Annotated in this window: 44 protein-coding genes and 1 pseudogene; 25 read left to right on the top strand and 20 right to left on the bottom strand. The window is 70.9% G+C overall.

Annotation, left to right across the window (positions count from 1 at the left end; genetic code table 11):
- The 10 genes and pseudogenes from EFK10_RS51085 to EFK10_RS30555 all read left to right on the top strand — a co-directional run.
- Positions 1-132: pseudogene (locus EFK10_RS51085) on the top strand (N-acetylneuraminate synthase family protein); the annotation flags it as partial.
- Between the two features lie 5 nt (positions 133-137).
- Positions 138-1,193 (top strand): hypothetical protein, encoded by a 1,056-nt coding sequence (locus tag EFK10_RS30595; protein ID WP_127358896.1) that lies wholly within the window; start codon positions 138-140, stop codon positions 1,191-1,193.
- A gap of 89 nt (positions 1,194-1,282) precedes the next feature.
- Positions 1,283-2,773 carry a glycosyltransferase family 4 protein gene (locus EFK10_RS30590; protein ID WP_127358895.1) on the top strand — a complete coding sequence of 497 codons (1,491 nt, stop codon included), beginning with the start codon at positions 1,283-1,285 and terminating at the stop codon, positions 2,771-2,773.
- A gap of 387 nt (positions 2,774-3,160) precedes the next feature.
- Positions 3,161-4,303: a M20 family metallopeptidase gene (locus tag EFK10_RS30585; protein ID WP_240677571.1), complete on the top strand. Its 1,143-nt coding sequence runs from the start codon at positions 3,161-3,163 to the stop codon at positions 4,301-4,303.
- 155 nt (positions 4,304-4,458) lie between these two features.
- A complete protein-coding gene (locus EFK10_RS30580; RefSeq protein WP_127358893.1) occupies positions 4,459-5,514 on the top strand; it encodes a BMP family lipoprotein in 1,056 nt (351 codons plus the stop codon).
- Positions 5,515-5,746: 232 nt separating this feature from the next.
- Complete coding sequence (locus EFK10_RS30575; RefSeq protein WP_127358892.1) at positions 5,747-7,348, top strand: ABC transporter ATP-binding protein; 1,602 nt, start codon at positions 5,747-5,749, stop codon at positions 7,346-7,348.
- A complete protein-coding gene (locus EFK10_RS30570) occupies positions 7,345-8,457 on the top strand; it encodes an ABC transporter permease (protein ID WP_127358891.1) in 1,113 nt (370 codons plus the stop codon). Before EFK10_RS30575 ends, EFK10_RS30570 begins: the two co-directional genes overlap by 4 nt.
- On the top strand, positions 8,454-9,737 hold the full coding sequence (locus EFK10_RS30565) for an ABC transporter permease (RefSeq protein WP_206305644.1): 1,284 nt from the start codon (positions 8,454-8,456) through the stop codon (positions 9,735-9,737). The genes EFK10_RS30570 and EFK10_RS30565 overlap by 4 nt, the downstream gene beginning before the upstream one ends.
- Positions 9,734-10,138 carry a cytidine deaminase gene (locus EFK10_RS30560; RefSeq protein WP_127358890.1) on the top strand — a complete coding sequence of 135 codons (405 nt, stop codon included), beginning with the start codon at positions 9,734-9,736 and terminating at the stop codon, positions 10,136-10,138. Before EFK10_RS30565 ends, EFK10_RS30560 begins: the two co-directional genes overlap by 4 nt.
- Positions 10,139-10,167: 29 nt before the next feature.
- A complete protein-coding gene (locus EFK10_RS30555; protein ID WP_127358905.1) occupies positions 10,168-11,445 on the top strand; it encodes a thymidine phosphorylase in 1,278 nt (425 codons plus the stop codon).
- Positions 11,446-11,680: 235 nt separating this feature from the next.
- On the opposite strand, the gene EFK10_RS30550 is transcribed toward EFK10_RS30555, so the two are convergent.
- Positions 11,681-12,955: an MFS transporter gene (locus EFK10_RS30550; RefSeq protein ID WP_127358889.1), complete on the bottom strand. Its 1,275-nt coding sequence runs from the start codon at positions 12,953-12,955 to the stop codon at positions 11,681-11,683.
- Between the two features lie 62 nt (positions 12,956-13,017).
- Here EFK10_RS30550 and EFK10_RS30545 point away from each other — a divergent pair, with 62 nt between their 5' ends.
- Positions 13,018-14,004: a LysR family transcriptional regulator gene (locus tag EFK10_RS30545; protein WP_127358888.1), complete on the top strand. Its 987-nt coding sequence runs from the start codon at positions 13,018-13,020 to the stop codon at positions 14,002-14,004.
- A gap of 51 nt (positions 14,005-14,055) precedes the next feature.
- Here EFK10_RS30545 and EFK10_RS30540 read toward each other — a convergent pair whose 3' ends face one another.
- The gene (locus tag EFK10_RS30540; RefSeq protein WP_127358887.1) at positions 14,056-14,844 is read right to left on the bottom strand and encodes an alpha/beta hydrolase; all 789 of its coding nucleotides are present in this window, start codon (positions 14,842-14,844) and stop codon (positions 14,056-14,058) included.
- 110 nt (positions 14,845-14,954) lie between these two features.
- Between EFK10_RS30540 and EFK10_RS30535 the strand changes: the two genes are divergently transcribed.
- Both EFK10_RS30535 and EFK10_RS30530 read left to right on the top strand, forming a co-directional pair.
- On the top strand, positions 14,955-16,121 hold the full coding sequence (locus tag EFK10_RS30535) for an adenosine deaminase (RefSeq protein WP_127358886.1): 1,167 nt from the start codon (positions 14,955-14,957) through the stop codon (positions 16,119-16,121).
- Positions 16,122-16,299: 178 nt separating this feature from the next.
- The gene (locus tag EFK10_RS30530; protein WP_127358885.1) at positions 16,300-16,614 is read left to right on the top strand and encodes a hypothetical protein; all 315 of its coding nucleotides are present in this window, start codon (positions 16,300-16,302) and stop codon (positions 16,612-16,614) included.
- Positions 16,615-16,677: 63 nt separating this feature from the next.
- On the opposite strand, the gene EFK10_RS30525 is transcribed toward EFK10_RS30530, so the two are convergent.
- The 5 genes from EFK10_RS30525 to EFK10_RS30505 form a co-directional block, all read right to left on the bottom strand.
- Complete coding sequence (locus EFK10_RS30525; protein ID WP_127358884.1) at positions 16,678-16,878, bottom strand: PspC domain-containing protein; 201 nt, start codon at positions 16,876-16,878, stop codon at positions 16,678-16,680.
- A gap of 259 nt (positions 16,879-17,137) precedes the next feature.
- Positions 17,138-17,680: a VanZ family protein gene (locus EFK10_RS30520; protein WP_127358883.1), complete on the bottom strand. Its 543-nt coding sequence runs from the start codon at positions 17,678-17,680 to the stop codon at positions 17,138-17,140.
- Entirely contained in the window at positions 17,677-18,312 is a 636-nt protein-coding gene (locus EFK10_RS30515; RefSeq protein ID WP_240677568.1) for a hypothetical protein, read from the bottom strand. The genes EFK10_RS30520 and EFK10_RS30515 overlap by 4 nt, the downstream gene beginning before the upstream one ends.
- The gene (locus EFK10_RS30510; RefSeq protein WP_127358903.1) at positions 18,309-19,796 is read right to left on the bottom strand and encodes a sensor histidine kinase; all 1,488 of its coding nucleotides are present in this window, start codon (positions 19,794-19,796) and stop codon (positions 18,309-18,311) included. The genes EFK10_RS30515 and EFK10_RS30510 overlap by 4 nt, the downstream gene beginning before the upstream one ends.
- Before the next feature lie 23 nt (positions 19,797-19,819).
- Entirely contained in the window at positions 19,820-20,497 is a 678-nt protein-coding gene (locus EFK10_RS30505) for a response regulator transcription factor (RefSeq protein WP_127358882.1), read from the bottom strand.
- 163 nt (positions 20,498-20,660) lie between these two features.
- Between EFK10_RS30505 and EFK10_RS30500 the strand changes: the two genes are divergently transcribed.
- Positions 20,661-21,491, top strand: coding sequence for a SigE family RNA polymerase sigma factor (locus tag EFK10_RS30500; RefSeq protein ID WP_127358881.1), 831 nt, complete (start codon positions 20,661-20,663; stop codon positions 21,489-21,491).
- Between the two features lie 103 nt (positions 21,492-21,594).
- Here EFK10_RS30500 and EFK10_RS30495 read toward each other — a convergent pair whose 3' ends face one another.
- Positions 21,595-22,221, bottom strand: a complete 627-nt coding sequence (locus EFK10_RS30495) for an ATP-binding protein (RefSeq protein ID WP_127358880.1) — start codon at positions 22,219-22,221, stop codon at positions 21,595-21,597.
- Between the two features lie 121 nt (positions 22,222-22,342).
- Here EFK10_RS30495 and EFK10_RS30490 point away from each other — a divergent pair, with 121 nt between their 5' ends.
- Positions 22,343-22,699, top strand: coding sequence for a hypothetical protein (locus tag EFK10_RS30490; RefSeq protein WP_127358879.1), 357 nt, complete (start codon positions 22,343-22,345; stop codon positions 22,697-22,699).
- 80 nt (positions 22,700-22,779) lie between these two features.
- Here the strand turns inward: EFK10_RS30490 and EFK10_RS30485 are convergent, their stop codons facing one another.
- Genes EFK10_RS30485 through deoC form a run of 3 tightly spaced genes read right to left on the bottom strand, consistent with a single transcriptional unit; the run spans position 22,780 to position 26,106 of the window.
- Complete coding sequence (locus EFK10_RS30485; protein WP_127358878.1) at positions 22,780-23,679, bottom strand: aldehyde dehydrogenase family protein; 900 nt, start codon at positions 23,677-23,679, stop codon at positions 22,780-22,782.
- Positions 23,672-25,105, bottom strand: coding sequence for an aldehyde dehydrogenase family protein (locus EFK10_RS30480; RefSeq protein ID WP_127358877.1), 1,434 nt, complete (start codon positions 25,103-25,105; stop codon positions 23,672-23,674). The genes EFK10_RS30485 and EFK10_RS30480 overlap by 8 nt, the downstream gene beginning before the upstream one ends.
- 5 nt (positions 25,106-25,110) lie before the next feature.
- Positions 25,111-26,106 carry a deoxyribose-phosphate aldolase gene (gene deoC, locus EFK10_RS30475; RefSeq protein WP_206305645.1) on the bottom strand — a complete coding sequence of 332 codons (996 nt, stop codon included), beginning with the start codon at positions 26,104-26,106 and terminating at the stop codon, positions 25,111-25,113.
- 169 nt (positions 26,107-26,275) lie between these two features.
- Here deoC and EFK10_RS30470 point away from each other — a divergent pair, with 169 nt between their 5' ends.
- Positions 26,276-26,869 carry a PH domain-containing protein gene (locus tag EFK10_RS30470; RefSeq protein WP_127358876.1) on the top strand — a complete coding sequence of 198 codons (594 nt, stop codon included), beginning with the start codon at positions 26,276-26,278 and terminating at the stop codon, positions 26,867-26,869.
- A 415-nt stretch (positions 26,870-27,284) separates the two neighbouring features.
- Here the strand turns inward: EFK10_RS30470 and EFK10_RS30465 are convergent, their stop codons facing one another.
- The 3 genes from EFK10_RS30465 to EFK10_RS30455 form a co-directional block, all read right to left on the bottom strand.
- Entirely contained in the window at positions 27,285-28,976 is a 1,692-nt protein-coding gene (locus tag EFK10_RS30465) for a phospho-sugar mutase (protein WP_240677567.1), read from the bottom strand.
- Between the two features lie 111 nt (positions 28,977-29,087).
- The gene (locus EFK10_RS30460) at positions 29,088-29,921 is read right to left on the bottom strand and encodes a purine-nucleoside phosphorylase (protein WP_206305642.1); all 834 of its coding nucleotides are present in this window, start codon (positions 29,919-29,921) and stop codon (positions 29,088-29,090) included.
- Between the two features lie 470 nt (positions 29,922-30,391).
- Positions 30,392-30,829, bottom strand: coding sequence for a gamma-glutamylcyclotransferase (locus EFK10_RS30455; RefSeq protein ID WP_127358874.1), 438 nt, complete (start codon positions 30,827-30,829; stop codon positions 30,392-30,394).
- A 63-nt stretch (positions 30,830-30,892) separates the two neighbouring features.
- On the opposite strand from EFK10_RS30455, the gene EFK10_RS30450 reads away from it, so the two are divergent.
- Positions 30,893-32,401, top strand: coding sequence for an NAD(P)H-quinone dehydrogenase (locus EFK10_RS30450; RefSeq protein WP_127358873.1), 1,509 nt, complete (start codon positions 30,893-30,895; stop codon positions 32,399-32,401).
- Positions 32,402-32,496: 95 nt separating this feature from the next.
- A complete protein-coding gene (locus EFK10_RS30445; protein WP_127358872.1) occupies positions 32,497-33,507 on the top strand; it encodes a DeoR/GlpR family DNA-binding transcription regulator in 1,011 nt (336 codons plus the stop codon).
- 32 nt (positions 33,508-33,539) lie between these two features.
- Here EFK10_RS30445 and EFK10_RS30440 read toward each other — a convergent pair whose 3' ends face one another.
- Positions 33,540-34,118: a TetR/AcrR family transcriptional regulator gene (locus tag EFK10_RS30440; RefSeq protein WP_322973429.1), complete on the bottom strand. Its 579-nt coding sequence runs from the start codon at positions 34,116-34,118 to the stop codon at positions 33,540-33,542.
- A gap of 114 nt (positions 34,119-34,232) precedes the next feature.
- Here EFK10_RS30440 and EFK10_RS30435 point away from each other — a divergent pair, with 114 nt between their 5' ends.
- Positions 34,233-35,657: an MFS transporter gene (locus tag EFK10_RS30435; protein WP_127358871.1), complete on the top strand. Its 1,425-nt coding sequence runs from the start codon at positions 34,233-34,235 to the stop codon at positions 35,655-35,657.
- Positions 35,658-35,709: 52 nt separating this feature from the next.
- Here the strand turns inward: EFK10_RS30435 and EFK10_RS30430 are convergent, their stop codons facing one another.
- The gene (locus EFK10_RS30430) at positions 35,710-37,464 is read right to left on the bottom strand and encodes an acetyl/propionyl/methylcrotonyl-CoA carboxylase subunit alpha (protein ID WP_127358870.1); all 1,755 of its coding nucleotides are present in this window, start codon (positions 37,462-37,464) and stop codon (positions 35,710-35,712) included.
- A 390-nt stretch (positions 37,465-37,854) separates the two neighbouring features.
- Between EFK10_RS30430 and EFK10_RS30425 the strand changes: the two genes are divergently transcribed.
- Positions 37,855-38,286, top strand: coding sequence for a hypothetical protein (locus EFK10_RS30425; protein WP_240677566.1), 432 nt, complete (start codon positions 37,855-37,857; stop codon positions 38,284-38,286).
- On the opposite strand, the gene EFK10_RS30420 is transcribed toward EFK10_RS30425, so the two are convergent.
- The 4 genes from EFK10_RS30420 to EFK10_RS30410 form a co-directional block, all read right to left on the bottom strand.
- Complete coding sequence (locus EFK10_RS30420) at positions 38,283-38,900, bottom strand: nucleoside triphosphate pyrophosphatase (RefSeq protein WP_127358868.1); 618 nt, start codon at positions 38,898-38,900, stop codon at positions 38,283-38,285. The two genes, EFK10_RS30425 and EFK10_RS30420, sit on opposite strands and share 4 nt — an antisense overlap.
- Positions 38,901-38,913: 13 nt before the next feature.
- Entirely contained in the window at positions 38,914-39,045 is a 132-nt protein-coding gene (gene mmpB / locus EFK10_RS52320; protein WP_265737574.1) for a morphogenic membrane protein MmpB, read from the bottom strand.
- A gap of 408 nt (positions 39,046-39,453) precedes the next feature.
- Complete coding sequence (locus tag EFK10_RS30415) at positions 39,454-39,666, bottom strand: acyl-CoA carboxylase subunit epsilon (protein ID WP_127358867.1); 213 nt, start codon at positions 39,664-39,666, stop codon at positions 39,454-39,456.
- Between the two features lie 32 nt (positions 39,667-39,698).
- Positions 39,699-41,279, bottom strand: coding sequence for an acyl-CoA carboxylase subunit beta (locus EFK10_RS30410; RefSeq protein ID WP_127358866.1), 1,581 nt, complete (start codon positions 41,277-41,279; stop codon positions 39,699-39,701).
- A 129-nt stretch (positions 41,280-41,408) separates the two neighbouring features.
- Here EFK10_RS30410 and EFK10_RS30405 point away from each other — a divergent pair, with 129 nt between their 5' ends.
- The 5 genes from EFK10_RS30405 to EFK10_RS30385 all read left to right on the top strand — a co-directional run.
- Complete coding sequence (locus EFK10_RS30405; RefSeq protein ID WP_127358865.1) at positions 41,409-42,248, top strand: biotin--[acetyl-CoA-carboxylase] ligase; 840 nt, start codon at positions 41,409-41,411, stop codon at positions 42,246-42,248.
- A 111-nt stretch (positions 42,249-42,359) separates the two neighbouring features.
- Positions 42,360-43,565, top strand: coding sequence for an adenylate/guanylate cyclase domain-containing protein (locus tag EFK10_RS30400; RefSeq protein ID WP_240677565.1), 1,206 nt, complete (start codon positions 42,360-42,362; stop codon positions 43,563-43,565).
- Positions 43,566-43,627: 62 nt separating this feature from the next.
- Entirely contained in the window at positions 43,628-44,446 is an 819-nt protein-coding gene (locus tag EFK10_RS30395; protein ID WP_164836208.1) for an enoyl-CoA hydratase/isomerase family protein, read from the top strand.
- Positions 44,447-45,146: 700 nt separating this feature from the next.
- The gene (locus EFK10_RS30390; RefSeq protein WP_407647183.1) at positions 45,147-46,235 is read left to right on the top strand and encodes a GGDEF domain-containing protein; all 1,089 of its coding nucleotides are present in this window, start codon (positions 45,147-45,149) and stop codon (positions 46,233-46,235) included.
- A gap of 97 nt (positions 46,236-46,332) precedes the next feature.
- Positions 46,333-46,539, top strand: a 207-nt coding sequence (locus EFK10_RS30385) for an aromatic amino acid lyase (protein WP_164836209.1), incomplete at its 3' end; no start/stop codon positions are given.

Raw genomic sequence — 46,539 nt, 5'->3', positions numbered from 1 at the left:
GCGCTCGGCGACGGCGTGAAGAAGGTCTACGAGGGCGAGCTCGGCCCGATGAAGAAGCTCCGCCGCGTGCCCGGCGTCATCGCCGAGCAGGAGGCCGCCGAGGCCGCTGCCGCCGAGAGCGTCTCGGCCTGACCGACATGAGCGAAACTCTGGCACTCGTAGAGAGCCCCGTTCAGCTTCTCAACGTGCTGGAGTGGGCGCATGTCAATCCTCCGGCGTCACCGTCGGCGGCGCGTCCCGGAGTGGCCTCGGCCGCTCCGGGACGCGGCCCGCTGACGGTCGTCGTACTGTCCCCGAAGGACGTGATGAGCCGGGGGCAGCTCCGGCGCATGACTGAACTCGCCATGGACGAGGGCCACAACGTGCACTGGTGCGAGCCGCGTTCCTCGCGGACCGCGCTGGCGAAGATCGCGACGGAGCTGACGCCCGAGCTGCGCAGAGCCCGGCGGATCGTCCTCGGTGACCCCTTCTCACGGCTCGTGCAGGTGCTGCTGCCGCTGAGCCGCGCCCGCGAGATCACGGTCGTGGACGACGGCACCGCCACCATGGAGTTCACCGAACTGCTCACGCGCGGCGCGCGGTTGGTGCGCTGGCACCGCAGCGGACGGCGCCGCTCACCCGCCGACACCGCCTTCGGGGCCTTCGCCTTCGCCGCCCGGCGCCGGCTCACGCCGGGTCACGGCCGCGAGGTCGAGCTGTTCAGCTCCATGCCCGCCACCCCGCCGCCCGGCATGGCGCTGCGCGCCAACCGCTTCGGCTGGACCAGGGCCCGGTTCGGGCCGCCGCTCATCACGGCCAGCACCGACATCGTCGGTACGTCGCTCGTCGAGACCGGCGTCGTGGACCCCGAGCGATACCTCACGGCTGTCGGAGCACTCGCCCACACCCACGGGGCCACCCGCTACTTCGCCCACCGCCGCGAGAGCCCCGACAAGCTGCGCGCCCTGGCCGCCGCCACCGGCCTGGAGATCGTCCGCCCCGACCTGCCCCTCGAACTCGTCGCCCGGCGCGGCCCCATAGGGCATACGGTCCTGAGCTTCCCGTCGACCGTCCTGCACACCCTCCCGCTGGCCCTCCAGGGCACCGGCGTCCGCATCATCCCCTGCGACGTCGACCCCGCCTGGCTCACGGAGAACGCCTCACCGCGCGCCCAGGGCTTCCTCGCGTCGATCACGGACACGGCCAAGGCCTGACACAACATCAGCCCCACCCACTCGCGCCATTCGGCCCTGCGTAAGCTGCCGGTCACCCACCGCTCACTCTCCCCCGATTGGCTGGCCACATGGCCCAACGTGTCGCCGTCCTGTCCGACAGCACACTCGACGGCGACTCCCGCGCCCACCGGGTGGCCGCCGCTGCCGCCGGAGCCGGATACGACGTCACCCTCATCGGCCGTGCCGTCCCGGATCCCGGGCCCGCGCCGCCCGGGGTACGGGTCTTACGGGCGTCCGTCGCCGAGACCCTGCACCGGCACCGGCTGCGCCGCCCCCGTCCGGGCGTGCGCCGGCCGCTGGCCTACCGGGGCGCGGACGCGTATGAGTACCGCAACGCCCGCCTCACCGCGCAGGCGGCCCTCATCGCGACCCGCAGCGCCGAGCTGGACGTCGTCCACCGCGCGCTGCCGCTGAAGGCCGCCGCCCGCATCGGCCACGCCGGCGCCCACCTCGTGCAGGCCGTCCGCCGGGCCTGGACGGCGGTGCGCTCGGCGCAGTACCGGGCCGCCGTACGCAGCCGGACCACACCGGGCGGGCCGCTGGACAAGGCCGTGGTCACCCTCACCCGAGGCCTGCGCGGCACCGCGGCCTGGCGGCGGCTCGACCCGCTGCTGCTGGACCTGGAGATCGCGTACGGCCCGGTGCTGGACGAACTGCGCCCGCACCTCATCCACGCCCTCGGCCACCGCACCCTCGGTACCGCCGTCCGGGCCGCCTACCGCGCGGAGGGCGCCGGGCACCGTATCGAGGTGGTCTGGGACGCCTTCGCCCGGCGCGCCGCCTCCCACCGCGGCACCGCTGCCCGTGACGCCCACGAACGGGCCTACGCACCGCTGGCCGACGGCGTCGTGACCGTCGCTGACTCCTACGCCGACCAGCTCCGCAAGCGCCACGCCCTCTCCGCCACCCCGACCGTCGTCCTCAACGCCCCGCCCTACGATCCGCGCCCCGCACCCTCACCCGGCGTACGCGAGGCCTGCCGGCTCGCCCCGGACATCCCGCTCCTCGTCCACAGCGGCGCCGTCGCGCCCTCACGCGGGCTGCTCACCGTCATCGAGGCGCTCCCCAAGCTGTACGACCTGCACGCCGCCTTCGTCGTCCCCGACCCGGCCGACCCGCACCTGCTGGCCCTCACCGCCCGCGCCGCCGAGCTGGGCGTCACCGGCCGCCTGCACGTCCTGCCCTATGTGCAGCCCGCCGACATCCCGGCCTTCCTCTCCTCCGCCGACATCGGCGTCCTCCCCGTCCACCACCTCCCCCACCGCCAGCTCGCGCTCCCGACCCGCTACTTCGAGTACGCCCACGCCCGCCTGCCCGTCGTCGTCGCCGACGTCCGCGCCATGTCCGCCGCCACCCTCGAACTCGGCAACGGCGAGGTCTTCCGCTCCCGCTCCACCCCCGACTTCGTCCGGGCCGTCGGTGCCGTCCTCACCAATCCGCGCCGCTACCGGAAGGCGTATGACCGCACGGACACGCTCCGCGTCTGGTCCTGGCAGACCCAGTCGGCCCCGCTCCTCGACCTCTACGGGAGGCTGCTGGGGCCGGGCCGCGAGGGGTGACTCCTATTCCGGGGTGGCCGGACCCGGGCGATCAGACCGCTACAACGTCCATGGCGCTGTCCAGGCCTTCGAAGTCGTCAGCGTGCAGCCCCGCGTGTCTCCGCGTGCTACAGCTGCTGCCACCGACCGCGACGCGTCGCGGTCGACCGAGGCTTGAGTCACCATGGACGGGCAAGGAGCAAACTGGAGTGATACCCCCGGGCGGATCCGGATAAGCGCCGAACGGGGGACCAGTTCTTCTCCTCGGAGAATGATTTTACGGCGATGTAGCGATCAGGAGCCCAGATGCGGTCTAGCCTGTCGGAGGTGAACGACTCACCATCCGAACCTTCCGAAGCGTCCGAGTCCGAGCCGTACAGCGTGCTGTCCGGCGCGCTGTCGGAGCCGATGCGTGCCGAACTGATCGCCTTCCGGCGGGACTTGCACATGCATCCCGAGCTGGGCAGGCAGGAGTTCCGTACGACGGCCGCGGTCAAGGACCGGCTGGAGCGGGCGGGCCTCAAGCCGTGGGTTCTGCCCGGCGGCACGGGCGTGGTCTGCGACATCGGCGCGACCGACCCCGACCGGCCCCGGCTCGCGCTGCGGGCGGATCTGGACGGGCTGCCGATCCCGGACACCAAGCGGGTGGACTACCGCTCCACGATCCCGGGCCGCGCGCACGCCTGCGGCCACGACGTGCACACCACGGTGGTGCTGGGCGCAGGCCTGGTGCTGGCCGAGCTGGAGCGCGCGGGGCGGTTGCCCCGGCCCGTACGGCTGATCTTCCAGCCGGCCGAGGAGGTCATGCCGGGCGGCGCGCTGGACGCGATCAAGGCCAATGTGCTGGACGGCGTCGGCCGGATCCTGGCCGTGCACTGCGACCCGAAGGTGGAGGTCGGCCGGATCGGGCTGCGGCAGGGGCCGATCACCTCGGCCTGTGACCGCCTCGAGCTGTCGCTGGACGGCTCCGGTGGTCACACGGCCCGCCCGCACCTGACCACCGACCTGGTGATGGCGGCCGCGAAGATGGCCGCCGAGCTGCCCGCCGTCCTGGCCCGCCGGGTGGACCCGCGCTCGGGGCTGAGCGTGGTGTGGGGCCGTATCCAGGCAGGCCACGCCTGCAATGTGATCCCGCAGCACGCCGAGCTGGAGGGCACGGTCCGCTGCCTGGACCTGGGCGCCTGGCGCGACGCCCCGGATCTCGTACACGAGGTGATCGACCAGGTCGCCGGGATGTATCGGGCGAAGTGGGAGCTGACGTACCACCGGGGTGTGCCGCCGGTGGTGAACGAGGCGGACTCCACGGAGCTGCTGCGGGACGCGATGACCGCCCGCTATGGCGCGCACGCCGTCGAGGACACCGAGCAGAGCCTCGGCGGCGAGGACTTCTCCTGGTACCTGGAGCAGGTGCCGGGGGCGCTGGCCCGGCTCGGCGTACGCCCGTTGGGGGACACCGCCAAGCACGACCTCCACCAAGGTGATTTCGATGTGGACGAGGGTGCGATCAAAGTCGGGGTGGAACTCTTCACTTCGGCTGCACTGCTGGTCTGACGTTGGGTGACCGCCCTGCCACGGGCGGTTCACCTGGCCGAAATGCGTCGATCCGATAACGGGTGGCCAACCCCCCTTTACCTGACATCTACGCGCGTTAAGCTCCCGGTTAAGCCAGCGCCGGACGGGGCGCTTCGAGTTGAAGGGGTACCCTCTTGCGCCGGGTAACCAAGATCACCGCCGCGGGCATCGCCTCCGCGGTGCTCGCGCTCAGTGCCACCGCCTGTGGTAGCAGCTCCCAGTCCGACGCCTCTTCCAGTGGAAGCAGCAGCGGCGGCCTGAAGGTCGGCATCGCGTACGACGTCGGTGGCCGTGGCGACCACTCGTTCAACGACTCCGCCGCCGCCGGCATCGACAAGGCCAAGAAGGGCCTCGGCGTCACCCAGGTCAAGGAGCTCACGGCCAAGACCGCCGACACCGACGCGGACCGCGAGACGCGGCTCGAGCAGCTGGCCGACGCGGGCTACAACCCCGTCATCGGTGTCGGTTACTCCTACGCGACCGCGATGACGGCGGCCGCCAAGAAGTACCCCAATGTCACCTTCGGCATCGTCGACTCGGTCGTCCCGGGCAAGAACGTGGACAGCATTCAGTTCACCGAGGAGCAGAGCTCCTACCTGGCGGGCGTCGCGGCCGCGCTGAAGACCAAGACCAACAAGATCGGCTTCATCGGCGGCGTCGACATCCCGCTGATCAAGAAGTTCCAGGCGGGCTTCGACCAGGGCGTCACGGACACCAACCCCAAGGCCAAGGTCACCGCGCAGTACCTGAGCCACGGTTCGGACCTCTCCGGCTTCGCCGACCCCGCCAAGGGCAAGGAAGCCGCCCAGGGCATGCTCGACAGCGGCAACGACGTCATCTACTCGGCGGCCGGCTCCTCCGGTAACGGCGCGATCGAGGCCGTGGCCGGCAAGACGGGCACCTGGGCGATCGGTGTCGACTCCGACCAGTACCAGGACGCCTCGCTGGCCAAGTACAAGAACTCGATCCTGACCTCGGCGCTGAAGAACGTCGACGTCTCGGTCTACGACCTGATCAGCTCCGTCAAGGGCGGCACCCCGCTGACCGGCACCCAGACCTACAGCCTGGCCAAGGGCGGCGTCGGCCTCTCCTACAGCGGCGGCTTCATCGACGACATCAAGACCCAGCTCGACGCCGCCACGAAGAAGATCGTCAACGGCGACATCAAGGTGAAGACCACCGTCTCCTGACACCGGCCCCCGCGGTCACTGTCCGGACAGCTCGAAAGCGAGGCTCGGTGGGGCGAGAGCGCAGGCTCTCCCCTCCCGGGCCTCGCCCATGTGTCCGTCCCGGCGCCGGATAGTGTTTCCGGGTGCGCTCCTGGACGTTAATTTCCGATCCGGCCACGCCTAGCTATGGATCTGACAACGCTACGCGCGTAGAGTTCGGTCCTCGCGATACGTTCGCCACCACCGCCCCCCAATGCCCCCCGCTCTTTTCCCGCGAGGAGAGTGCGCCATCAAAGCGTCCAGTCCGAATGCCGTAGAGCTCCACGGCATTACCAAACGATTCCCCGGCGTCGTGGCCAACCACGACATCGACATCATCGTGCGCCGCGGCACCGTCCACGCCCTCGTGGGCGAGAACGGCGCCGGGAAGTCGACGCTGATGAAAATCCTCTACGGCATGCAGAAGCCGGACGAGGGCACCATCATCGTCGACGGCGAGAAGGTCACCTTCCACGACCCCGGTGACGCCATCGCCCGCGGCATCGGCATGGTGCACCAGCACTTCATGCTCGCCGACAATCTCACCGTCCTCGAGAACGTCGTGCTCGGCAGCGAGAAGCTGTACGGGATCGGCGGCAAGGCCCGCGCCAAGATCAAGGAGATCTCCGACGCGTACGGCCTCGGGGTGCGCCCCGACGTTCTCGTCGAGGATCTCGGTGTGGCAGACCGTCAGCGCGTGGAGATCCTCAAGGTTCTCTACCGAGGCGCCCGCACCTTGATCCTCGACGAGCCGACCGCGGTCCTGGTCCCGCAGGAGGTCGACGCGCTCTTCGACAACCTCCGCGAGCTCAAGGCCGAGGGCCTGACCGTCATCTTCATCTCGCACAAGCTGGGCGAGGTGCTGTCGGTCGCCGACGAGATCACCGTCATCCGGCGCGGCACCACGGTCGGTTCCGCCGACCCGAAGCACACCACGCCCAAGCAGCTCGCCGAGCTGATGGTCGGCAGTGAGCTGCCCTCGCCGGAGACCCGCGAGTCGACGGTCACCGATGTGCCGATGCTGGGCATCGAGGGGCTGCACCTCTCCGAGATCGACCTGGAGGGCATCGAGCGCATCGTCCTGGACCAGATCACCTTCACCATCCACAAGGGCGAGGTCCTGGGCATCGCCGGAGTCGAGGGCAACGGCCAGGCGGAACTGGTCGAGGCCATCATGGGCATGCTCGACCCCGACGCAGGCCGCATCGTCCTCGGCGACGACGACATCACCCACGCCCCGACGCGCAAGCGCCGCGAGGACGGCATCGGCTACATCCCCGAGGACCGCCACCGCCACGGCCTGTTGCTCGAGGCCCCGCTGTGGGAGAACCGCATCCTCGGCCATGTCACCGAACGACCCAACAGCAAGGGCGCCCTCCTCGACCCGTCCGCCGCCCGCCGCGACACCGAGCGGATCGTGCGTGAGTACGACGTCCGCACCCCCGGTATCGAGGTCACCGCGGCCTCGCTGTCCGGTGGCAACCAGCAGAAGCTGATCGTCGGCCGCGAGATGAGCCACCTGCCCAAGCTGCTGATCGCCGCGCACCCCACCCGGGGCGTGGACGTCGGCGCCCAGGCACAGATCTGGGACCAGATCCGCGAGGCCCGCCGCGAGGGCCTCGCCGTACTGCTGATCTCCGCCGACCTGGACGAGCTGATCGGCCTGTCCGACACCCTGCGCGTCATGTACCGCGGCCGCCTGGTCGCCGACGCCAACCCCGCCACCATCACCCCCGAGGAGCTCGGCTCCGCGATGACCGGCGCCGCCTCCGGTCATCTGGAGCACGGCGATGACACTGGGGGAGAGGACCGATGAAGAAAATCGACAAGGAGCGGCTGCTCCTCGCCATCGCCGCCCCCGTACTCGCGATCGTCGTCTCGTTCGTGGTGACCGCCCTGGTGCTGGTCGCCACCGGTAAGCAGCCGTTCGACGCGTTCAACATCATGTTCCAGTACGGCATCAAGAGCGACAGCCAGGTCTACATCCTCGACAAGGCGACGACGTACTACATCGCAGGCCTCGCGGTCGCCATCGGCTTCCGTATGAACCTGTTCAACATCGGCGTCGACGGCCAGTACCGGATGGGCGCCTTCTTCGCGGCGGCCGTCGGCGGTGCCGTCACGCTGCCGAGCTTTCTGCAGATCCCGCTGATCATCCTGGTCGCCATGCTGGTCGGCGGCATGTGGGCGGGCATCGCGGGTGTGCTGAAGACGACCCGTGGCGTCAGCGAGGTGATCGCCACCATCATGCTGAACGCGATCGCCACCTCGGTCATCGGCTATCTGCTCCAGCCCGGCCGGCTCGGCCACCTGGACGCCGCCCAGACCCAGGTCTCCACTGAGCCGCTGCCCGCCTCGGGCCACCTCTTCAACTTCAACATGGGCGAGCTGAACGGCGACGTCTACGGCTTCATCGTCATCGCCGTCCTGCTCGGCGTCGCCTACTGGTTCGTGCTCAACCGCACTCGCTTCGGCTTCGACCTGCGGGCCGTCGGCCAGTCCGAGTCGGCCGCCGAGGCGAGCGGTGTCAGCGTCAAGCGCATGGTGATCACCAGCATGCTGATCTCGGGCGCCATGGCAGGTCTGATCGGTATGCCGACGCTGCTCAACGACGCGCACCAGTTCGGCACCGAGTTCCCCGCCGGTGTCGGCTTCGTCGGTATCTCCGTGGCGCTGCTCGGCCGTAACAACCCGGTCGGTGTCGCGCTGGCGGCGCTGCTGTGGGCGTTCCTGGAGCGGACCTCGACCCAGCTGGAGTTCGAGAACTACGACAAGGAGATCGTCGGCGTCATGCAGGGCGTCATCGTCCTGAGCGTCGTCATCGCCTACGAGGTGGTCCGCCGGTACGGGATCAAGCGCCAGCAGCAGAAGGTCGGCGAGGAGCTCGCCGCCCAGGCCAAGAACAAGCAGGAGGTGACGGCGTGACTGCCACGATGACCAAGACCCCGCCGCCTGCGGCGCCCATAGCGGCCAAGGCCGGCAAGCGCAGGCTCTCCCTTCCGGTGATCCTGCTGATCATCGCGGCCGCGCTCGCGCTCGTATCGGTCGTACGGATCATCACCGGCCAGGGCCAGCTCACCGCCGAAGGCCAGATCAGTGCCGCACTCGGCCTCGCCGTGCCGATCGGCCTGGCGGGCCTGGCCGGCCTGTGGTCGGAGCGGTCCGGTGTGGTCAACATCGGCCTCGAGGGCATGATGATCCTCGGCACCTTCTTCGGTGCCTGGGCCGGTTGGCAGAGCAGCCCCTGGATCGGTGTCCTCACCGGAATCCTCGGCGGCATGCTCGGCGGCCTGGTCCACGCCATCGCCACCGTCACCTTCGGCGTCGACCACATCGTCTCCGGTGTGGCGATCAACATCCTGGCGCTCGGTGCCACCCAGTACTTCGCCAAGCTGTGGTTCAACACCGGCGAGGCCGCGACCAAGGGTGGCAACCCCAAGCAGTCGCCGCCCGTCGACAGCCTGCCCACGGTCACCGTGCCGGGTCTGTCGAGCTGGCTGCACGACATCGAACAGCACGGCTGGTTCTTCGTCTCCGACCTCGCTGGCATTCTCGGCGGCTTCGTCACCGACTTGTCGGTGCTGACCATCCTGGCCGCGGTGCTCTTCGTCGGCAGCTTCTTCGTGCTGTGGCGGACCTCGTTCGGCCTGCGGCTGCGCTCCTGCGGTGAGAACCCGATCGCCGCCGAATCGCTCGGCGTCAACGTCTACCTCTACAAGTACATCGCTGTGATCATCTCCGGCGGCCTCGCCGGCCTCGGCGGCGCCTTCCTGGCGATGGTCCCCTCGCACATCTACCTCGAGGGCCAGACCGGCGGCCGCGGCTACATCGGCCTCGCCGCGATGATCTTCGGCAACTGGCGGGTCGGCGGCCTGGCCACCGGCGCCGGGCTCTTCGGCTACGCCGACGCCCTGCAGCTGCGCAACGGCGGCCCGACCGTCCACGCGCTGCTTCTCCTGCTCGTGGTGCTGCTGGTCCTGCTGGCGGCGTGGAAGCTGTGGAGGAAGGCGTACGTCCAGGGTGTCGTCAGCGCTGTCATGGCCGGGCTGGTGCTGCTCTGGTTCCTCATGACGGACCAGGTCCCCGACGACTTCGTCGGTGCCACGCCGTACGTCGTCACCCTGCTGGTGCTCTCCCTGTCGGCACAACGGCTGCGTATGCCCAAGGCTGACGGTATGCGCTATCGGAAGGGCCAGGGCAAGTGAGCGACTCCCCCTCGATCGACTGGGAGGCGCTGCGGACGCAGGCCCGGGATGTCATGTCCCGGGCCTACGTCCCGTACTCCGAATTCCCCGTGGGTGTCGCGGCCCTCGTCGACGACGGCCGCGTCATCTCGGCGTGCAATGTGGAGAACGCCAGCTATGGGCTCGGGCTGTGCGCCGAGTGCGGGCTCGTGTCGGCCCTGCACGCCACCGGGGGCGGCCGGCTGGTCGCCTTCACCTGCGTCGACCGCGCGGGCAATCTGCTCATGCCGTGCGGCCGGTGCCGTCAGCTGCTGTGGGAGCACGGGGGCCCCGAGCTGCTGGTCGACATGGCGGGCGGGGTGCGCACCATGCGGGACGTCCTGCCGGACGCGTTCGGCCCCGAAGACCTGATCAATCGTTAGGAACGTAACTAACTATGGCTACCGATGCTATGGACGCCATCTCCGTCATCCGTACGAAGCGGGACCGCGGCCGACTGAGTGACGAGCAGATCGACTGGGTCATCGACGCCTACACGCGCGGCGTGGTCGCCGACGAGCAGATGTCGGCGCTGGCCATGGCCATCCTGCTCAACGGCATGGACCGCGCCGAAATCGCCCGCTGGACCGCCGCGATGATCGCCTCCGGCGAGCGGATGGACTTCTCCTCCCTGCCGCGCCCCACCGCCGACAAGCACTCCACGGGCGGCGTCGGCGACAAGATCACCCTGCCGCTCGCGCCCCTCGTCGCGGCCTGCGGAGCGGCTGTCCCGCAGCTCTCCGGGCGCGGGCTGGGCCACACCGGCGGCACGCTCGACAAGCTCGAGTCCATCCCCGGCTGGCGGGCCCTGCTGTCGAACGACGAGATGATCGGCGTCCTGCGGGACACCGGCGCGGTCATCTGCGCGGCGGGCGACGGGCTCGCCCCGGCCGACAAGAAGCTCTACGCGCTCCGCGACGTCACGGCGACGGTCGAGGCCATCCCGCTGATCGCGTCCTCGATCATGTCCAAGAAGATCGCCGAGGGCACGGGATCCCTTGTCCTGGACGTCAAGGTCGGCTCCGGCGCCTTCATGAAGAACCTGGAGCAGGCGCGCGAACTCGCGTCGACCATGGTCGGGCTCGGGACCGACCACGGCGTCAAGACGGTCGCCCTGCTCACGGACATGTCCACCCCGCTGGGCCTGACGGCCGGCAACGCCCTGGAAGTCCGTGAGTCCGTCGAGGTCCTCGCGGGCGGCGGGCCGGCCGACGTCGTCGAGATCACGCTCGCCCTGGCCCGCGAAATGCTTGACGCCGCGGGCCTCAAGGACGCCGACCCCGCGAAGGCCCTCGCCGACGGCTCCGCGATGGACGTCTGGCGCCGGATGATCGCCGCCCAGAGTGGCGACCCCGACGCCGCCCTGCCGGTGGCCCGTGAGCAGCACGTCGTCACGGCCTCCGCGTCCGGTGTCCTCACCGGCCTCGACGCCTACGCCGTCGGCGTCTCCGCCTGGCGCCTCGGCGCAGGGCGTGCGCGTAAGGAAGACCCGGTCCAGGCCGGCGCCGGCATCGAACTCCACGCCAAGCCGGGTGACTCGGTCACGGCCGGCCAGCCCTTGCTCACGCTGCACACCGACACCCCGGAGAAGTTCGACTACGCCCTCGCCGCCCTTGACGGCGCTGTCGAGATCTCGCCCCCGGGCACGGAGTACCCGGCCAAGCCCATCGTGCTGGACCGTATCGCCTGACCTGCGGTTCCCCGTACGGGTGAGTGGGAACGCCGGCAAGAGGGGTCGGGGGCGGAGGGGTGGGGGTCCTGGATGCTCCGCATATTTGTGTGCGGCATGCCGGGTGAGGCAGCGGAGGGCCCGTCACGCACGTAAATATGTCGATCCAGGACTCCCACCCCGGAGGCCCCGGCCCCGCAGGCCCCGGCCCCGGCGACCCCCGACCGGGCCGCCGGGGTGGCGTGGTGGCCCGGGCTCAGGCGGTCCGGGCGGCTGCGATGGCCTGGCGGGTGCCGTAGAGGGTGATGCAGGCGACGCTTACGACGGCGGCGAGGGCGAGGGCGACGGTGCCTGACCAGCCGGCGGAGTGGTAGGCGGAGGCGCCTACGGTGCCGCCGAGGCTGGCGCCGATGTAGTAGGCGGTGAGGTAGAGGGCGGAGGCCTGGGCACGGCCGAACGTGGCGGTGCGGCTGACGGCGCCGGAGGCGATCGCGTGGCCGGTGAAGAAGCCGCCGGTGATGAGTACGAGCCCGGCGAGGATGAGAGCCAGGGAGCCGGACAGCGTGAGCAGCAGCCCGGCCGCAACCAGGGCGACGGCGACGTACAGGGCGCCGCGCCGGCCGAGGCGGGCGAGCAGCCGGCCGGAGCCGGCCGAGGCGGCCGTGCCGACGAGGTAGACCAGGAAGATGAGGCCGATCGCGGACTGGGAGAGGGCGAAGGGCTGGGCCGCGAGCCGGTAGCCGAGCACCGTGTAGACGGCGCCGAAGACGGCCATGAAGAGCAGCCCGATCAGGTACAGCCGCCGCAGCAGGGGATTGCCCAGGTGCGTGGTGACCGTACGCCACAGAGCGGCCGGGTTGACCGGGGCCGGGCGGAAGTGGCGGGCGGCGGGAGCGAGCATCCGGAAGGCGATGGCGCAGGCCAGGGACATGAGACCGACGGCGAGGAGGGCGGCCCGCCAGCCCGCGTACTGGGCGACGGCGCCGGTGAGGATGCGGGAGCTCATGCCGCCGATGCTGTTGCCGGCGACGTAGAGGCCGATGGCCGAGGCGACCGCCTTGGGGTGGACCTCCTCAGCGAGGTAGGCCATGGCGGTGGCGGGCAGACCGGCGAGGGCAGCGCCCTGGACGGCCCGCAGCACGACAAGCCAGGTCAGGTTCGGCGCGAAGGGGATGATCAACGCCAGGCCCGCCGCGCTGAAGACCGAGGCCGTCATGACCGCCGTACGCCCGTACTTCTCGCTCAGCGCGCTCATCGGCAGCAGCGCGACCGCGAGCGCGGCGGTGGCCGCGGAGACGGTGAGGCTGGCCTCGGCGGGGCTGAGGGAGAGGCCGACGGAGATCGCCGGGAGCAGCGCCTGCGTGGAGTAGAGCAGGGCGAAGGTGGCGAGGCCGGCGGCGAAGAGCGCGTACAGCGCACGGCGGTAGCCGGCGCCGCCGGGGCTCAGCTTGGGCGGCAGGGGCGGCTCGGACGGCGAGATCGAGGCGCCCACGCGGATCACGGTGGACGCCCCAGTATCGGCAGGTGGCATGCCACAAAAGTAGGCCTGCCTCTTTCATGCGTCCAATGCACAAAGTGCGGATAATCGTTCCCATGGCGCATGAACACAGCTCACAGCCAACACTGTCACGAAGCAGTGACAGAAAAGAAATCTCAGCCGCCGCCGATCTGGAGCCCGAGTCGTGGGCGACCGTGCTGGCGCCGCGCCTGGCGCAGTTCGCCGCTGTGGCCCGCCATGAGCATGTGACGCGGGCCGCGCAGCAGCTCGGCATGCCGCAGTCGACCCTCAGCCGGGCCATGGTCCGGCTCGAACTCGACCTGGGCGTCGCACTGTTCGCCCGCCAGGGCCGGACAGTGTCGCTGACCCCGGCCGGCCGCGGATTTCTGGCGTCCGTGGAGCGGGCGCTGGCCGAGGTGGAGCGGTCCGCCGAGTCCGTACGGGCCGACGCCGACCCGGAGGGGGGCAGGGTGGCCTTCGGCTTTCTGCACACGCTGGGTACGGAGACGGTGCCGGGGCTGCTGCGGACCTTCCGGGCGGACCATCCGCGCGTGCAGTTCACCCTTGTCCAGGGGTACGGCGAGGCGATGCTGGAGCGGCTGCGCGCAGGTGAGCTCGACCTGTGCCTGACCTCTCCTGTGCCTGACGCCCCGGATCTGGTCACCCGCCGTCTCGACGAGCAGCGGCTGCGGCTCGTCGTCCCGGAGGGCCACCGGCTGGCGGGCCGCAAGCGGGTCCGGCTGGCAGAGGCGGCCAACGAACTCTTCGTGACCCTCGAACCGGGCTACGGGCTGCGCCGGATCACCGACGCACTCTGCGCGGAGGCCGGCTTCACCCCGAGGATCGCCTTCGAGGGCGAGGAGGCCGAGACCCTGCGCGGCCTGGTGGCGGCAGGCCTCGGTGTCGCCCTGCTGCCGCCACCGACGGTGCCGAGGCCGGGCGTGTCCGAGCTGACCGTCACCGCGCAGCGCGCCGTCCGCGAGATCGGCGTCGCCTGGCTCGGGGGCCATCCGGACACGCCGCCGGTCGCCGCCTTCAAGAAGTTCCTGATCGGCCGCAGGGGCCACCTGCTGCCCGCGTAACCCTGTGGGTCATCGCACGCCTCCCTCGGGGAAAGCGCTCAGGCGCGTACGTCACGAAGGTACCGTCCCGAAACCCACCGCCAGCGGCATGCGCAGCCCCAGCGGCGGGGGAGCGGCCAGGGCGTCGGCGACGGGCCGGGCGAGGGCTCCGCCGAGGAGGGTACCGAGGACGAAGTCGGCGGTGAGGGCGGCGACTTCGGGGCGGTGCTCCTGCAGCAGATGGCCGTCGGAGTGCACCTCGAAGCGGCAGACGTCGCGGTTGACCTTCTTGGCCCGCTCGGCGAGCCGGTACGACAACTCGGGGTCGGTGTCGTCGTCATTGGTGCCGTGCACCATCAGGATCTTGCGTCCGATCAGCTGCTTCACCGGGTCGGGCTCGGTGCCGGCCGGCAGCCAGGGGGCGATCGCCACCACGGAGCTGACCGCCGGGTGCCCGGCCGCCCGCAGCGCGGCGCGGGCGCCCATGTCCATGCCGACCAGGCACACCGGTATGTCGCCGTAGCGCCGGACGATCTCGTCGACCGCCCAGGACGCGTCCTCGGCGGGATGCGCGTGGCCGCCGTTCCAGCCGCGGAAGCGGTAGTGCACGACGTGCGCCGCCAGACCGTCGTCCCGTCCGGAGCGGATCAGCCTGCGGCCCAGCGGCAGCATGGCCGCCACCGCCATCGGCGAACGGCGGCGCGTGCTCAGCGCATCGCCCCCCGGCAGCAGAAGCACGGCGGCGCGCACGGTTTCGTACGACTCCCGCCGTGCCGCCGGTACCAGTCCTGCCGGGACCAGTCCCGGAGTTATCTGTCTGCCCAACCGCGCACCACGCACAGGCAAAGCTTGCGAAGCCATGGCAGAACCATGGCAGACATTCAGGTGTGCACGAACTGACCAGCAGGTCAATTTTCCGCATCGCCCCGAAGGTCTACGCGCGTAGGCCCCGCAAGCGCTATCGTGCGGTAATGACGAGCTCAAGCCTCAGCCTCCCGGACGCGGACCGGATCCGCCGCGCGCCGAAGGTGCTGCTGCACGACCATCTCGACGGTGGCGTCCGCCCGGGGACCGTCGTCGACCTCGCCCGCGAGTCGGGCTACTCCGCCCTGCCCGAGACCGATCCAGTCCGGCTCGGCGACTGGTTTCGACAGTCCGCCGACTCCGGCTCGCTCGAACGCTACCTGGAGACGTTCTCCCACACCGTCGGTGTCATGCAGACCCGGTCGGCACTCGTCCGTGTCGCCGCCGAGTGCGCCGAGGACCTGGCCGCCGACGGCGTCGTCTACGCCGAGATCCGGTACGCGCCCGAGCAGCACCTCGAAGCCGGGCTTTCCCTGGAACAGGTCATCGAGGCCGTCAACGAGGGCTTCCGCCTTGGCGAGCGCCGCGCCCACGAGGACGGCAACCGCATCCGCGTCGGCGCGCTGCTCACCGCGATGCGGCACGCCGCCCGCTCCCAGGAGATCGCCGAACTCGCCAACCGCTACCGCGATCTGGGCGTCGTCGGCTTCGACATCGCCGGCGCCGAGGCGGGCTTCCCGCCCACCCGCCACCTCGACGCCTTCGAGTACCTCAAGCGTGAGAACAACCACTTCACCATCCACGCCGGCGAAGCCTTCGGCCTGCCCTCCATCTGGCAGGCGCTCCAGTGGTGCGGCGCCGACCGGCTCGGGCACGGCGTCCGCATCATCGACGACATCCATGTCGCCGACGACGGCTCGGTCAAGCTCGGCCGGCTCGCCTCCTACGTACGCGACAAGCGCGTGCCCCTGGAGATGTGCCCGACCTCCAACCTGCAGACCGGCGCGGCCGCTTCGTACGCCGAGCACCCCATCGGGCTGCTGCGGCGGCTGCACTTCCGGGTCACCATCAACACCGACAACCGGCTGATGAGCGGCACCAGCATGAGCCACGAATGCGAGCGGCTGGTCGAGGCGTTCGGCTACACCCTCGATGACCTGCAGTGGTTTACGGTCAATGCGATGAAATCAGCGTTCATCCCTTTCGATGAACGTCTCGCGATGATCAACGACGTGATCAAGCCCGGCTACTCCGAGCTGAAGGCCGAGTGGCTCTTCCGGCAGACCGTCCCAACACCCCCTGTGGCCAGGGAATCCGGCCCGGGCGAGGGCTAGCGGCGGCGGGCCGGGGGCAGGGGGCGCGGCCTCGGATCCGGGCGACAGCGGCGGCGCGCTGTCGGGCGCGTCCGGTTGCGGCCGTCGCGCGATCGTCGATACGTTCCGAAGTCGCGTGGTCACATCCTGTTGTCGCGCGCCGCACCAAGCACCATCCCCCATCGCGAGGACCGCAACCATGAAGACCGGAACCGTCAAGACCCTCGGTGTCGCCGTGCTCGGCATCGCCTTCGCCGGCGCCGCCGCCGGCTCGGCCTCCGCCGCCCCGTCCGAGAGTGCTCTTCCGACGCTGCCGGGGGCGCTTCCGGTAGCCGTGCCGGCCGCCGACATCGTCAAGGCCCTGCCGCTGGGCCAGGTCTCGCAGGCGCTGCCCACCAAGACCGCCCACGTCGTCCCCGGCGTCATGGACACCCCCCGGGGCCTCGGCACCCTCCTCGGCGGCCTCCCCACCGGCGCCCTTCCGCTGGCCGGCGCCCTGCCGCTGGGCGGCTGACACCACCCCCGTACGCCAGAGCGGGCCGCACCCTTCCACAGGGCGCGGCCCGCTTTCGTACGGTCAGACGGCGTACCCCGCGCTCTTCTCCGAGGGCAGCAGCACCCAGAGCGCGAGATACACCAGGAACTGCGGCCCCGGCAGAAGGCACGACAGCACGAAGATCACGCGCATCGTCGTCGCGGACGTGCCGAACCGGTCGGCAAGCCCGGCGCAGACCCCGGCGATCATCCGGCCGTTACGGGGGCGGACCAGTGCGGACATGGGAGGCTCCTTCGTGGTTCAGCGGTTTGGCTGATGACTCCACGCTAGGGGCGCATAGGGGGCTGAATCGTCGCTCTACGGGGCGATCCCGACCCTGGAAGCCGTCGGGGTAGGCCCCCGAGCCGGTCGCGAGGCGGTGACCGTGCACCGATCCGGTGGGGCGGGCGGTGCCTCCGGCACGACGGCCGGAGGCCTGCGCAGCTGTCCCGCTGTGACATCAGCCGCTGACGCGGCGGGCGCGAAGCGTGCGAGGGCGGCGTCAAGCAATTGGGCTGCCGACCCTGGGAATCGTCGGGGTGGGCCCCTGAGATCGCCGACGGGCCATGCCGGCGCGGCGGCGGAGCCGGTGGCGGACGGCGGGGACGACGGCGAGGTAGGCCAGGGCGACGCCGAGAGTGTTGAGGAGCAGGGCGTCGACGTCGAAGATCTGGCCGGGGACGCCGGTCTGAAGGAACTCGACGGCGAGGGAGACCATGAGCCCCGCGAAGACCGTGCGGGCGAAGGAGCCGAGGCCGGAGACGACGACGCGGCCGCCGGCCATGGGCAGCAGGACCCCGAGGGGGGCCAGCAGGGCGAGGCCGGCGCCGAGGCGGCGGGCGGCCAGGAGAGGGTCGGGCTGGGCGAGGTCGGCGCGGATGGTGGCGAGCGGTCGCAGATTGGGGGCGTCGACCCAGGCGACGTACTGGGGACGCAGCATCAGCCACCCGATGAGTGCCAGGTACGCCGCAGCGAGAACCAGGCCCGCCGCGCGCACTTTGGGGAGAGAGCCGTCGCGCCGCACGCCTGCAAGGACGCAGGTCATTGCACGGCGGTTCCCGCAGTCCGCGAGGCATTCGTCCGCAGCTCGTCGGTGCAGCTGTAGCGGCGCGGGGCGCCGGAGCCCGATCCGCCGAGTACGACGGTGCCGTTCGTGGAGCCCGCCGCCGTACCGGCGAAGGTGCACACCAGCTGGGCGAGGGCGAAAGGCGGCAGCTCGTCGAGGGGGATGCTCAGCCGCAGAGCGTCCGCCGGGTCGGTGCGGTGCGGCCCGATGAGCTTCAGGTCGTCGGGCACGGTGGTGGCGAAGCCGGCCGAGGACTCGTCGGGGCCTGGCTCCCGCTGGAGCTCGGCCAGCAGCCGGTCCGCGGTGGCGAGCCGCCCCGCGACGGGGGCGGCGGACGCGGCCGACGTGGCGGACGTGGCGGACGTGGCGCGCCACAGGGGGCTGACCTGGGCGCCCCGGCAGACCAGGTAGAGCCGCACGGGGCCCGCTGACGTGCCGGCCGACGCAGACGCCGATGCCGAGGCGCTCGGGGCCGTGCACGACACGCGGGACGGCGCGGCCCCGGCGTCCACCGGCACGGACGTGGCGCGGATGCCGCACGCGGACGCGGACGCGGCCACCGTGAGGACCGCCCCCAGCGTGGCGGCGACCCGCCGACGGGCGGTACTCACTCGTTCTCGCTCCCTTCCAGGGGCGCTTCCTTGGGCATCGGCAGCCGCAGGGTGAACACGGCCCCGCCGCCCCGCCGGTTCGCGGCGGTGATCCCGCCGCCGTGGATGTGTGCGTTCTCCAGCGCGATGGACAGGCCCAGCCCGCTGCCCTCGGAGCGGGCGCGCGAGGCGTCCGCCTTGTAGAAGCGGTCGAAGACATGCGGCAGTACGTCCTCGGGGATGCCCGGGCCGTTGTCCGCGACCTCGATGACCAGCTCCTCGCCGACCTGCCGGACCTTGACCCGCACCGGAGAGCCGCCGTGCTTGAGGGCATTGCCGATGAGGTTGGCCAGGATGACGTCCAGGCGGCGCGGGTCCAGCCGTACGAAGATGCCGCGGGGCGCGTCCAGTTCCACGGAGTCCAGCCACGCGCGGGCGTCCATGCAGGCGGTCACCTGGTCGGCGACATCGACCTCGTCGGAGACCAGCTTGGCGGTGCCCGCGTCGAAGCGGGTCACCTCCATCAGGTTCTCCACCAGCTCGTTCAGCCGCCGGGTCTCGGAGACCACCAGCCGTACGGCGGGGGCGATCAGCGGGTCGAACGATTCCGCCTCGTCCTCCAGCACCTCGGCGACGGCGGTGATCGCGGTCAGCGGCGTACGCAGCTCGTGCGACATGTCGGCGACGAAGCGGCGGCTGGCCGACTCCCGGGCGCTCAACTCCTCGACCCGCTGCTCCAGGCGCTCGGCGGTGTGGTTGAAGGTCCGCGACAGATCCGCCAGCTCGTCGGTGCCCGACACCCGTAGCCGCGTGTCCAGCTTGCCCTCGCCGAGCCGGCGGGCGGCGTCGCCGAGCCGCTGGACGGGCCGCAGCACCGTGGAGGCGGCGGCCTGGGCGAGCAGCGCGGCGCCGATCAGGGCGAGCGCGGTGGCGATGCCGAGCGACCAGGCCAGCGAGTTGAGGTCCTTGCGCTCGGCCTCGAGGGACTTGAACATGTAGCCGGTCGGCCCGCCGCCGATCATTTTGGCGCCGCCCACCAGATAGGGCTGGCCGTGCAGATTCACCCGCTGCCAGTACAGGTGGTACTCGGACGGGTCGTTCGGCTTGGGGTTCTTCTTCTCGACGGCCTTGCGGAGCGTCGCCGGGACGTCGGCGATCGAGAAGCCGCCGGGCTGGGACGTCGTGGTGCACTGGTTGTCGATCAGCAGCACCTGGTAGTTCTGCGTGCTGTTGGCTATGTCGGCGGCCGCCTCGCCGAGGTCCGTGCAGGACGCCGACAGCGACAGCGAGCCCGCGGTACGGGACATGGCGTCGCGGAAGTCGTTGAGCGACGCGTTCTGGGCGCGGGTCAGGACGGCGTCGCGGTTGAGCCAGTACGCGATCCCGGAGGCGGACACGGCGGCGGTCAGCGCGACGGCGGCGAACACCGCCACCAGGCGCAACCGCAGGCTGGTGAGTCGCAGCAGCCGGGACTTCCAGCCGTTCAGCCGGGCGGGCTCGGACAGCTCGTCGAGATGGTGCTCCTTGATCACTGCGGCGTGTCCAGGCGGTACCCGACGCCACGCACCGTACGGATCAGCGTCGGCGAGGACGGCACGTCCTCGATCTTCGCCCGCAGCCGCTGTACGCAGGCGTCCACGAGCCGCGAGTCCCCGAGGTAGTCGTGCTCCCACACCAGCCGCAGCAACTGCTGCCGGGAAAGCGCCTGACCGGGGCGGCGGCTCAGCTCCAGCAGCAGCCGCAGCTCGGTCGGGGTGAGCTGGAGGTCCTCGCCGTTCTTCGTCACGGTCATCGCCGACCGGTCGATCACGATGCTGCCGAAGGCCGCCGAGTCCGAGCTGTCCCGCTCGCCGCGCCGCAGCACGGCCCGGATCCGGGCGTCCAGCACCCGCGGCTGCACCGGCTTGAGCACATAGTCGTCGGCACCGGACTCCAGCCCGACCACCACGTCGATGTCATCACTTCGCGCCGTGAGCAGGATGATCGGCAACTGGTCGGTCCGCCGGATGCGGCGGCACACCTCGAAGCCGTCGATGCCCGGCAGCATCACGTCCAGCACGATCAGGTCCGGCCGCTGCTCGCGCAGCAGTTTCAGCCCGTCCTCGCCCGACGCCGCGGCCACCACACGGTGGCCCTGGCGCGACAGGGCGAGTTCGAGGCTGGCTCGGATCGCGTCGTCGTCCTCGATCAGCAACAGGAAAGGCACGGTCGCATTCTCTCCTACGTACTCACGCGTGCGGTACCGCCGACGGCTGTGACGGGCCTGTGACACTCGGCGGACAGGGCCATGAAACTGGCGCGGCAGTCTATTGCTCACAGCAAGGCAGGCAGTACGAAACCGAAGCAGGCTCCACCGACGGGGGCGCGAAATGAACGCACTGCACAGCACGACGACCAACGCAGTACTTCAGCCGCGCCAGCACGCGTCGGTCAGGAGCACAGAGCTGTCCGGTGCCACGAGTGGACTGGGGGCACCCCCCGCGAAGCGAGGGGGCGGGTGCGTTCGTGGCACCGGACGTCAGATGATCCGCACCCGGGCGCCGTACATCACGGCCATCGAGGGCGGTCACGGTGGGCCCCTCCTGCCCGAGGGTGGGCAAGGAGGGCCAACAACGGGGGAAACCACCGGGGGATCCGCGTACAGGGAGGTCACGGGGGAACGGCAGACCACCTCGGCGGAGGCGGACTTCACCGCCTACGTCCAGGAACGCCGCGCCTCCCTGTACGCCACTGCCTACCACCTGACCGGTGACCGTTACGAGGCCGAGGACCTGCTGCAGAGCGCGCTCTTCTCCACGTACCGCGCCTGGGACCGGATCAGCGACAAGGCCGCCGTCGGCGGCTACCTGCGCCGCACCATGACCAACCTGCACATCAGCGCCTGGCGCCGCCGCAAGCTCAACGAGTACCCGACCGAGGAGCTGCCCGAGACCGTCGCCGAGTCCGACGCGATGCGCGGCACCGAGCTGCGCGCCGTGCTCTGGCAGGCGCTCGCCAAGCTCCCGGAGACCCAGCGCACCATGCTGGTGCTCCGCTACTACGAGGGCCGCACCGACCCGGAGATCGCCGACATCCTCGGCATCAGCGTCGGCACGGTCAAGAGCAGCATCTGGCGCTCCCTGCGCCGGCTGCGCGAGGACGAGTCGCTCAGCTTCGGCGAGGGCGCGGAGGACATGGCCTTCGGCGAACTCGTCGCCTGATCCGGGGGGATACGGGGGAAAGCGCGGGGGGACAGCACGGGGGATGGGGGAGGTAGGACCGTACGGCCGGGGGGTCTGTGCGGTCCTATCGCTTTTTACGTTCCTACGCCTCTACGGGGACGGGCTGCCGGCCGACGCCCCGGATTCGCTCCATCGCCTCGGCCCGGCCGCACACATGCGCCCCGAACGCCGCGTGCCGCGCCACGATCCCGCGCTCGGCCCGCATCAGCATCCAGCCCCTGCGCAGCAGAAACGGCACCGACTTCCGGCCTTCGCGCAGATCGCGTACGAAACGCCGCCGGGCCGTCGTCACCGCGCCCCGGCTCAGGCAGATCGCGTCCGCCAGCAGCCCGAGTTCGGCGCAGCGCGCCACGATGTCCGCCGCGAAGATCCCCTCCGCGATGTACAGCGGGGCCCCGCCGAGGTCCACCGGCGCCAGGCCGGTGATGGAGCTGGTCGAGATGTCGTACACCGGCACGGAGGCCTTCCCCGTCGCGCACAGCTCGGCGACGGCGGCCAGCGCGGCGTCCGCGTTCCAGGACAGCGGCGAGTCCCAGTCCGTCCCGATCCCGTTGGGGAGGAGGGGGAGGGTCGGGTCGTCGCCCTCCTTGTAGAAGTCGTCCAAACGGAGGACCGGCAGCCCCGTGCGGGCGGCGAGGGAGGACTTTCCGGAACCCGAGGGTCCGGTCAGCAGGATGACGCGGGCGGCGGCAGGATGGCTGGGGCTCACGGAATATCAGTGTGGCGCATTGGGCCACCGGAGTGAGCATCCCGGACATGCTTTGGACGCGTGACGTTCAACCAAATACCGTGCGTATCCGTATTGTCGCGCTACGAGATCAGGTGCCCCGATGCCGAACCGTACTCGCGCCGTGCTGCGCGCGGCCGTGACCGTGACCTCCGTGGCCGCCGCCTTCGCCTCGGTTGGTGCCGCGACCGCCCACGCGGCGGACGACGGCAACGACCTCAAGGCCGCTGCCGCCGGCAGTCACCAGGCGGGCCAGGCTCTCGTCGGCACGGTCAAGTACCTGCCGATCAACCCCCTGGCCCACACCAACGCCAACCCCCTCGACAACTCCCTCGGCTCCCAGATCGCTGACTTCAAGCCCGTCTCCACCGCCATGGTCACCGGCCCCCTCGCCGACAGCCGCTCCGTCTCCGAGCTCCCGCTCATCGGCAGCACGGTGAGGAAGCTGCAGAGCAGCTGACGCAGCTGCGGCTACCGGTTGGGGGTAGGCCGCTCGCCTTGCGGAACGTTCTCCCACGACCCGGGGCCACCCGGAAGGCGTCAGTAGGCGGCGCCGGACGAACCGCTGCCGCCGGCCGGGTGCCAGACGGTCTTCGTCTCGAGGAAGGACGTGAGGCGCTCCGTGCCGGGGTCGGCGGCCCAGTCCACAGGCTGTGGACGGCGGACGCGCTTGAGGTTGTCGGCCGCCGCGATCTCGAGCTCCTTGGCCAGCACTTCCTCCGCACCGGCCAGGTCGATCGCATTGACGTCCTGGTGGGCGGCGAGCGGCGTCGCGATCTCCGCCGTACGACCGGACAGCAGGTTGACAACGCCGCCCGGCAGGTCGGACGTGGCCAGCACCTCGCCCAGCGACAGCGCGGGCAGCGGCGAGGCCTCGCTCGTCACGACGACCGCCGTGTTGCCGGTCGCGATCACCGGGGCGACGACCGAGACCAGCCCGAGGAACGACGACTCCTGCGGGGCCAGGATCGCCACGACGCCGGTCGGCTCGGGGGAGGACAGGTTGAAGTACGGCCCGGCGACGGGGTTCGCGCCGCCGACGATCTGGGCGATCTTGTCGGTCCAGCCCGCGTACCAGACCCAGCGGTCGATCGCCGCGTCGACGACCGCGCCGGCCTTGGACTTGGACAGGCCCTCCGCGTCGCCCACTTCCCGTACGAACTGGTCTCGGCGGCCCTCCAGCATCTCGGCAACGCGGTACAGGATCTGGCCCCGGTTGTACGCCGTCGCGCCGCTCCAGCCGGCGAAGGCCTTGCGGGCGGCGACGACCGCGTCACGCGCGTCCTTGCGGGAGGACTGCGGCGCGTTGGCGAGCCAGCGGCCCTTGGAGTCGGTCACCTCGTACACCCGCCCGCTCTCGCTGCGGGGGAACTTGCCCCCGACGAACAGCTTGTAGGTCTTGAAGACGGACAGCCGCGCTGCCTTCTCGGACTCAGACATCGAGGTACGCCTCCAGACCGTGGCGGCCGCCCTCGCGGCCGAAGCCCGACTCCTTGTAGCCGCCGAAGGGCGAGGTCGGGTCGAACTTGTTGAACGTGTTGGCCCACACCACACCCGCGCGGAGCTGGTTCGCGACCGACAGGATGCGCGAGCCCTTCTCCGTCCAGATGCCGGCCGACAGGCCGTACTGGCTGTTGTTCGCTTTCTCCACGGCCTCGGCAGGCGTACGGAAGGTGAGCACGGACAGCACCGGGCCGAAGATCTCCTCGCGGGCGATCCGATGCGCCTGCGTGACGCCCGTGAAGAGCGTCGGGGCGAACCAGTAACCGGACGACGGCAGCTCGCACGCCGGGGACCAGCGCTCGGCGCCCTCGGCCTCGCCGCTGTCGGCGAGGGCGGTGATACGGGCCAGCTGCTCGGCGGAGTTGATGGCGCCGACGTCGGTGTTCTTGTCGAGCGGGTCGCCGATCCGGAGGGTCGACAGACGGCGCTTGAGGGCGTCCAGCACCTCGTCCGCGACCGACTCCTGGAGGAGCAGCCGGGAGCCGGCGCAGCAGACCTGGCCCTGGTTGAAGAAGATGCCGTTGACGATGCCCTCGACGGCCTGGTCGATGGGCGCGTCGTCGAAGACGATGTTGGCGCCCTTGCCGCCCAGCTCCAGGGTGACCTTCTTGTGCGTACCGGCGATGCTGCGCGCGATGGCCTTGCCGACGGCGGTCGATCCGGTGAAGGCGACCTTGTTGACGTCCGGGTGGCCGACGAGCGCGGCGCCGGCGTCCCCGTAACCGGGAAGGATGTTGACGACACCCTTGGGCAGCCCGGCCTGGCGGCAGATGTCCGCGAAGAACAGGGCGGAGAGGGGGGTCGTCTCGGCGGGCTTGAGGACGACCGTGTTGCCGGTCGCGAGGGCCGGGGCGATCTTCCACGCGAGCATGAGGAGCGGGAAGTTCCAGGGGATGACCTGGCCTGCCACGCCCAGTGGCTTGGGGTTCGCGCCGTAGCCCGCGTGGTCGAGCTTGTCGGCCCAGCCGGCGTAGTAGAAGAAGTGCGCGGCGACGAGGGGGAGGTCGGCGTCGCGGGTCTCGCGGATCGGCTTGCCGTTGTCGAGGGTCTCGAGAACGGCCAGCTCGCGGGAGCGCTCCTGGATGATGCGGGCAATCCGGAAGAGGTACTTGGCGCGCTCGGCGCCGGGGATCGCCGACCAGGTGGTGAAGGCCTTGCGGGCGGCCTTCACGGCGCGGTCCACGTCGGCCTCGCCGGCCTGGGCGACCTCGGAGAGGACCTCTTCGGAGGACGGGCTGACGGTCTTGAAGACCTTGCCGTCGGCCGCTTCGGTGAACTCGCCGTCGATGAAGAGCCCGTAGGAGGGGGCGATGTCGACGACCGCCCGGGACTCGGGCGCGGGTGCGTAGTCAAATGTCGTCATCGTGATCAGTCCACCGTCACGTAGTCGGGACCGGAGTAACGGCCGGTGCTCAGCTTCTGGCGCTGCATCAGCAGGTCGTTGAGCAGGCTGGACGCGCCGAAGCGGAACCAGTCGTTGCTCAGCCAGTCCTCGCCGACCGTCTCGTTGACCAGGACCAGGAACTTGATCGCGTCCTTGGTGGTGCGGATGCCGCCGGCGGGCTTGACCCCAACCTGGACACCGACCGTTTCGCGGAAGTCGCGGACGGCTTCGAGGAGGATGAGGGTGTTGGGCGGTGTCGCGTTGACGGCCACCTTGCCCGTTGAGGTCTTGATGAAGTCGGCGCCCGCGAGCATGCCGAGCCAGGAGGCACGGCGGATGTTGTCGTACGTCGACAGCTCGCCGGTCTCGAAGATCACCTTGAGGTGGGCGGAGGTGCTGTCGGGGCGGCGGCAGGCTTCTTTTACCGCGCGGATCTCGTCGTAGACCTTCAGGTAGTGGCCCGCCAGGAAGGCGCCGCGGTCGATGACCATGTCGACCTCGTCCGCCCCGGCGGCGACCGCGTCGGCGACGTCGGCGAGCTTGACGGGGAGGGCGGCGCGGCCGGCCGGGAAGGCGGTGGCGACGGAGGCCACCTTGACGCCGGAGTCCCCCAGGGACTCCTTGGCGACCTTCACCATGTCGGGGTAGACGCAGATCGCGGCGACCTTGGGAGTGCTGCGGTCCAGGGGGTCGGGGTGGACGCCCTTGGCGCACAGCGCCCGGACCTTGCCCGGGGTGTCCGCGCCTTCGAGCGTGGTCAGGTCGATCATCGAGATCGCCAGGTCGATGGCGTACGCCTTCGCCGTCGTCTTGATCGATCGGGTGCCGAGCGTGGCGGCGCGGCCCTCGAGGCCGACCGCGTCGACGCCGGGCAGCCCGTGCAGGAAGCGGCGCAGCGAACCGTCGGAGGCGGTCACGTCCGACATGGACGCCAGCCGGGCCGCGGCTTCGGGGCCGTGAGCGGGAACAGTGAGGGGCATGGTCACCAGAGGAGCATATCTACGCGCGTAGCGACTGTCACTAGGGCGGTGGGCGGCAGGGGAGCCGATGCGGGACCGCAACCTTTGCGCTGGCTCCCAGGGTAGCCGCGCGGCGGGGGAGGGGTGGGCGGGGAATGGCTGCCGCGTGGGCGTCAGGCACAATCGGCCCATGACGAGCTCTGACAAGTCCGCGCCGTACGCCGACCGCTCCTACCGGTCGGCCGCCGGGATCGCCGGGGGCGTGGTGATGCTCGCCCTCGGCCTGTGGCTGGGTGGCGACGCGGTCTTCGGCGGCCACGGCCGCACGCCCTGGATTGCCCTGGCCGGGCTGCTGCTCGCCGTGCCGCTCGTCGTCGCGTTCACGCTGCGCCCTGTTGTCTTCGCGGGCGACGAGCGGTTGCGGGTGCGCAATCCGTTCCGTACGATCACCGTCCCCTGGAGTGCCGTCGAGGAAATTCGCTCCGGCTACTCCACCGAGCTCTTCGCCGGCGGCCGGAAGTACCAGGTCTGGGCCATCCCGGTGTCCTTCCGGGCCCGCAAGCGCGCCGCGCGCGTGTCTGCGCGGGCGGATGCGGCTGTTCCTGGCGGTGACCCGGCGCGGGCTTGGTCGGACCAGGCGGTGAACGATATCCGGGAGCTGCGGGATCGCAATGCGGGGGGTGAGGCCGGGCAGGGTGAGGTCAGCGTGCGCTGGGCCTACGAGGTGATCGGGCCTGCGGTGGTGGGTGCGGTTGTGCTGGGGATTCTGCTCGCGGTCGGGTGACGTGACGTGACGTGACGTGACCTGACGGGGGGCTGGGGCTGGGGCGGGGCGTCGGGGCGGTGCCCTGGACCGACACCCTGCGGTGGTGGGTGCGGTTGTGCTGGGGATTCTGCTCGCGGTCGGGTGACGGGCCCGGGGGCTCCGGGGCGGGGCCCTGGACCGACATATTTACGTGCGTGACGGGCCCGTCCGTTGCCTCACCCGGCATACCGCACACAAATATGCGGAGCGTCCAGGACCCCACCCCTGCGACCCCGGCCCCTCCCGCCGTCGCACCTTCCCGATCCGGCGCCCCGCGCATGTGACCCCGCCCTCCCGCCGTCGCTGTGCGTCGGCCCGTGGGTGCGCGTGCTATCGGGAGGGTGACAGTGATGCGGCGCGTCGTGTCAGCCATGGCGGTTCGCGTAGCCGGTCGCTAGATGCCCGCCACCTCCGAAAGATCGGACTTCAGGGCTGCGAGGACCGCGCCGGCGCGGGCGCGGGCGGGGGCGAGGTCGTCGGCGGCGGGGACGGGGATGACGACTTCGAGGTAGCACTTGAGTTTGGGCTCGGTGCCGCTGGGGCGGACGATGACGCGGGCGGAGGCGACGCCGGAGGTGGGGTTGCCGGCGAGGTGGTAGCGGAGGCCGTCGGTGGGGGGGAGGTCTTCGGTGCCCTTGGTGAGGTCTTCGGCGGAGGTGACGGTGAGGCCGGCGAGGGAGGTGGGGGACGCCTCGCGGAGGCGGGTCATGGCGTCGTTGATGAGGGAGAGGTCGGCGACGCGGACCGAGAGCTGGTCGGTGGCGTGGAGGCCGTGCTGGAGGGCGATGTCGTCGAGGAGGTCGGTGAGGGTGCGGCCGTGCTGCTTGAGCTCGGCGGTGAGTTCGGCGACGGCGAGGGCGGCGCTGATGCCGTCCTTGTCGCGGACGCCGTCGGGGTCGACGCAGTAGCCGAGGGCCTCTTCGTAGCCGTAGCGGAGGTTGTGGACGCGGGCGATCCACTTGAAGCCGGTGAGGGTCTCGGCGTAGTCCAGGCCCGCGTCGGCGGCGATGCGGGAGAGGAGGGAGGAGGAGACGATGCTGGCCGCGAAGGTGCCGGTGGCGCGCTTGTGGACCAGGTGGGTGGCCAGGACGACACCGACCTCGTCGCCGCGCAGCATGCGCCAGCCGGCGGGGGCGGCGGGGTCGGGGACGGCGACGGCGCAGCGGTCGGCGTCGGGGTCGTTGGCGATGACGATGTCGGGCTTGAAGGACTGGGCCGTCTTGAACGCCAGGTCCATGGCGCCGGGCTCTTCCGGGTTGGGGAAGGCGACGGTGGGGAAGTCCGGGTCCGGGTCGGCCTGCTGGGGGACGACCGTGGGGGACGGGAAGCCGGCCTGGGTGAAGGCGGCCGTCAGCACCTCGCGGCCGACGCCGTGGAGCGGGGTGTAGACGACGGAGACGTTGCGCGGGGAGTGCTTGTCCACGACGGAGGCGGTGCGGGCGAGGTAGGCCTCGATGGCGGCGTCGTCGAGGGTGTCCCAGCCCTCTGTGGCCAGCGGTACGTCGGCCAGGGAGCCGATCGCGGCGATCTCGGCGGCGATGTCGGCGTCGGCGGGCGGCACGATCTGGGAGCCGTCGCCGAGATAAACCTTGTAGCCGTTGTCCTGCGGCGGATTGTGGCTCGCGGTGACCATGACGCCGGCCGCCGCGCCCAGGTGCCGGATGGCGAAGGCGAGGACCGGGGTCGGCAGTGGGCGGGGGAGCACGGCCGCGCGCAGGCCCGCGCCGACCATGACGGCGGCGGTGTCGCGGGCGAAGTCGTACGACTTGTGGCGGGCGTCGTAGCCGATGACGACCAGGCCGTCGGTGCTGCCCTGCGCCTTCAGGTACGCGGCCAGGCCTGCCGCCGCCCGGATTACCACCGAGCGGTTCATCCGCATCGGCCCGGCGCCGATCTCGCCCCGCAGGCCTGCGGTGCCGAACTGCAGGGTCCCGGCGAAGCGCGCCGCGAGGTCGGCCGAGGCCTCGGCGTCGCCGGCCTCGGCGGCGGTCAGCAGGGCCTCCAGCTCGCCCCGGGTGTCCGGGTCGGGGTCCTCGGCCAGCCAGGTGCGCGCCTGCTGGATGAGGTCGGTGGTCTCGCTTGCCACGTCATGCTCCTGCGGTGTGTGCGGGTTGCGGGGGGATGGGCGGTTCTGCTGATTCCGTGCCGGACCGGTACCCGGCCGGGGCGAATTGCAACCGGCCGGGGCCATCCGTGGTCAGAGCCGGTTCAGCACCTGGGCGAGGAGGGAGCCCATACGGGCCGCCGAGTCACGGCCGGCCTCCAGCACCTCTTCGTGGTTGAGCGGCTCGCCGGTCATCCCGGCGGCGAGGTTCGTGACCAGCGAGATGCCGAGCACCTCGGCGCCGGCCTCACGTGCGGCGATGGCCTCCAGCGTGGTCGACATGCCCACCAGGTCGCCGCCGATCGCCCGGACCATGCCGATCTCCGCCGGCGTCTCGTAGTGCGGGCCGGGGAACTGCACGTACACCCCCTCTTCGAGGGTCTCGTCGACCTCCTTGCACAGCGCGCGCAGCCGGGGGGAGTAGAGATCGGTGAGGTCCACGAAGTTCGCCCCCACGATGGGCGACGTCGCGGTGAGGTTGATGTGGTCGCTGATCAGCACCGGCTGCCCCGGGCGCATGCCCACGCGCAGCCCGCCACAGCCGTTGGTCAGCACGATGGTCTTGCAACCGGCGGCGACGGCCGTACGCACCCCGTGCACGACGGTCGCCACGCCCTTGCCCTCGTACAGGTGATTGCGGCCCAGGAAGATCAGCGCGCGCACGCCGCCGATCCGCACCGAGCGCACCTTGCCGGCATGCCCGGCCACTGCGGGGGCCGGGAAGCCCGGCAGATCGGTGATGGAAAGTTCGTGCTCGGCCGCCCCGAGCTCATCGGCGGCGGGTACCCACCCGGAGCCCATAACCAGGGCCACATCGTGGGTCTCTGCACCGGTCAACTCGCGCAGTCGCGCCGCCGCCGCCTCTGCGGCCGCGTGCGGGTCGGCCTGCGGGCCGCCGGTGATGTCGGAAGAAGGGAGGGAGTTCACGTGGACGAGCGTAACGGCTAACGGCCTACGCGCGTAGACGTCCTATGTAGACCGCACCTGTTTTTCGGAGGATCCCACGGTTGACGCCCGCTGGGCGTTCACCATGCCCCTCCGGTGCCCCATCGGCGAGTGAGCCGAAGCGGAGCGGTCGCTGTCGAAATGGGGGCACTCCCCCAGCCTTCGGCCGGGGGGACCCCCACCCAGCCGCCAGGCTGGGGGACGTCATCGACCGACGACAACGCCGCCAGGCGCCGCCCATCGGCACGCGACGCCGCCACACCTATTCGCGCGGCCTCTTAGCGCAGCGGAGGCGAACCGAGCCGCCAAAAAAGGGGAAAGGCGGCACCCGTCCGGCGGACCGAGCCCGCCGTTTTGCGGTGGCACGGGCGTGACCTCCGGCGGACCGAGCCCCGGCGTTTTGCGGAGGCATGGGCGTGACCGTCGAACCAGCCGAACCGCGCCTCAAATAATCAGCACGGCCGCTTCCGCAGCTCCATCACGTAATCATGCGGTGCCCCCGCCGACTCGGCCGCGTCCGCGATCTCGCCGAGGTACCGGGCGGACGGCAGGCCGCCCTCGTAGTCGTTGAGGACGTAGACCCACGCCGAAGTGTCGCCGTCGAGGGTATCGACACGCACGAGAGCGCGGCGGTAGATGCCCAGCGGCACGCCCTCCCAGCGGTCCATGGAGTCCTCGTCGACCGGGGCGATGTCGTAGAGGCCGACGAAGACCTGGTGCAGGGGGTCTTCGACGAGGGTGGCGAGCGCGCCCTCCCAGCCCATCTGCTCGCCGCCGAACGTGAGCCGCCAGCCGCTGAGCCAGCCGGAGCCGCGCAGCGGGGAATGCGGGGCGCGGCGCGTCATGAGCCGGGCGTCGAGGTTGCCGGCATACGCGGCGTAGAGCGACATGGTCAAGAGGGTACGGGAGACAAGTCTTGCCCCCGTAAGTGATCACTTGGCGCGTGCGGGACAATGGGGGACGTGACTCGGATCGTGATCATCGGTGGCGGACCCGGCGGATATGAAGCGGCGCTGGTTGCCGCGCAACTCGGCGCGGAGGTGACCGTCGTCGACTGCGACGGCCTGGGCGGGGCGTCGGTGCTGACCGACTGCGTGCCGTCGAAGACTCTGATCGCGACGGCCGAGGTGATGACCACCTTCGACTCGTCGTACGAAGAGCTCGGCATCATCGTGGCCGACGACACCCCGCCGCTGGAACAGGCCGCCCGGGTGGTCGGCGTGGACCTGGGCAAGGTCAACCGCCGGGTGAAGCGCCTCGCGCTCGCACAGTCGCACGACATCACGGCTTCCGTGACCCGTGCCGGGGCGCGCGTGATGCGCGGCCGGGGGCGGCTGGAGGGCATGCAGGCGATCGACGGGTCCCGCAAGGTCATCGTGGAGGCCGCCGACGGCAGCAGCGAGACGCTGACCGCCGACGCGGTGCTGATCGCGACCGGCGGGCGGCCCCGGGAGCTGGCGGACGCGCTGCCGGACGGCGAGCGGATCCTGAACTGGACGCAGGTGTACGACCTGACGGAGCTCCCGGACGAATTGATCGTGGTCGGGTCCGGTGTCACGGGCGCCGAGTTCGCGGGCGCGTACCAGGCGCTCGGCTCGAAGGTGACGCTGGTGTCGTCGCGCGACCGGGTGCTGCCGGGCGAGGACCCGGACGCGGCGGCGGTGCTGGAGGACGTCTTCCGGCGGCGCGGGATGAACGTCATGGCGCGCTCGCGGGCCGTTTCCGCGAAGCGGGTTCCGGGGCCGTTCACCACGGAGGGTCCCTCCTCGCCGAAGGCGGGCAAGGAGGGACGGGTCGGCGACAAGGTCGAGGTGACGCTGGCCGACGGCCGGGTCATCACCGGCAGCCACTGCCTGATGGCGGTCGGCGCGATCCCGAACACCGGGAACATGGGCCTGGAGGAGTCCGGGGTCAAGCTCAAGGAGTCCGGCCACATCTGGACCGACAAGGTGTCCAGGACCAGCGCGCCGGGCGTGTACGCGGCCGGTGACGTCACCGGGGTCTTCGCGCTCGCGTCGGTGGCGGCGATGCAGGGCCGGATCGCGATATACCACTTCCTGGGCGACGCGGTGGCGCCGCTGAACCTCAAGACGGTGTCGTCGAACGTCTTCACCGACCCGGAGATCGCCACCGTCGGCTACACGCAGGCGGATGTCGACTCCGGCCTCATCGACGCGCGGTGCGTGAAGCTGCCGCTGCTGCGCAACCCGCGCGCGAAGATGCAGGGCATCCGGGACGGCTTCGTGAAGCTCTTCTGCAGCCCGGGTACCGGGATCGTGGTGGGCGGCGTGGTCGTCGCGCCACGGGCGAGCGAGCTGATCCATCCCATCTCGATCGCGGTGGACAACAATCTGACGGTTGAGCAGATCGCGAACGCATTCACGGTCTACCCTTCTCTGTCGGGATCGATCGCCGAGGTCGCGCGCCAGCTCCACACCCGTAAGACGGCCGCTGAGCTGTAGGGCGAGCCGCAGGCTGAACGGAAGTTGTCCGTATAGCACTTCACGCCCGGTTTCGCGAACAACTTCTGTTAATCGGTGCAAACTGCTGATAGCGGATGGTCATTGGCGTTACTGTCAGTTTTGTGTTCGCAGCAGAACGTCGCCAACTGATCCTCGAAATGGTGCGTGCCAACGGGGCCGTGTCGCTCCGTGAGCTCGCCCGCGTCGTCCAGACCTCAGAAGTAACCGTACGGCGGGACGTGCGGGCGCTGGAGGCAGAAGGACTGCTCGACCGCCGGCATGGCGGTGCGGTACTGCCGGGTGGCTTCACCAGGGAGTCCGGCATTCCGCAGAAATCCCATCTAGCGGCCGCGGAGAAGACGGCGATCGCCGATCTCGCGGCCAGCCTCGTCGAAGAGGGCGGGGCCATCGTGGTCGGCGCCGGAACCACCACGCAGGAGCTGGCCCGCCGGCTCGCGCGGGTGCCGGGGCTGACCGTGGTCACCAACTCCCTGCTGGTGGCTCAGGCGTTGGCGCACGCGAACCGGGTCGAGGTCGTCATGACCGGCGGCACGCTGCGCGGCACCAACTACGCCCTCGTCGGAAGCGGCGCCGAGCAGTCCCTGCAGGGGCTGCGGGTGTCCCGGGCGTTTCTGTCCGGGGCCGGGCTCACCGCCGAGCGCGGACTCTCCACCTCCAACATGCTCTCCGCGAGCGTCGACCGGGCGCTGGTCCAGGCGGCCGCGGAGGTCGTGGTGCTGGCCGACCACACCAAGCTCGGTACGGACACGATGTTCCAGACGGTGCCGACGGACGTCATCACGCGTCTGGTGACGGACGAGCCCGCGCCGGGGGACGAGCGGGCCGCGACCGAACTTCAGGCGCTCGCCGACCGGGGGGTCCAAGTCGCCGTCGCCCCGCTCGGGGGAGCGGACAACGGCGTTCCCAACGGGACCGCCGGTTCTTCGGGGGGCCGGCGTCGCGACCTTCCGCCGGTGCCGGGGCCGCGACGGCATCCGCATCCGGGGCACCCCGGGCAGTCGGCGCAGTTGCGGGCGGCGCAGCTCGCGGGAGAGCAGCAGGCGCAGGCCGCACGGATCGCCGACCTGGCGCCCCGGCGGCGCTAGTGCTGCCCGACGGGTCAACCAGGTCAATCAGTTCAACCGGTCTTCGCCCGCAGGCCGTCCATGATCAGGCCCATGAGGCGGCCGAAGAGTTCGCGGTCCTCCGGGCTCTTCTCGGCGGCCAGGAGGACCGCGTGGGTGAGCTTGAGGAGGTCGGCGATCTCCGTGTCCTCGCGGACCTCGCCGGCCTCCTGAGCGCGTCGTAGCAGCGCCCCGCCGGCCTCGCGCAGCCGGTCCCGGCAGGCGGCGGTGAAGGGGTTCTGGGAGGCCATCAGGATGGCCGCGACGCCTCGGTACATGGCCGTGTGCAGCGCCACGTCCCGTAGCCAGAGGCGGAGCGCCTCGGTGGGCGGGTCAAGGGTCAGCAGTTCAGTGCCGCGCACGCTGAGCGCGTCCAGTTCAGTCTCGAAGACGGCGGTCATGAGGGCGGTACGGTCCGGGAAGTGCCGGTAGAGCGTGCCGATTCCGACGCCGGCGCTGCGTGCGATGTCCTCCAGGGCCACGTCGGTGCCGTGGGTGACGAAGGCCTGTCGGGCCTCCTCCAGCAGCCGGTCATAGTTGCGCCGCGCGTCCGCGCGCATCGGCCTTGAGCCCGCGCCACCTGCTACCGCCACCACAGCCTCCTTCGATCCGGCCTCCAGAATCCCATGGCGTAAACGGAGGTCACCTCCGTATAGTGAGCGGAGGTAACCTCCGCTTTGCTCAAGTCTGCCTGGAGGCACTCACTCATGTCCACGTCCGTCAACGTCCCGGCGGCCGAACCCTCCACCAGCCCCAACCGGGACCGTCGTCCTCTCATCGCCCTCTCGGCCATCATCGGCGCCCAGCTGATGCTGTTGCTCGACGCGACCGTCGTGACCGTCGCGATCCCCGGCATCGGCTCCGACCTGGGCTTCTCCCCGACCGGTATGTCCTGGGTGCTCAATGTCTACACCCTCGCCTTCGGCGGTCTGCTGCTCCTCGGCAGCCGGATAGGTGACCTCATCGGCCGCCGTACGGCGCTGGTCAGCGGCGTGCTCGCCTTCACGGCCGCCTCGGTGCTCGGCGGCTTCGCACCCAGCGGTCCCTGGCTGCTCGTGGCGCGTGCGCTCCAGGGCGCGGCGGCGGCACTGGCCGCGCCCAGCACGCTGGCGTTGATCACCACGACCTTCAAGGAGGGCCCCGACCGCAATCGCGCCCTCAGCCTCTACTCCGCCGTCGCCGGCGCGGGCTCCGGGATCGGGCTCATCGTCGGCGGCCTGCTCACCGACTACGGCAACTGGCGGTGGGTGTTCTTCATCAACATCCCGCTCGGGGTCGCCGTCGCTCTGCTCGTCCCGCGTCACGTCGCTGAGACGCAGCGGCACAGCGGCGGCCCCTTCGACCTCACCGGAGCCCTCACCGGCACGCTCGGGATGGCCTCGTTGGTCTACGCGTTCATCCGCGCGGCGGAGGAGGGGTGGGGCGACGGGCGGGCCGTCGCGAGTTTCGCCGCGGCCGGGGTGCTGCTGGCGGCCTTCCTGGTCAACGAGACCCGGGTGCGGCGGCCTTTGGTGGTGCTGCGGCTCTTCGCGGACCGCAACCGGGCCATCGCGTACGCGTGCATGCTGCTGACCCCGGCGGGGATGTTCGGGATCTTCTACTTCACCACGCAGTACCTGCAGACCGTGCGGGGCTACAGCCCGTTGAAGACCGGACTCGGCTTCCTGCCCATGGTCGGGCTGATGTTCGTCACCGCCCGTACGGTCCCGCGCGTCGTCGCCCGCTTCGGCGCCAAGCGGTCCGTGATGGTCGGCGGACTGCTGACGACCGGCGGCACGGTCTGGCTCGCCCAGCTCGCGGCGGGCGACGGTTACGCCTCCGCGCTGCTGGGGCCGCTGATGCTGGTGGGGGTGGGCATCGGCCTGACGATGATGCCGCTCAACACGCTCATCCTGTCCGGGGTGCGGCCCCAGGACGCGGGCTCGGCGGCTGGGCTGCTGCAGACCATGCAACAGATCGGCGGCAGCCTGGGGCTGTCCATCCTGGTCTCCGTCTTCGGCACCGCGACCCGCCACACCGGCGCCGGGAGCGACTTCGTGCACGGCGCCTCGGCCGCCTTCGCCGCCGCCGCGGTCTTCACGGCGCTGGCGTGGCTGCTGGCCCTCGCCGTACGAGCCCCAGCAGGGCGCTGAAACGTAGGGGCCCGGAACCAGTGCGGTTCCGGGCCCCCTTCCGTACCGAACCTCAGTCCTTGATCTCGCAGATGACCGCGCCGGAGGAGACGGACGAGCCGACCTCCGCCGCCAGGCCCTTGACGATGCCCGAGCGGTGGGCGTTGAGGGGCTGCTCCATCTTCATGGCCTCCAGGACGACGATCAGATCGCCTTCCTGGACGGTCTGGCCCTCTTCGACGGCGACTTTGACGATCGTGCCCTGCATCGGGGAGGCGAGCGTGTCCCCCGAGGCGGCTGAGCCGGCCTTCTTGGCGGCGCGGCGCTTGGGACGGGCGCCACCGGCGGCGGCGGTGCGGGCGAGGGTCATGCCCAGCGACGCCGGGAGGGAGACCTCCAGGCGCTTGCCGCCGACCTCGACGACGACGGTCTCGCGGCCCGCTTCCTCGGCCTCCTCGTCGACCGCCGGGGCGGCGAAGGCGGGGATGTCGTTGACGAACTCGGTCTCGATCCACCGGGTGTGGACCCGGAACGGGTCGCTGGTGAACGCCGGGTCGGTGACGACCTTGCGGTGGAAGGGAATGGCCGTGGCCATCCCCTCGACCTCGAACTCGCCCAGGGCACGCGCCGCACGCTGGAGGGCCTGCTCGCGGGTGGCGCCGGTGACGATGAGCTTGGCCAGCAGCGAGTCCCACGCGGGGCCGATGACCGAGCCGGTCTCCACGCCCGCGTCCAGGCGGACGCCGGGGCCCGACGGCGGGGCGAACTTCGTCACCGTGCCGGGGGCGGGGAGGAAGTTACGGCCCGGGTCCTCGCCATTGATACGGAACTCGAAGGAGTGACCGCGCAGCGGCGGGTCGTCGTAGCCCAGCTCCTCACCGTCGGCGATGCGGAACATCTCCCGTACGAGGTCGATACCGGTGACCTCTTCGGAGACCGGGTGTTCGACCTGGAGGCGGGTGTTGACCTCCAGGAAGGAGATCAGGCCGTCCTGGGCGACCAGGAACTCGCAGGTGCCCGCGCCGACATAGCCCGCCTCGCGCAGGATGGCCTTGGAGGCGCGGTAGAGCTCGGCGTTCTGCTCGTCGCTCAGGAAAGGTGCGGGGGCCTCCTCGACGAGCTTCTGGTGGCGCCGCTGCAGCGAGCAGTCGCGCGTCGACACGACGACGACATTGCCGTGGCTGTCGGCCAGGCACTGGGTCTCCACGTGCCGGGGCCGGTCGAGGTACCGCTCGACGAAGCACTCGCCACGGCCGAAGGCGGCGACCGCCTCACGCACCGCGGACTCGTACAGCTCGGGGACCTCCTCCAGCGTCCGGGCGACCTTCAGACCGCGACCGCCACCGCCGAAGGCGGCCTTGATCGCGATCGGCAGGCCGTGCTGCTCCGCGAACGCCACGACCTCGTCGGCGCCGGACACCGGGTCGGGCGTACCGGCGACCAGCGGCGCACCGGCGCGCTGGGCGATGTGGCGCGCGGCCACCTTGTCGCCCAGGTCGCGGATCGCCTGCGGCGGCGGACCGATCCAGGTCAGCCCTGCGTCGATCACCGCCTGCGCGAACTCCGCGTTCTCCGACAGGAAGCCGTAGCCGGGGTGAACGGCGTCGGCACCCGATTCAGCGGCCGCGCCCAGGACTTTGGCGACGTCCAGATAGCTGCTCGCCGGGGTGTCGCCGCCCAGCGCGTAGGCCTCGTCGGCCGCGCGGACATGCAGCGCGTCCCGGTCGGGCTCTGCGTAGACGGCTACGCTGGCGATCCCGGCGTCCCGGCAGGCACGGGCGACGCGGACTGCGATTTCACCGCGGTTGGCGATGAGCACCTTGCGCACGATGGCTCCCTCCTTGAAACAAGCCGAGTTTAGGTACTGGTGACACTTCGTGCCGAGGCACCCCTGGGGGTGAGCTTGCCCACACGGAGGGTGATCCGGACGCGGCGATGGTGTCGTATTGCCGCGTAATTCCACGCTACGGCCGTATATCTCCGGGCGCTTGCACCACGCTTGAGTGAGCTGCACCTCTGCACCCCACCGTGGCCGACGTGACTCGAGCTTTGTGGGAACTCCACGAAGGCGCGGCGAAAACTTTGCCCGACGTCCGCCCCGTAAGGGTGGTGCCGTCCGAACTCTTGCCGCGGCACTTACCCGTTAGTAGCGTTTGCGATGCGGGATACCGCCGGTAATGAGCTTGCAATGGCGCAAGGGGGCACAGTGCGAAGAGGTGTGGCCGCTACGGCGGCGGTGGTGCTGTTCCTGGAGGCGCTCGGGCTGGCCTTCGTCAACTGGGTGATGGGCATAGCCGTTCGCCACCAAGCCATGTCTCTTGCCGGCCTCGACCCGGCCGCGATGGCCGCCGGTGCCTGGGTAGCCGGCGGCCTTCTCGCCCTCTTCCTCATCGCCTGCGCCGTCGTCCTCGCGGGCACCGCCCGCCACGACCGTTCCCCCCGCGGCTTCGGCCGCCTGCTCCTCATCGCCGCCGCCGTGCTCAACGTCATCCTCGGCGCGGCTGTCGTCGGCCTCCTGGGCTGGCCCGCGTACGTCCTGATGATGCTGATCTTCGCCCTCATCGTCCTCAGCCTCACCCTCTACGCCGCCGAGCGCCCCGCCCCCACCGACGACGACGCCTCGCCCTCCGGCGCCCCGGTGGCCGCCTAGACCCACAGGTCCGTGATCCGGACCCCCAGGTCGGCCAACAACCGCCGCAGCAGCGGCAGCGACAGCCCGATGACATTGCCGTGGTCGCCCTCAATGCCCTCGATGAACGGCGCCGACCGGCCATCCAGCGTGAAGGCCCCCGCCACATGCAGCGGTTCGCCACTGGCCACATACGCGGCAACCTCCGCGTCATCCGGCGTCCCGAACCGCACGGTCGTCGACGCCGTGGCCGACACCCGCGCCCCGGCGGCGACATCAATCACGCAATGCCCCGTCTGCAGCACCCCCGCCCGCCCCCGCATCGACTTCCACCGAGCGATCGCCTCTTCCGCATCCGCCGGCTTCCCGAGCGCCTCGCCGTCCAGCTCCAGCACCGAGTCACACCCCACGACCAGCTCCCCGCCGGCCAGCTGACCGGCGACCGCCTCCGCCTTCGCCTCCGCCAGCACGCGGGCCAGCTCGCCCGGTGTCGGGGCACTGATGGCGTCCTCGTCGACCCCACTGACGATCACCCTCGGTGCGAGCCCCGCATTCCTGAGGAGCGCGAGCCGGGCAGGAGACGCGGAGGCGAGCACGAGTGGGCGGGGGCCAGAGCTGGTCGTCATGCCCGCCATCGTAATGAAGCGGTCAGAAGTGCCATCCCGCAATGAACATGATGATCGGCATGGCCAGCGCGATGAGCCAGATCGCCCGGCGCATCATCCTCTGCGCCTGGCGCATCTCCTCCGGAGGCTCTTCGGGCGGATCCGACCACAACATGCGTCCCAGGTTCCGCCGGGACAACGGTCCGCGCCTGAGTACGGGTACTCAGGCGCGGCCCTATTTCCGGGGGGACCCCAAGGCGGAGGGTCTGCCCCCATCCCACTCGGTCTGGAGGGCAGGGTCGGCCGGGGGGACCCCCAGGGCGGAGGGTCTGCCCCCATCCCACTCGGTCTGGAGGGCAGGGTCGGCTGGGGGGACTCACAGGGCGGACGGTGTGCCCCCAACCCACCTGGGCGTGGAGTCGGACCGGAGGTCCGGGGTCGGAGGGGTGGGGGTTCTGGACGCTCCGCATATTTGTGTGCGGCATGCCGGGTGAGGCAGCGGTGGGCCCGTCACGCACGTAAATATGTCGGTCCAGGACCTCCAGCCCCGGAGGCCCCGGACCGACCCGTCACCCGTCACCCGTCAGCGGGGCCAGTACGTAGCCCGCCAGGCCCCGGCGCCGGGGCGCAGGGCGCGGCTGGGGACGTTGCGGGCCGGGTCGGCCCATTCGTCCTGGGTGCGCGGGCCACCGTCAAGCGCGCCGGAGGCGCTGGCGGCGGCCCGCGCCTGGACCAGGGCGACGACGGCCGCGAGCTCCTCGGGGGTGGGGTTGCCCCGCTCGACCTTTATGACCATGTCAGAGCACGCTCCTTCAACCTCAGTCAACCTCAGAGCGGAATGTTGCCGTGCTTCTTCGGCGGCAGACTCTCCCGCTTGTTCCGCAGCGTCCGCAACGCCTTGACCAGATGCCCCCGAGTCTCCGACGGCACGATCACCGCGTCGATGTACCCGCGCTCGGCCGCGATATACGGGTTGAGCAGGGTGTCCTCGTAGTCCGCGATGAGCTGGGCGCGCAGCGCCTCGGTTTCCTCCGGAGTGGTCGCCTCCGCCAGCGTCCGGCGGTGCAGGATGTTGACCGCGCCCTGGGCGCCCATGACGGCGATCTGCGCGGTCGGCCAGGCCAGGTTCAGGTCGGCACCCAGGTGCTTGGAGCCCATGACGTCGTACGCCCCGCCGAAGGCCTTCCGCGTGATCACGGTGATCAGCGGAACCGTGGCCTCCGCGTACGCGTAGATCAGCTTGGCCCCGCGCCGGATGATGCCGGTGTGCTCCTGGTCGACGCCCGGCAGAAAACCCGGCACGTCGACAAAAGTGATCACCGGAACATTGAAGCTGTCGCAGGTCCGCACGAACCGCGCGGCCTTCTCGCTCGCGCCGATGTCCAGGCAGCCCGCGAACTGCATGGGCTGGTTGGCGACGACGCCGACCGGGCGGCCCTCGATGCGGCCGAAGCCGGTGAGGATGTTCGGCGCGAACAGGCCCTGGGTCTCAAGGAATTCACCGTCGTCCAGGACATGCTCGATGACCTTGTGCATGTCGTAGGGCTGGTTGGCGGAGTCCGGGATGAGGGTGTCCAGCTCCGGGTCCGGCTCCAGGTCGGCCTCGGCCGGATACGCCGGGGCCTCCTCGAGGTTGTTGCTCGGCAGATACGACAGCAGCGCCTTGACGTACTCGATGGCGTCCTTCTCGTCGCCCGCCATGTGGTGCGCGTTGCCGGAGACGGTGTTGTGCGCGCGGGCGCCGCCCAGCTCCTCGAAGCCGACGTCCTCACCAGTCACGGTCTTGATGACGTCGGGCCCGGTGATGAACATGTGCGAAGTCTGGTCGACCATCACCACGAAGTCCGTGATGGCCGGCGAGTAGACCGCGCCGCCGGCGCACGGCCCGACGATCAGCGAGATCTGCGGGATGACACCGGACGCGTGCGTGTTGCGGCGGAAGATCTCGCCGTACAGGCCGAGCGCGCTGACGCCCTCCTGGATGCGGGCGCCGCCGGAGTCGTTGATGCCGATGACCGGGCAGCCGTTCTTGAGGGCCCAGTCCATGACCTTGACGATCTTCTGGCCGTAGACCTCGCCCAGCGCCCCGCCGAAGACGGTGAAGTCCTGCGAGAAGACCGCCACCGGGCGGCCGTCGACCGTGCCGTAGCCGGTGACGACGCCGTCACCGTACGGGCGGACCTTCTCGAGGCCGAAATTGGTGGAACGGTGCCGGGCCAGTTCGTCCAGTTCGGTGAAGGAACCCTCGTCCAGGAGCAGTTCGATCCGCTCTCGGGCGGTTAGTTTGCCCTTGGCGTGTTGCTTCTCCACCGCGCGGGCGGAGCCGGCATGGGTCGCCTCCTCGGTGCGGCGGCGCAGATCCGCGAGCTTGCCCGCGGTGGTGTGGATGTCGATCTCCGGCTCGGCCATGGGAGGCGGCTCTCCTGCTCTCGTCGGGTCGCATTTGACTGGCGAGTAACTCTGTTTCGTAGCGTAACCGCGTGGCTGCTGCGCGAGCACTGCGGCGTTCGACACACTCCCGCTCATAGGGTGGTGCACATGACCTCAAACCGCTGGTCCGACCTGGACCGGCCGCCGCTCAAGGCGGCGGCGCTGAAGCGCGCGATCGTCACTCCCGGCGGCCTGTGGACCGCCTTGGACGTCGTCGACTCCACAGGCTCGACCAACTCCGACCTCGCCGCCCGTGCCAGGGCCGGGGCTCCCGAGGGCACCGTGCTCGTCGCCGAGGAACAGACCGCGGGGCGCGGCCGCCTGGACCGGCAGTGGACGGCGCCGCCGCGCTCCGGGCTCTTCTTCTCCGTACTCCTTCGGCCGTCCGAGGTGCCGGTACGGCGCTGGGGCTGGCTGCCGCTGCTGGCCGGGGTGGCGACCGCCACAGCGCTGGCGCGGGCCGGGGGCGTCGACACGGGCCTCAAATGGCCCAACGACCTGCTGGTGACGATCGACGGCGAGGAGCGCAAGACCGGCGGCATCCTCGCCGAGCGGGTCGGCGACGACGGCGTCGTCATCGGCATCGGCCTCAACGTCACGCTCCGCGAGGACGAGCTGCCGGTGCCGGCCGCCGGATCGCTGGCCCTCGCCGGCGCCAAGGGAACGGACCGAGACCCGCTGCTGCGGGCGGTGCTGCGGTCCCTGGCCGAGTGGTACGCCGAGTGGCGTGCCGTCCGCGGTGACTCCGACGCCTGCCGGCTCCGCCAGGTGTACGCGGCCGGGTGCGCGACGCTCGGGCGGCCCGTACGGGCCGAGCTGCCGGGCGGCGAGGCCGTGACGGGGACGGCGGTGGCCCTCGACGACGACGGGCGGCTGGTCATCGCGACGGAGGACGGCGAGGAGCGGCCGGTCGGTGCCGGCGACGTCGTACATGTGAGGGCCGCATAGGCCGCTGTGCGAGAGTGAGCTACAGCACACCTGCCGTATTGTTGAGGCGGCAGCCGACCCAGTGATCGGAAGGGCAGTGCGCACGCGCAGGGACCGAAGAGGGGGCGGGCGGTGACCGTGGACGACGCGAGCAACCCCCCGCCGCACGGCGAAGAGCCGGCGGTGCCGGGCGAGCCGGATGGGCCGGACGGCGCCGACGAGCGCGTCGCCGAGGACGCCCTCGAGGACGTTGCCGAGGACGTTGCCGAGGATTCCCGCGACGACGTTGCCGAGGACGCGCTCGAGGACGTCGATGTCGACGGCGAGGACCCCATCGCTCTGCAGCTGGAACAGCTCATTCTCGGCGCCGAGCGCAAATACACCCCCTTTCAGGCCGCCCGCAGTGCCGGCGTCTCCATGGACCTCGCTGCCCGCTTCTGGCGTGCCATGGGCTTCGCCGACATCGGCCAGGCCAAGGCGCTCACCGAGGCCGACGTTCTCGCCCTGCGGCGGCTGGCGGGTCTCGTCGAGGCCGGGCTGCTCAACGAGCCGACCGCCATCCAGGTGGCTCGTTCCACCGGGCAGACCACGGCCCGGCTCGCCGAATGGCAGACCGACTCCTTCCTTGAGGAACTGACCGAGCCGCCCGAGCCCGGTATGACCCGCGCGGAGGTCGCCTATCCCCTGGTCGAGCTGCTGCTCCCCGAGCTTGAGGAATTCCTGACGTACGTCTGGCGGCGCCAGCTCGCGGCGTCGACCAGCCGCGTCGTACGGTCCGACGACGAGGAGGCGGTGGACCGCCGCCTCGCGGTCGGCTTCGCCGACCTGGTGGGCTTTACGCGCCTCACGCGGCGGCTGGAGGAGGAGGAACTCGGCGAGCTCGTCGAGGCCTTCGAGACCACGGCCGCCGACCAGGTGCACGCCCACGGGGGCCGGCTGATCAAGACTCTTGGCGACGAGATTCTGTTCGTGGCCGATGATCCCGGCACGGCAGCGGAGATCGGGCTGCGGCTCATCGAGACGATGACCGGTGACGAGACGATGCCGGCCCTCCGGGTGGGTATGGCCTTCGGCACGGTCACGACGAGGATGGGCGACGTCTTCGGGACGACTGTGAACCTTGCGAGCCGGCTGACGTCGATAGCGCCCCGGGATGCCGTCCTGGTCGACGGTGAGCTGGCGCAGGCGCTCGGTGAGAGCGGCGACGCGCCTGTGTCGGAGGTCGACGTGGAGGCCGGCTCCGAGGACAAGTACCGCTTCGCCCTCCAGCCGATGTGGCGCCGCCCGGTGCGTGGGCTCGGCGTCGTCGAACCCTGGCTCCTGTCCCGCCGAGGCTGACTCTACGATGACCGTGGTTCGTGGTTCACGGTCGTTAACCAACCCCGGAGGATGGGCGGCGGATGTCGGAGCAGCGGGTGTCGGAGCAGCGGTTCGGTGAGTTCGTGGCGGTGCGGAGCCACGGGGAGCACGGGCGGGTGGCGGAGCTGGTCCTGGACCGTCCGAAGGCGATGAATGCCGTGTCGACGGCGATGGCGCGGGCTATCGGGGAGGCGTGCGCGGCCCTGGCGGGCGATCGTGGTGTGAGCGCGGTGGTGCTGAGCTCCACGCATGAGCGGGCGTTTTGTGTGGGTGCCGATTTGAAGGAGCGGAATTCCTTTACCGAGGCTGACTTGGCGCGGCAGCGCCCCTATGCCCGGGCGGCGTACACGGGGGTGCTCGAGCTGCCGATGCCGACGGTGGCGGCTGTGCACGGCTTTGCGCTGGGCGGCGGCTATGAACTGGCGCTTGCGTGCGACGTGATCGTGGCTGACGCGACGGCGGTGGTGGGGCTGCCGGAGGTGACGGTCGGGGTGATCCCGGGTGGGGGCGGGACGCAGTTGCTGCCGCGGAGGGTGGGGTCGGCGCGGGCGGCGGAGCTGATCTTTACGGGGCGGCGGGTTTCTGCTGCGGAGGCTCTGGGGTTGGGGCTGGTGGACGTGGTGGCGGAGGAGGGCGCGGACCGTACGGAGGCGCTGGCGCTGGCCGGCCGGATCGCGGCGAACTCGCCGGTGGGGCTGCGGGCGGCGAAGCGGGCGCTGCGGTTGGGGCAGGGTGTGGATTTGCGGGCGGGGCTGGAGATCGAGGACGCGGCGTGGCGGACGACGGCGTTCTCCGGGGACCGGGCGGAGGGTGTGGCGGCGTTCAATGAGCGGCGTGCGCCTGTGTGGCCGGGGGAGTAGCCGGCGCCGGTGCCGGTCCGGGGCCTCCGGGGCTGGGGGTCCTGGACCGACATATTTACGTGCGTGACGGGCCCCCGCTGCCTCACCCGGCATGCCGCACACAAATATGCGGAGCGTCCAGAACCCCCACCCCTGCGACCCCGGACCTCCCCGCCGTTGTTGGCTGGCGGGTGGGTGGGTGCTGCCTCGGTCGTGCCGTTGTTGGCTGCCGGGTGGGTGGGTGCTGCCCGGACTTCCCCGCCGTCGTTGGCTGCGGCGCAGCCGTTCTGCTGGGCCGGATGGAGCGCGCCCGAGTGGCCGGGGGAATGGGGGGTGGCCGCGTGCCGCGTGCCTATAGCGGGGCGGTGGTTCAAAATGGTGCAAACGCCCCGCGCGGGGAGTAAGCCTGAGGTGCGTGCTTGACGGTCGACGGCCGGCGCGGATCTGCGGTGGCGGGTCGGCGAGTGAGCCGAAGTGGAGCGGCTGCTGTCGAAATGGGGGCACTCTCCCCCAGACTCCGTCCGGGGGGACCCCCACCAGCCTTCGGCCGGGTGGGACCCCCACCCAGCGGAAGCGCTGGGGGAGAGAACGCGCGGAGACTGCGGGGAACGAGCAGTCGAGCACGATCGACCGTCGGCACTGGCTGAGCGAAACGGAGGCGAACCGAGCCTTGAAAAGAGAGGGAGATCGGCTGCGGGCCGTCGCTGAGCTTGCGCGGGCGGTGGCGGCGGCGAGGTCGCCGATGGAGGCGGTGGCGGCGGCGGCGACGTCGGCGCGGGTGGCGCTGGGCGGGTCGATGTCGGCGGTGTCGCGGTGGGAGCGGGACCGGGGGCGGCTGCGGGTGCTGGTCAATGACGGGGAGCTGGCGGAGGGGGAGGAGCCGCAGCCGAGGAATGAGGTGTACTCCGTCGCGGATTTCCCGGAGATCGTGGAGTTCCTGCACGGCCGGTGGACGGAGGGCGGCGAGCCGCATGCCTGGGTCGAGACGGCGGACGGGCCGGCCGATGAGGGGGCGTACTGCCATCAGCGGGTGGCCGCGTTGCGGCGGCGGGGGCGGTCGTCGTGTGTGGTGGCACCGATCCTGCTGCACGGGTTGGCGTGGGGTGAGCTGTATGTCGCCCGGGCTGGGGGACAGCCGGTGTTCGACAAGGCGGACGCGGAGTTCGCCACGGTGCTGGCGGCGCTGATCGCGGCCGGGATCGCGCAGACGGAGCGGCTGGCGGAGGTACGGAGGCTCGCCTTTACGGACCCGTTGACGGGGCTGGCGAACCGGCGGGCGGTGGATGCGCGGCTGGAGGCGGCCATTGAGCGGCACCGGGAGGAGGGGACGGCGGTCAGTTTGGTGGTGTGCGACCTGAACGGGCTGAAGAGGGTGAATGACGAGCTCGGGCATGCGGTCGGGGACCGGTTGCTGGTGGGGTTCGGGTCGGTGCTGTCGCTGTGCGGGGCGGAGCTTCCGGAGAGTCTGGTGGCGCGGCTGGGCGGGGACGAGTTCTGTCTGCTGGCGGTGGGCCACAAGGCGGCGGAGGTGGTGCGGGCGGCGGAGGAGCTGTGCGACCGGGCGAAGTGGCTGGGGCTGGGGGATGGGGTCGCGGTGGGCGTTGCTTCTACGGATGCCGATATCGGGCCGGTGACGTCGGGGCGGCGGCTCTTCCGGCTGGCGGACGCGGCGCAGTACCGGGCGAAGGCGCTGCGGTCGGACCGGCCGGTCGTGGCGGGGGTGGGGGCGCCGGAGGATCCGGTCGTACGGCTGGCTGACGAGCCGCCCGCGCGGGAGAACGAGCGGCGCCGGTTCCGGGGACGTGACTAGAGGTTGGTCATTCCTGGGGCTGTGCCCCGTACCTCTGCGCCCCGGCTCAAAGAGGTGACAGCTCGCGATTCAGTGCCTAAGGTGCGTGAATATGGATATGCATAACGTGGTCATCGGGGCCGGCGGGGTCGCCGCGGAGGATGTGCTGGCGGTGGCGCGGGGTAACGCGCGCGTGGAGCTGTCGGCGGAGGCGCTGGCCGGGATCGGGGCAGCGCGGGAGGTGATCGAGGCGCTGGCGGCGAAGCCGGAGCCGGTCTACGGGGTGTCGACGGGCTTCGGGGCGCTGGCGGTGCGGCATATCAGC

The sequence above is a fragment of the Streptomyces soli genome (genome assembly GCF_003999195.1).
Taxonomy (GTDB): Bacteria; Actinomycetota; Actinomycetes; order Streptomycetales; family Streptomycetaceae; genus Actinacidiphila; species Actinacidiphila soli.
The sequence above is the reverse complement of the archived record's forward strand: the minus strand, read 5'-3'. Positions and strand labels throughout refer to the sequence as shown.

Bases quoted from the DNA above. Each gene is read 5' to 3' on its own strand.
- EFK10_RS30420 (WP_127358868.1), bottom strand. From the start codon at position 38,900: ATGGCGGGCATGACGACCAGCTCTGGCCCCCGCCCACTCGTGCTCGCC.
- EFK10_RS30480 (WP_127358877.1), bottom strand. From the start codon at position 25,105: ATGACGACATTTGACTACGCACCCGCGCCCGAGTCCCGGGCGGTCGTC.
- EFK10_RS30575 (WP_127358892.1), top strand. From the start codon at position 5,747: ATGCCCCCCGCTCTTTTCCCGCGAGGAGAGTGCGCCATCAAAGCGTCC.
- EFK10_RS30445 (WP_127358872.1), top strand. From the start codon at position 32,497: ATGGTCATTGGCGTTACTGTCAGTTTTGTGTTCGCAGCAGAACGTCGC.
- EFK10_RS30520 (WP_127358883.1), bottom strand. From the start codon at position 17,680: ATGACCTGCGTCCTTGCAGGCGTGCGGCGCGACGGCTCTCTCCCCAAA.
- EFK10_RS30535 (WP_127358886.1), top strand. From the start codon at position 14,955: ATGACGAGCTCAAGCCTCAGCCTCCCGGACGCGGACCGGATCCGCCGC.
- EFK10_RS30570 (WP_127358891.1), top strand. From the start codon at position 7,345: ATGAAGAAAATCGACAAGGAGCGGCTGCTCCTCGCCATCGCCGCCCCC.
- EFK10_RS30590 (WP_127358895.1), top strand. From the start codon at position 1,283: ATGGCCCAACGTGTCGCCGTCCTGTCCGACAGCACACTCGACGGCGAC.
- EFK10_RS30485 (WP_127358878.1), bottom strand. From the start codon at position 23,679: ATGTCTGAGTCCGAGAAGGCAGCGCGGCTGTCCGTCTTCAAGACCTAC.
- EFK10_RS30540 (WP_127358887.1), bottom strand. From the start codon at position 14,844: ATGGCTTCGCAAGCTTTGCCTGTGCGTGGTGCGCGGTTGGGCAGACAG.
- EFK10_RS30585 (WP_240677571.1), top strand. From the start codon at position 3,161: ATGCGTGCCGAACTGATCGCCTTCCGGCGGGACTTGCACATGCATCCC.
- EFK10_RS30550 (WP_127358889.1), bottom strand. From the start codon at position 12,955: ATGCCACCTGCCGATACTGGGGCGTCCACCGTGATCCGCGTGGGCGCC.
- EFK10_RS30595 (WP_127358896.1), top strand. From the start codon at position 138: ATGAGCGAAACTCTGGCACTCGTAGAGAGCCCCGTTCAGCTTCTCAAC.
- mmpB (WP_265737574.1), bottom strand. From the start codon at position 39,045: ATGTTGTGGTCGGATCCGCCCGAAGAGCCTCCGGAGGAGATGCGCCAG.
- EFK10_RS30415 (WP_127358867.1), bottom strand. From the start codon at position 39,666: ATGGTCATAAAGGTCGAGCGGGGCAACCCCACCCCCGAGGAGCTCGCG.
- EFK10_RS30500 (WP_127358881.1), top strand. From the start codon at position 20,661: ATGAACGCACTGCACAGCACGACGACCAACGCAGTACTTCAGCCGCGC.
- EFK10_RS30490 (WP_127358879.1), top strand. From the start codon at position 22,343: ATGCCGAACCGTACTCGCGCCGTGCTGCGCGCGGCCGTGACCGTGACC.
- EFK10_RS30405 (WP_127358865.1), top strand. From the start codon at position 41,409: ATGACCTCAAACCGCTGGTCCGACCTGGACCGGCCGCCGCTCAAGGCG.
- EFK10_RS30455 (WP_127358874.1), bottom strand. From the start codon at position 30,829: ATGTCGCTCTACGCCGCGTATGCCGGCAACCTCGACGCCCGGCTCATG.
- EFK10_RS30450 (WP_127358873.1), top strand. From the start codon at position 30,893: ATGGGGGACGTGACTCGGATCGTGATCATCGGTGGCGGACCCGGCGGA.
- EFK10_RS30555 (WP_127358905.1), top strand. From the start codon at position 10,168: ATGGACGCCATCTCCGTCATCCGTACGAAGCGGGACCGCGGCCGACTG.
- EFK10_RS30435 (WP_127358871.1), top strand. From the start codon at position 34,233: ATGTCCACGTCCGTCAACGTCCCGGCGGCCGAACCCTCCACCAGCCCC.
- EFK10_RS30525 (WP_127358884.1), bottom strand. From the start codon at position 16,878: ATGTCCGCACTGGTCCGCCCCCGTAACGGCCGGATGATCGCCGGGGTC.
- EFK10_RS30470 (WP_127358876.1), top strand. From the start codon at position 26,276: ATGACGAGCTCTGACAAGTCCGCGCCGTACGCCGACCGCTCCTACCGG.
- EFK10_RS30395 (WP_164836208.1), top strand. From the start codon at position 43,628: ATGTCGGAGCAGCGGGTGTCGGAGCAGCGGTTCGGTGAGTTCGTGGCG.
- EFK10_RS30545 (WP_127358888.1), top strand. From the start codon at position 13,018: ATGGCGCATGAACACAGCTCACAGCCAACACTGTCACGAAGCAGTGAC.
- EFK10_RS30530 (WP_127358885.1), top strand. From the start codon at position 16,300: ATGAAGACCGGAACCGTCAAGACCCTCGGTGTCGCCGTGCTCGGCATC.
- deoC (WP_206305645.1), bottom strand. From the start codon at position 26,106: ATGCCCCTCACTGTTCCCGCTCACGGCCCCGAAGCCGCGGCCCGGCTG.
- EFK10_RS30410 (WP_127358866.1), bottom strand. From the start codon at position 41,279: ATGGCCGAGCCGGAGATCGACATCCACACCACCGCGGGCAAGCTCGCG.